Source organism: Phytohabitans sp. LJ34, assembly GCF_052068095.1.
GTDB lineage: Bacteria > Actinomycetota > Actinomycetes > Mycobacteriales > Micromonosporaceae > Phytohabitans.
This window is the reverse complement of sequence record NZ_JBQHDG010000014.1, coordinates 56,986-114,103: the sequence shown is the minus strand read 5'-3', so window position 1 is coordinate 114,103 and position 57,118 is coordinate 56,986. Positions and strand designations below refer to the sequence as shown.

The window sequence follows — 57,118 nt, the reverse complement described above, 5'->3', positions numbered from 1 at the left end:
CGACGAGCACGTAGAGCGGGCCGGTCAGCCGGGTGGTGAGGTCGGTGATGTTGGCGCCGGCCTCGGCGAGCACGCGGGTCACGGCCGCGACGATGCCGAGCCGGTCGGCACCGTGCACGCTCATCAGGTAGGGCTCGCCCGCGGCGGCCGCCTCGACCTCGCTGCCGACCTCCCGTACCGTCGCGAGCAGCCGGCCGTCGGCGGCGAGTGGGCCGAGCGCGGCCTCGACCTCGGCGGCACCGGGACCGCTGCACACCAGCGTCCACGTGAAGTGGCCGCGCAGGCGAGTCATCGTCGAGTCGGTCAGGTTGGCGCCGAGCCGGGCGAGGGCCTCGGAGACGTCCGCGACGATGCCCGGACGGTCCTGGCCGATCACGGTGATCGCAAGCTCGTTCACGGGTGGGAGTCTGCCCCATGTGACCGGTCGTGGCAGGATCGACCCGCTGTTTGCTGGTGGTGCTCGTCGCGTCGCGGGCCCGCGACGCGACGAGCACCCGCCTTGGGAGTGGAATGCCTGAGACCGACCTGGCCGACGCGGCCATCGAGTGGTTTGACGCCAACGCCCGCGACCTGCCGTGGCGCGCGCCGGGCACCACCGCCTGGGCCGTGCTCGTCAGCGAGATCATGCTCCAGCAGACGCCGGTGGCGCGGGTACTGCCGGCGTACCACGCGTGGCTGGCGCGCTGGCCCGAGCCGGCGGCGCTCGCGGCCGACACACCCGCCGAGGCGATCCGGATGTGGGGACGGCTCGGCTACCCCCGCCGGGCGATGCGGCTGCACGAGTGCGCGCTGGCGATCGTGGCGCGGCACGGTGGCCAGGTGCCCGCCGATCTCGACGCGCTGCTCGCGCTGCCGGGCGTGGGGGCGTACACCGCGCGGGCCGTGGCGGCGTTCGCGTACGGGCAGCGGCAGCCGGTGGTGGACACCAACGTGCGGCGGTTCGTGGCCCGGGCCAGCCGCGGCAAGCCGGACGCCGGCCCCAGCACCACGCCCGCCGACCTGGCCGACACCGAGGCGCTCCTGCCGGTCGAGCCGGGCCGGGCGGCGCGGGCGAGCGCGGCGTTCATGGAGATCGGTGCCGTGGTGTGCACCGCGCGGGCGCCACGCTGTACGGACTGCCCGGTGGTGGAGCTGTGCGGCTGGCGGGCGGAGGGCCGGCCGGCGCCGACCGGTCCGACTCGCCGGCCGCAGCAGTACGCGGGCACGGACCGCCAGGTTCGCGGGCTGTTGCTGGCCGTGCTGCGCGAGGCGCACGGGCCGGTGCCAGCGGAGCGGCTGGACCTGGTCTGGGCGGACGCGGTGCAGCGTGACCGCGCACTGCGGAGCCTGCTCGACGACGGCCTTGTGTCGACGGCCGGCGAGGGCCGCTACGCGCTGGCCGGCGAGGCATAGCAAAGGGGCGGCCCCTCTCGGAACCGCCCCTTTTCGAACCTGTCTTTACTCAGCTGCCTCAGCGGCGCTGCCGAGGTCGGCGGGCACCGCGTCGGGCACCTCGACCGGCTTGTCCGCACCGCGGAACACGAGCTTGGACTTGTCGACGTCGGCCGGGTCGCCCTCGCAGTCGACGACCACGATCTGGCCCGGCTTGAGCTCGTTGAACAGAATCCGCTCGGAGAGGTTGTCCTCGATGTCCCGCTGGATCGTGCGACGCAGCGGCCGAGCACCAAGCACCGGGTCGAAGCCCTTCTTCGCCAGGTACCGCTTGGCGTTGTCGGTCAACTCCATGCTCATGTCCTTGTTGCGCAGCTGGGTCTCGATCCGGGCGATCATGATGTCCACGATCTCGAGGATCTCGTCCTCCTTCAGCTGGTGGAACACGATCGTGTCGTCGATCCGGTTGAGGAACTCCGGCCGGAAGTGCTGCTTGAGCTCGTCGTTGACCTTCTGCTTCATCCGCTCGTAGTTGGACTCCGAGTCTTCGGATGCCTGGAAGCCCAGCGAGACGGCCTTGGCCACGTCGCGGGTGCCCAGGTTGGTGGTCAGGATGATCACCGTGTTCTTGAAGTCGACGATGCGGCCCTGACCGTCGGTCAACCGACCATCTTCCAGGATCTGGAGCAGCGTGTTGAACACATCCGGGTGAGCCTTCTCGATCTCGTCGAACAGCACCACCGAGAACGGCCGCCGGCGCACCTTCTCGGTCAGCTGACCACCCTCGTCGTAACCGACGTAACCGGGAGGCGCACCCACCAGCCGGGACACCGTGTACCGGTCGTGGAACTCGGACATGTCCAGCTGGATCAACGCGTCTTCGCTGCCGAACAGGAACTCCGCCAGCGCCTTGGACAGCTCGGTCTTACCCACACCGGACGGACCGGCGAAGATGAACGAGCCCGAAGGCCGCTTCGGGTCCTTCAACCCGGCCCGGGTACGCCGGATGGCCTTGGAAACCGCCTTGACCGCGTCTTCCTGACCGACGACCCGCTTGTGCAGCTCGTCTTCCATCCGCAGCAGCCGGGAAGTCTCCTCCTCGGTCAGCTTGTACACCGGGATGCCGGTCCAGTTGGCCAGCACCTCGGCGATCTGCTCGTCGTCGACCTCGGACACGACGTCGAGGTCGCCGGCCTTCCACTCCTTCTCCCGCTGCGCCTTCTGACCGAGCAGCTGCTTTTCCTTGTCACGCAGCTGGGCGGCCCGCTCGAAGTCCTGCGCGTCGATCGCGGACTCCTTGTCGCGGCGCACCTGGGCGATCCGCTCGTCGAAGTCACGCAGGTCTGGCGGCGCGGTCATCCGGCGGATGCGCATGCGGGCACCGGCCTCGTCGATGAGGTCGATCGCCTTGTCCGGCAGGAACCGGTCGGAGATGTAGCGGTCGGCGAGCGTCGCGGCCGCCACCAGCGCGGCGTCCGTGATCGAGACTCGGTGGTGGGCCTCGTAGCGATCACGCAAACCCTTGAGGATCTCGATGGTGTGCGCCAGCGAGGGCTCACCAACCTGGATCGGCTGGAAGCGCCGCTCGAGCGCCGCGTCCTTTTCGAGGTGCTTGCGATATTCGTCAAGCGTCGTCGCGCCGATGGTCTGGAGCTCGCCGCGGGCCAGCATCGGCTTGAGGATGCTCGCCGCGTCGATCGCGCCCTCGGCGGCGCCGGCGCCGACCAGAGTGTGGATCTCGTCGATGAAGAGGATGATGTCGCCCCGGGTGCGGATCTCCTTGAGCACCTTCTTGAGGCGCTCCTCGAAGTCACCGCGGTAGCGGGAGCCGGCGACCAGCGCACCGAGGTCCAGCGTGTAGAGCTGCTTGTCCTTGAGCGTCTCGGGCACCTCGCCCTTGATGATCCGCTGGGACAGGCCCTCCACGACGGCGGTTTTGCCCACGCCGGGCTCGCCGATCAGGACCGGGTTGTTCTTGGTGCGGCGGGAGAGCACCTGCATCACCCGCTCGATCTCCTTCTCGCGCCCGATGACCGGGTCGAGCTTGCCCTCGCGGGCCGCCTGGGTCAGGTTGCGACCGAACTGGTCCAGCACCAGGGAGGTCGACGGGGCGGCCTCGCCCGCGGCGGCGCCGGCCGCGGCCGGCTCCTTGCCCTGGTAGCCGGACAGGAGCTGGATCACCTGCTGGCGCACCCGGTTGAGGTCGGCGCCGAGCTTGACCAGCACCTGGGCGGCGACGCCCTCACCTTCCCGGATCAGCCCGAGCAGGATGTGCTCCGTGCCGATGTAGTTGTGACCGAGCTGCAACGCCTCACGCAGCGAGAGCTCAAGGACCTTCTTGGCCCGCGGCGTGAACGGGATGTGCCCGCTCGGCGCCTGCTGACCCTGGCCGATGATCTCTTCCACCTGCTGGCGGACGCCCTCCAGGGAGATGCCGAGGCTCTCCAGAGCCTTGGCCGCGACGCCCTCACCCTCGTGGATGAGACCCAGCAGGATGTGCTCCGTGCCGATGTAGTTGTGGTTGAGCATCCGGGCTTCTTCCTGAGCCAGGACGACAACCCGTCGCGCTCGGTCGGTGAACCGCTCGAACATGCCCTCGTGCTCCTCACGTGCCGTGCGCCATGATCTTGGCGGGGCCAGCGCCGGGGACGCCCCGTCGGAGCGCCCGTGTCAATACTCTATCGCCGCGGACCGACTCTGCTTGTGCCGTGCGTGCCGGACTGGCCCACGTCCGCGACCTTTTCCCCAACTGTGCGCCCTGGAGCGCTGTTTCCCCGACCCGACCGCTACGCGGAGAGCGAAATCCACAGCTCACCCATGCGGTCATCCACAGCCTGTGGACAACAGTGTCCACCTGTGGACAACGGGGGTGGGATCGACGGGTCACGGTCCGGCGACAGATGCGACCCGTACCGGGTAGGCAACGCCACGGGCCTCCGGCGAATTCCGGCCGAATTCGCTGGAGGCCCGTGGGGCTGCCCGCGGGGAGCCACCCCGCAGATGCGGGCGGGCCCGCGGCGCGCACTGCGCCACGGGCCCGTTGCCGGGTCCGGTCGCGACGGCGAGGCTCAGCGGCCCGCCTTCGCGTGGTACTCGTCGACGATCTCCTGCGGGATCCGGCCCCGGTCGGAGATCTCCTTGCCTTCCTTCTTCGCCCAAGCGCGGATCGCCTTGTTTTGCTCGCGATCGGCCGCTGCTCCACCACGACCACGCGCGGCACGCCCACCGACCACGACACCGCCGCGCCCGATCTTTGAACCGGCCGCCGCGTATGGGGCGATTGCCTCCCGCAATTTGTCGGCGTTCTTCTTGGACAGGTCGATCTCGTACTGAACGCCGTCGAGCGAGAACTTGACGGTCTCGTCCGCGTCGCCGCCGTCGAGGTCGTCGACCAACTTGTGAATGATCTGCTTGGCCACGGGCCGCTATCCTTCCGAGCAGGTTCCTCCCGCAAACAAGAGAACAATAGCTTGGAAGACGCTCCACCCGTCAATAGGATCGAAGAAATCTACTCGGGGCGGACCAGCGGGTAGAGGATGGTTTCCCGAATACCCAGGCCGGTGAGCGCCATGAGGAGCCTGTCGATTCCCATTCCCATCCCGCCGGACGGCGGCATCCCGTATTCCATGGCCCGGAGGAAGTCTTCGTCCAACCGCATCGCCTCGTCGTCACCCTTCGCCGCCAACTGCGCCTGTCGCACCAGCCGTTCGCGCTGCTCAACGGGATCGACCAGCTCGGAGTAGGCGGTGGCGAGCTCGACGCCGAACGCGTACAGGTCCCACTTCTCGGCGAGGCCGGGCTGGTCACGATGGGCCCGGGTCAGCGGCGACGTCTCCTCCGGGTAGTCCATCACGAAGGTGGGGAGCACGAGGTTTGGTACGACGAGCTCCTCGAAGAGTTCCTCGGCGAGTTTGCCCGGCCCCCACTTGGGCGACACGGGCAGATTGTGCTTCTCTGCGTACTGAACCAGCCGGGCCATGTCCGTACGGACCGTTACCTCCTCACCGAGGGCCTCGGAAAGAACCCCGTAGAGGGTGACGGAGCGCCACTGACCGCCAAGGTCGTACTCAGCGCCGTCCGCATGCGTAACAACATAGGACCCAAAGGTCGCACGCGCGGCTTCCTGTACCAACTCGCGGGTCAGCGTGGCCATGGTGTTGTAGTCGGCGTACGCCTGGTACGCCTCCAGCATCGCAAACTCGGGAGAGTGCGATGAGTCAACTCCCTCATTCCGGAAGTTGCGGTTGATCTCGAAGACTCGTTCGATCCCACCAACCACACAGCGCTTCAGGAATAGCTCTGGTGCGATTCGCAGATACAGATCAGTATCCAACGCATTGCTGTGAGTTACGAATGGCCGGGCCGCGGCGCCACCGTGCAGCAACTGAAGCATCGGTGTCTCGACCTCGAGGAAGTCTCGTGAGTGAAGCGAGTCACGCAGGCTTCGCACCACCGTGGCCCGGGTGCGGACCGTCTCCCTCGCCTTCGGGCGCACGATCAAATCGACGTACCGCTGGCGGACCCGAGCCTCTTCACTCAATGGCCGGTGCGCCACGGGGAGCGGGCGGAGCGCCTTGGCCGTCATCGTCCACGTGTCGGCGAGCACGGAGAGTTCACCCCGGCGGCTCGTAATCACCTCTCCGGTGATGCCCACAAGGTCACCTAGATCGACGAGGCGCTTCCAATCTTCGAGCCGCTCGGTGCCGACCCGATCGAGCGAGAGCATCGCCTGGAGCTCGGTGCCGTCGCCGTCCCGCAGGGTGGCGAAACACAGCTTGCCGCTGTTGCGGATGAAGATGACGCGCCCGGTCACGGACACCGTGTCGCCGGTGGCCGTATCGGTGGGCAGCTCGGCGTACCGCTCCCGGATCTGCGCGAGCGTGGCAGTACGCGGGTAGCCCAGCGGGTACGGCTCCACCCCGTCGGCGAGCATGCGGTCCCGCTTGGACCGGCGCACCCGCATCTGCTCGGGTAGGTCCTCGGCGGGGTCAGCGGCGGCAGGAGTCGACTCAGTCACGGCACAGCTTTCTCAATTAAAGGCGAACGGATTCGCCACGAGGGTACTCGTAACCGGGCTTTGGGTACCGTCGATAACCGATGGCTGATCAAACTCAGGCCCTGTCGTTCGGGGCCGCCGCGGCGGAGTACGACCGGTTCCGACCCAGCTACCCCGTCGAGGCGGTGCGGTGGGCGGTGGGCAAACCGCCGCCGGCCGAGGTCGTCGACCTGGGCGCCGGCACGGGCAAGCTGACCCGGGTGCTCCTCGCGGCCGGATACAAGGTCACGCCAGTCGAGCCGGACGAGGGCATGCGCGCCCAGCTCACGGCTTCGAGCGAGGGCGAGGGCGAGCGCGTGGCCGCGGTGGCGGGTTTCGCCGAGTCGGTGCCGCTGCCGGATGCGAGCGCCGACGCGGTGGTGGCCGGGCAGGCATACCACTGGTTCGACCGGGAGCGCGCCCACCCGGAGATCGCCCGGCTGCTCCACCCGGGAGGCCGCTTCGGCGCGATCTGGAACCATCGCGACGACCGCGAGCCGTGGATAGCGGAGCTGTCCCGGATCACCCACGACACGCCCGACAACCGGGGCAACTTCGACCCCGAGCCGACCGTCGAGCTGGAGCTGAGCGACATGTTCGGGCCGACGGAGCGCAAGGAGTTCACGCACCACGAGACGCGTACGCCGGAGAGCCTCGTCGCGATGATCTCGACCCGGTCGTACTTCCTCACCTCTACCCCGGAGCGGCAGGCCGAGATCGTGGCGGGTGTGCGCGAGCTCACCGCCACCCATCCCGACCTCGCCGGGCGGGAGAGCTTCGAGGTGCCGTACCGCGTGATCGTCTTCAGGGCTCAGGTATTGCGCTCGTAGACCATGCGCAAGCCGATGAGCGTGATCATCGGCTCGTGGTGGGTGATCGTGCGGCACTCGTCGATCACGACCGGCGCCAGCCCGCCGGTGGCGATCACCGCGCGCAGCGGCCCCAGCTCCTCCGACATCCGGTTGATGATGTGGTCGATCAGGCCGGCGTACCCGAAGTACATACCCGCCTGTAGGCACTCCACAGTGTTTTTGCCGATCACCGAGCGCGGCTTCGCCGGCTCGACCTTGCGCAGCTGGGCCGCCCGCGCCGCGAGCGCGTCGAAGGAGATCTCGATGCCCGGCGTGAACGCGCCGCCCAGGAACTCGCCCCGGGCGCTGATCACGTCGAAGGTGTTGGTCGTGCCGATGTCGACGACGATCGAGGGCCCGCCGTAGATCGTGTACGCCGCAAGGGTGTTGACGACCCGGTCCGGGCCGACCTCCTTCGGGTTGTCGATCGCCAGCTGCACGCCGGTCTTCACGCCCGGCTCGACGATCACGGTGGGCACGTCGCCGTAGTAGCGGGCCAGCATCATGCGCAGCGAACGCAGCGCCGCGGGCACCGTCGAGCAGGCCGCCACGCCCGTGATCTCCACGGCGTCTCCGGCGAGCAGCCCGCGGTAGATAAGGCCCATCTCGTCGGCCGTCGAGCGGGCGTCGGTCTTGATCCGCCAGGAGTGGACCAGCTTGTCGCCGTCGAACGTGGCGAGCACCGTGTTGGTGTTACCGATGTCTATGCAGAGCAGCACGCGCTACCTCTTACGGGCGCAGGTCCAGGGCGATATCCAAGATAGGCGAGGAGTGGGTGAGGGCACCCACCGAGAGGTAGTCGACGCCGGTCGCCGCGTACTCCGCCGCGACCTCCAGGGTCAGCCCGCCGGTGGCCTCCAGCTCGGCCCGGTCGCCGACCGCCGCGACCACCTCGCGCAGCAGGTCGGGAGTCATGTTGTCGCAGAGCAGGAAGTCGGCGCCGGCCTCGACCGACTCCACCGCCTCGGCCACGGTGGTGACCTCGACCTGCACCGGGACGTCGGGGAAGAGCTCGCGCACCCGCCGGTACGCCGCGGTCAGCCCACCCGCCGCCAGCTTGTGGTTGTCCTTGATCATGGCGACGTCGTACAGGCCCATCCGCTTGTTCGTGCCGCCGCCGGCCCGCACCGCGTACTTCTCCAGCGCCCGCAGGCCAGGGGTGGTCTTGCGGGTGTCCAGCACGGTGGCCTTGCTGCCGGCGAGCACGTCGGCCCAGGCGCGCGTGTGGGTGGCCACCCCGGACATGCGGCAGAGCAGGTTGAGCGCCGTGCGCTCCGCGGTGAGCAGGGCGCGGGTGGGGCCGGTCACGGTGGCCAGCACCGCGCCGCGCGCCACCCGCTCGCCGTCGCGGGTCCGGCTTTCCCATCTGGTACGCGCGTCCACGTCCTCGAACACCGCACGCGCGACCGGCAGGCCGGCGACCACGCCGTCGGCGCGGGCGACGACGTCGGCGGTGTCCACCTGGTCGTCGGGGATGGTCGCGACGCTCGTCACGTCGAGGTGGGCCGGCCCGAGGTCTTCGTCGAGCGCGGTGCGGACGACGCGCGCCACATCGGCGGGATCGAGCCCGGCCGCGCGCAGGGCCTCCACAGTGGACTCGTTCACAGCTTCTCCCACGCCTCGGTGACCTCACCGTCCGGCCCGATGCCACCGAGCAGGTGGCCGAGCCACTCGTCGCTGGCCGCCGGGTGGTCCTCGCGCCAGTGGCAGCCGCGCGTCTCCTGCCGGGCGTACGCGGCCGCGACCAGCGTGGACGCCACGGTGAGCAGGTTTGTCGCCTCCCACGAGGCGGTGCGCGGGGTGCCGCGGGTGCCACCCAGGCGGGTCAGCTCCTTCGCCGCGGTGGCGAGCGAGTCGGCCGACCGAAGCACGCCGGCGCCCCGAGTCATCGCCTCCTGGAGCTGGACGCGTACCTCTTCGCCTACCACCCAGCCCGGCTCGCCACCCACCGCCGCCGGCTCGGCCCGCGGTGGGAGGTCGTGTGCCACGTCTTCGGCGATCCGGCGGGCGAACACAAGCCCTTCCAGCAGCGAGTTGCTGGCCAGCCGGTTGGCGCCGTGCACGCCGGTGCAGGCCACCTCGCCGCACGCGTACAGGCCGGGGATGGAGGTGCGGCCGCGCAGGTCGGTGCGGACGCCGCCGGAGGCGTAGTGCGCGGCCGGCGCGACCGGGATGAGATCGGTGGTCGGGTCGACGCCCGCGGCCAGGCAAGCGGCGGTGATGGTCGGAAACCGGTGCGGCACGTCCGGCAAATGGCGGGCGTCGAGGTAGACGTGGTCTGCGCCGGTGGCGAGCATGACCCGGTGGATGGCCTTCGCCACCACGTCGCGCGGGGCCAGCTCGGCAAGCTCGTGCTGCCCGACCATGAAGCGCCGGCCCTCGCCGTCGACAAGGTACGCGCCCTCGCCGCGCAGCGCCTCGGAGATCAGCGGGCGCTGGGTCTCGTGGATCTCACCGCCCACGAACGACGTCGGATGGAACTGCACGAACTCCACGTCGGTCACCGCCGCACCGGCCCGCAGCGCGAGCGCCACACCGTCACCGGTGGAGACGGAGGGATTGGTGGTCGCCGAGAAGATCTGCCCCATGCCGCCGGTGGCCAGCACGACCGCCCGGCCGAGGATCGCGCCAACACCGTCTTCGCTGCCCTCGCCGAGCACGTGCAGGGTGATGCCACAGGCCCGGCCGTCCGGCGCGCGCAGCAGGTCGAGCACCAGCGCGTGCTCGACGAGGCGGATCCACGGGTCGCGGCCGACCGCGGCGTGCAGGGCCCGCTGCACCTCGGCACCGGTCGCGTCCCCGCCCGCGTGCACGATGCGGTTGGCCCGGTGGCCCCCCTCGCGGGTGAGCATGAGCGACCCGTCCGGATTGCGGTCGAACTCCGCACCCAGCCGCATCAGCTCCCGCACCCGCAGCGGCCCCTCTTCGACCAGGACCTCGACCGCCGCCGGGTCGCACAGCCCGACGCCCGCGACGAGCGTGTCGGCGGCGTGGGCGGCGGGAGTGTCGAGCGGGTCGAGCACGGCGGCGATCCCACCCTGCGCCCAACGCGTGGACCCGTCATCGATATTGACCTTGGTGACGACGGTGACATGGAGGCCGGCCTCGCGCAGGTGCAGGGCCGCGGTCAGACCCGCGATGCCAGACCCGACCACCACGACGTCGGTCGTCTCGTACCAGCCAGGCTCGGGCGCACCGAGCCGACGCGGCACCACGGGCAGTGCGACATCCATCCGACCAGTCAACCACCGCACACCGCCGCACGGCCCAGACTGTGATCAGAGCACCAGTCAGTGCGACTCCACGATCCACACCTTGAAAGCCTCAGCTCCAAAGAATCGAGCTACCGCGACGTCCGCGGTGGTCCGGACCGTTGCTCCCGCGGCCTCACTCAAAGGGGTAGCCGCGACCAACGGCGGACGGGTGAGGCCGCGGGAGCAACGGAGAGCGACCACGACGGACGCCGCGGTAGCTCGAATCTTGAAATTGGGGTTGGGCTAGTTTTCGTACTGGATCGGCATGCCGTTGGGGCCCGCGCCCTTGAGGGAGCGGTTGACCTTGCGCTCGCTCAGCCAGAGGTAGCAGCGGACGCCGCGGTTGCCGCCCTTCCACTCGTCTTCGTTGCCGGGCAGCGAGACGACGCCGGTGCGGTACTTGAGGTTGCCGTCGTTGGGCACGCCCGCGTACTTGGCGATGATCTTCCGGCACTCGCCGTGGAGCTTGTCCCAGTCGGCGCTCTTGGTGGGGTATGGGCCGTCGGGCGCGACGTAGACGCCGACGAACTCGCTGTTGTGGTCTTTGTTGCAGGCGGCCGCCGGCATCGTGTCGATGCTGCTGTCCTTGGCGAGTTTGACCTGGTAGCAGCCGAGCGAGAGGGGCGAGGCCGACGCCAGCGCGCCCTTGACGCTGCCGCTGCGGGTGGTGGTGTCGCCGTTGTCCTCGATGTTGGTCACCTCGGTGACGTCGCACCGGAACCAGCGGGAGCCGCCCTCCCACGCCTGCGGCGACGGCAGCACGACGCCCAGCCGCAGCCGGCCGGTGCGCCAGTCGGCGCCCACGTACTCCTTGGTCTTGGTGTCGCACTCGGCGAAGGCGGCGCGGACCTCGGGCGACCCCTTCGCGGGTGGGGCCGATCCGCTGGCGGCGGCCCCGGTGAACTCGCCGACGAAGACGGTCTCGAGCCGGTGTGCGCTCGCGCAGTCGACCGGGTTGAAGGAGGAGAGGTAGGCCACCTCGGCGAAGTCGGCGCTGTGGCACACCTCGGCCGGCGGGACGAACGGCTTGGCCTCGCCCATCGCCGCCCAGTTGTTGGTCAGGTCGCCGTCGACGCCCGCGGGGTTGCCGCAACCGGAGAGCATCAGGGCGGTCGCGCCGCCCAACGCGAGCGCGGCGATCCACCGTCGTCGCATCCTGTGTCCTCCCCAAGGGCACTGCTGTCCGGACGGCCGAGCATACGTCACCCAGGCCAAATCCGACTTCCGGTGTACAACCGGCGAGTGACGTTCCTCAACGTTACGTCGGGGAGGCGATCTCGACAGCGACGTTGTCGATGAGTCGGGTGCTGCCCACCCAGGCGGCGACGAGCATCCGGCCCGCACCCGCGGCCGGCGCCGGGCCGAGATCGGGCCCGGTGAGGACCAGGTAGTCCAGCTTGGCCGTATCGGAATCGAAGGCGGCGCGGGCCGCGGCCTCGGCGTCGCCTCCCCGCGCCGCGGCCTCGGCGCCGGCCCGCAGCGCGGCCGAGAGGCTCAGCGCGGCCTGGCGCTCGGCGGGGGCCAGGTAGCGGTTGCGGCTGGACAGGGCGAGGCCGTCCGGCTCGCGGACCGTGGGCACGCCCACGATGTCGACCGGCACGTCGAGGTCGCGCACCATCCGCCGCACGAGGGTGAGCTGCTGATAGTCCTTTTCGCCGAAGAACGCGAGGTGTGGGCGGGTGACCTGGAGGAGCTTGAGCACGACGGTGAGCACCCCGTGGAAGAACCCGGGTCGGCTCGCTCCCTCCAGCCGCTCGCCGAGCGGGCCGGGATTGACCCGGACCATCGGCTCACCGGAGGGGTACATCTCGGCGCGGTCGGGTGCGAAGACGAGGTCGACGCCGGCCTCCGCGCAAACCGTGAGGTCCGCGTCGAGGGTGCGGGGGTACCTGTCGAAGTCCTCGTTCGGCCCGAACTGGAGCGGGTTGACGAAGATCGTGGCGATCAGGTGGTCGGACCGCTCGCGCGCGGCCCGCAGGAGCGCGCGGTGCCCCTCGTGCAGGGCGCCCATGGTCATCACGACGGCCACGGTGCCCGGCATGGCGGCCCGGGCCGCGGCCAGATCCGCCCGGGTGTGCACCAGCGTGGTCACGGGATCCCCGGGGAAACGTGGAACGAAGCGGAGCGTTTTTCGGGGTGCATCAAGCTCCCACCTCTTGGCGCGGGTTGGCGAGGACGTCGAGGAGGCGTTCGGCGTCGAGCGGGCGCAGGCGGCCCGCGGCGATCGCGCGGTCGGCGGTGCGCCGGGCCATCGCGACGTACGCGGGAACGGAGTCGGGCGCGACGGCCGCCAGCCGCTCCAGGTGACGGGCCACGGTGCCGGCGTCGCCCCGGGAGACCGGGCCGGTCAGGGCCGCGTCGCCGTGCCGCAGGGCATTGTCGAGGGCGGCCCGCAGCAGCGGCTCGAGCACGCTCTCCGGGTGGACGACACCGGCGTCGCGGAGCCGGTCGGCCGCCTCGTTGACGAGCGTGACCAGGTGGTTGGCGCCTTGCGCGAGCGCCGCGTGGTAGAGCGGCCGGTCGGCCTCGGCCACCCACTCCGGGGTGCCGCCGAGGTCGGCGACGAGCCGGGTGGCGAAGGGACGGAGCTCGGGTGGGGCGGTCACGCCGTACGCGGTGCCGGGCAGCCGGGACAGGTCGTCGCCGGTGCCCGCGAACGTCATCGCGGGGTGCAGCGCCAGCGTCCGGGCACCCTTGGCGGCGGCCGGCTCCAGCACGGCGAGCCCCTGCGCGCCCGAGGTGTGCGCCACGACCTGACCAGGCAGAAATGGCAGGCCGGCCACCAGGGGGCCGAGCGCGTCGTCCGGGACGGCGACGAGCAGCAGGTCGGTGGCGGCGCGGGCGACGCCGGCGGGTGACAAGCGGGCCGTGCCGGGAAGGAGGCGGGCGACGCGTGCGGCCGAGGCCGGCGACGAGCCGGAAGCCGCGGCGACCGTGTGGCCCGCGCGGGTGAGGGCCGCGCCCAGCACCGCGCCGACGCGCCCGGCCCCGATGACACCGACGATCATGACGTTGATCCAGTCCTCGTGGGATTAGGTACCGGTCAACGTCAGTATGCGTCCAGGCGAAGTCGCCTTCACACACTGTGTGAAGGTTTTCACGAGGGGCGCCGTAGGGTGTGGATCGTGAGGTGGCGGGACGCGATGGAGGACGCCCTCTACGGACCCGGCGGCTTCTTCGTCACCGGCGCGCCGGCCGCGCACTTCCGGACCAGCGTGCACGCCTCCCCGCTCTTCGCCTCGGCGATCCTCCGCCTTGTGGCACACGTTGACCAGGCGCTCGACCACCCCGAGCGGCTGGACGTCGTCGACGTTGGCGCCGGCCGCGGCGAGCTGCTTTCCGCACTGCTGCACTCCGCGCCGCCGTCGCTGGCCGGGCGGCTGGCGTTGACCGGTGTGGAACGCGCGGCCCGGCCCTCCACGCTCCCCGCGTCCGTGGCCTGGTGCCCCGAGCCGCCGACGGGTGTCGTCGGGGTGCTGCTGGCCACCGAGTGGCTGGACAACGTGCCGCTCGATGTCGTGGAGGGTGGCCGCTACGTGAAGGTCGACCGCGCCGGGGTGGAGTCACCCGGCGACCCGGTCGCCGCGCCGGACCTCGAGTGGCTCTCCCGCTGGTGGCCGGACTCGCCTCGGGCCGAGGTGGGTGCGTCGCGCGACCGGGCGTGGGCCGAGGCGGTGGCGGCGGTGGAGCGCGGGCTCGCGCTGGCGGTCGACTACGGCCACCTGCGCGGCGAGCGGCCGGCGTTCGGGACGCTGACCGGATATCGGGCGGGCCGGCAGGTGCCACCGGTACCGGACGGGACCTGCGACATCACCGCGCACGTGGCGATGGATTCGGTGGCCGAGGCGGGCGGGTGGCCGTACACCCTCGTCTCGCAGCGGGTGGCACTCCGCGCGCTCGGCGTCGACGGCACCCGGCCGCCGCTCGCGCAGGCCTCGACAGACCCGGCCGCCTACGTGCGGGCGCTGGCCTCCGCGTCGGCGGCCGCCGAGCTGACGGACGCCGCCGGCCTGGGCGGCCACTTGTGGCTGATACACCCGGTCGCCATCGACCCGTCGTGGCTCACGAACGTGGGACTATGACGGGCATGACTGAGCTAGCTGGCGCTCGCTCCGCTCGCGCGGGTCATGCGCCCTTTGTGCCGCCCTGTAGCCGCCAGTCGCTCCGGTCGCTTCGCTCCCTCCGCTTCGTGTCGGCTGCGGGCGGCGGCGCATGACCGACCTGCGTGAGGTCACCGTTGGCACCGGGGCCGGGTTGGACACCGCGGACATGGTGCTCAACATCGGGCCGCAGCATCCGTCTACGCACGGCGTGCTGCGGCTCAAGCTCGTGCTCGACGGTGAGCGGGTGGTCTCCTGCGAGCCGATCGTCGGATACATGCACCGGGGCGCGGAAAAGCTCTTCGAGGTGCGCGACTACCGGCAGATCATCGTGCTGGCCAACCGGCACGACTGGCTGTCCGCGTTCGCCAACGAGCTCGGCGTGGTGCTGGCCGTCGAGCGGCTGATGGGTCTCGAAGTGCCGGAGCGGGCGGTCTGGCTGCGCACGGCGCTCGCCGAGCTCAACAGGGCGCTCAACCACCTCATGTTTCTGGGGTCCTACCCGCTGGAGATCGGCGCGATCACGCCGGTGTTCTACGCGTTTCGCGAGCGGGAGACGCTTCAGACGGTCATGGAGGAGGTCTCCGGCGGCCGCATGCACTACATGTTCAACAGGGTCGGCGGCCTGAAGGAAGAGGTGCCGGCCGGCTGGACCAGGCGGGCCCGCGCCGCGATCGGCGAGGTGCGCCGGCGGCTCCCGGACCTCGACAACCTCATCCGCCGCAACGAGATCTTCCTGGCCCGCACGGTCGGCGTGGGCGTGCTCACGGCGGCCCAGGCCGCGGCCTACGGGGCGTCCGGGCCGGTCGCGCGGGCGTCCGGGCTCGACTTCGACCTGCGGCGCGACGAGCCCTACCTGGCGTACGGCGAGCTGGAAGTGCCGGTGGTGACCCGCACGGCGGGCGACTGCCACTCGCGTTTCGAGGTGCTGCTCGACCAGGTGTACGTGTCGCTCGACCTCGCCGAGCGGTGCCTGGAGCGGGTCGACCAGATCACCGGGCCGGTCAACGTGCGGCTGCCCAAGGTGGTCAAGGCGCCGGAGGGGCACACGTACGCCTGGACCGAAAACCCGCTCGGCGTCAACGGCTACTACCTCGTGTCGCGCGGGGAGAAGACGCCGTGGCGGATGAAGCTGCGCACCGCCTCGTACGCGAACGTGCAGGCGCTCAGCACCCTCATCCCGGGCTGCCTGGTGCCCGACCTGATCGCCATCCTGGGCTCGATGTTCTTCGTGGTCGGCGACGTCGACAAATAGCGCTAGCGGTAGCTCTCGTCCTCGTCGCGGTATCGGCGGCGGCGACCGACCGGCTCGCGCTCCGGCGTGCCCCACTGCTGGCCCCACGAGGTGGTCGGCTCGATGCCGCCGGCCGGCAGCGCGCCAGCCGGGCCGGGCCGGGCCCAGCGCTCCTGCGACCAGGAGCTGTCTTGCCCGCCGCCCTGGTAGCCGCCGCGATCCTGGTAGCCACCGCCACCCCAGCCGGACTCGGCACGGTAGTCGTCGGGGCGGGGCTCCTCGCGGCGGACCGCGGCCCAGCGGTCTTCGATCCGCATCTCGCTGCCCAGCTCGTCGTGGTGCATGGCGGCCCGCCGCTCACCCATGCGCACCTCGCGGCCGCGGTCGTCACTGCGGACCGAAGCCCACCGGTCGCCCGCGCGCATGCCGGACCAGCCACCGCCGTCGCCCGCGTCAGTGTCACCCCGCTCGTACGGCCGGGGGCGGCGACCGTCGCCGCCACCGCGCAGCCGCTGGTCGGTCCACGACTCCTCTTCGGGCTCGGCCGCGCGGCGACTGCGGGCCGGTGCCGGCGGGGCGGGTGGGGCGGGTGGGGCGGACGCGGACCAGTCGCCGTGTGACCCGTTGGACCCGTACGACCCCGAGTCGCCGTAGCCGCTGGAGCCGTACGCGGTGCCGCCGTAGACCCGGCCGCTCGCGTCGGCGTCGTCGCCCTGGTCGACGATCGTCTGCCGGGTCGTGACCTGCACCGTCTCGGTGTGCCGGACCACGCCGGGAACCCGGGCCCGGCCGCCGGCCTGGCCGGTCGCCGACGGCTGCGGCGGCATCGGGATCGAGGCGTGCGCGACCACGGGGGGCGCCTCCTGTTGGGCGTATCCGGCCCGCTCGTAGCCCGCCTGCTGTGGCGGCTCGGCCTGCGCCCGACCGGCGTCCAACTGCATCTGCACGCGCAGCGCCTGCACGTTTTCGTGCAGGGCCTGGAGCTTTTCCCCGAAGGCCCGGTGCGTCGCACGTGCGGCAGTGGCGATGTCGTTGCGGACATCGCCCCGCAGGGAATCGATCTCTTCCAGCAGCGTTTCTTCCAGGTCGATGCGCACGGTCTCGGCATCGCGCCGCAAAGTTATGGACACGCCGATGAGCACGACGGAGAACACGGCGAGGACGGCGGCCACCCGGAGCACCCCAGCGCTCTGGCCCACCAGCAGCAACAATGCCGCCAGCGGCGCCAGGCCCACCCCGACCCAGAACACCACAGTGAGCAGCTGCCGCCCCGGCCGCTCAGATGGCGGTGCGGAGGCCGGCATGGCTGTGGAGCCTACCGATACTTCCGGGTAATCGGAACGGCCGGTCCCGGAATCCGGGGACGGGCCTTCCGCGGACGGAACGGTCACATGAGCACAACGAGGAAGTGGGGCCAATCACCCCGAGTCACCCCGAAACTCCGCGATTCGTACCACCCCGGAGGGCCCAAATGGCGGAACGGTGCGGGAATGGCTTCCCGCACCGTTTCGGTAAAGACGTTGTGGAACGTGGATCAGCCGGCGGCCAGCGCACCGTCCGAGGAGAACACAAGGCCGACGCTGATCGTGCCGGTGGTGAGCGCCGACTTGGTCTGCGGCCCACCCGCGTCGAGCGAGCTGAACGAGCCGGCCTTGAAGGCGTAGACCTCCTCGAGGCCCTTCTGGCACTTGGGCCGCTGCGGGCACTCCGGCGGCCCACCGAGGATCGTGGCGGTGCCGGAGCACTTGGCGGCCAGGTCGGAGAGGGTCTTCAGACCGTTTTTGTCGGCGAACTCCTTGGTGACCGCGAAGGCGTTTTGATCCTGCGCCGCCGACGGGGTGCCGAAGGTCAGGCCGACCTTCTGACCGACCGTCTTCAGACCTTCCATGGTCTTGTCGAGGTCGGGCGAGGAGATCGCGGCCGCGCTCGCGCCGTTGACCTTGCCGTTGAGGAAGTCGGCGAGCGTCGCCGCGTACTCCGGAACGACCTGGATCTCGCCCTTTTCCAGGGCCGGCTCGTACAGCTCGCGGTTACCGATCTGCTGCACCTTGGCCTGGTAGCCCGCCGCCGTCAGCACGATCCGGTAGAGCTCACCGAGCGTCTGGTTTTCGCTGAAGTTGGCCGCGCCGATCGTGATCGGGCCACCCTGACCCTTGGCGATCCCCGTGGTGAGTGAATTGGCGGAGGCGAACTCCTCGGCCGCCACCTTCGGGGTCTTTCGGTCGACGTCGACCGCCTTGTTGAGCTCGATCAACTTGGTGGTGTCGAGGGCCGCCGAAACCTTGTCGAGTGCGGCTATCAGCTCCGGCTTGGACGCCTTCGCGTTGATCGCCGGCACAATGTTGTCAGTGTTTTGCAGCTTTTTGTCGTCTTCGAGGACAACGAGCTGGCTGCCCGCCGCTGGCGCGCAACCGGCATCACCGCCGGCGCTGGCCGGAGCCTCAGTGCCCGATGATCCTTCATCCCCGCACCCCGCGAGGATCATGCCTCCGGCGAGAGCGCTTACCGCGCCCAACACCAGACGTGTACGTGCGCGCAAAATTCTGCCCGCCTTCCGTGTCCCGGCGCGACCCTCTGCGGGCCGGCCGCGTGTCTGGCGGACGACGGTCTGGTGCCGCCCGCGCGTTCAGCCAACATCTTGACAGGGGGGACCGACAACAAACCGCGATTGTTGTCACCGAGTTGAAAGCTTCAGGCGTTTCCCGTCGCGGCCGCCGCGCGGCGGGCAGCCCGGCCCCGGACCCGGCGCAACGGCTTGGGCGTGACCACCCGCTCCACGACCGCGAGGACCGCTTCGACCACGATCGCGAGCAACGCGACGAGGATGCCGCCGGCGAGGATCTGGCCGCCGCCGACCGAGATGCCAAGGCCGAACCCCGCGCTGATGATCTGGCCCAACCCGCCGCCGTTGACGAAGGAGGCCAGCGCCGCGGTCGCCACCACCTGGACCGACGCGGTGCGGAAGCCAGCGGCCAGGTACGGCACCGCGAGCGGCAGCTCGACCCGGCCCAGCACCTGCCAACCGGACAGGCCCATGCCGCGCGCCGCGTCGCGCGCCTCGGGGTCGATGGACCGGACACCGGTGTACGCGTTTGCCAGCAGCGGCGGCACCGCGAAGACGGCGAGCGCCACCACGACCGGCGGCTTGCCGAAGCCGAGGAACGTCAGCGGCAGGATCGTGAGCAACGCGATCGTGGGTATGGCTAGTGTCAGGTTGGAGATCATCACGACCGCGCCGCCGCCCCGGCCCGTGTGGCCCAGCCACATGCCGATCGGCCAGGCGACCACGCAGCCCAGCGCCACCGCCGCCGCCGAAATCCACAGGTGCTCGCCGAGGCGGTCGAGGATGCCGCCGGGGTTGGTCCAGTTGAGCGGGTCGTTGAGCCAGGTCATCGCCTGCTGGATCGGATTTTCGGCCCTCATCGCACGGCCCTCCGGCTCCACGGCATCAGCAACCGACCCACGGTCGCGAGCAGCAGGTCCAAGACGAGCGCGAGCCCGACACACAGCACCGCGCCGGTGAGGATCTCCGCCTTGTAGAAGTTGTTGCGGAAGCCCGTCAAGATCAGGTCACCGAGTCCGCCGTACCCGATCAGGGCGCCGACGGTCACCAGCGCGACCGTCGACACGGTGGCCAGGCGCAGACCGGTGACGATGCCCGGCAGCGCGAGCGGCAGCTCGATCCGGAGCAGCCGGCCCCATCGCCCGTAACCCATCCCCTGTGCGGCGTCCCGCGTGTCTGGCGGCACCTGGTTGAGCCCGGCCAGCGAGTTTCGGACGATCAACAACAGCGCGTAGAGAACGAGCGCGATCAGCACCGACGCCGAGTTGGTCGTACCGACGTACGGCGCGACGAACGCGAGCAGTGCCAGCGAGGGGATGGTGTACAGAATGCCGGACAATGCAAGAATCGGCCCGGTGAGGGGGCGGTACCAGTACGCGACGACGGCGAGCGGCACCGCCACCGCCGTGGCGATCAGCATGGCCTCGGCCGTCAGCGTCGCGTGCTCCCGCAGCGCGGCCAGGATGGTGTCGGAGTTGTCCCGCACGTACTGCCAGGAAAACCAGGGGTTTCCCGGGCTCTCCTGAAGAGCGAGCCGGAAGGACATACGTGGACGTTACCGCGAGCGCCGACGACTCGGCGGATAAGAAGGCCGCGCCGATAGAACTTGTCGGGATTCGAAAGCAGTATCCGGACGGTACGGTCGCCGTGGGTGACCTCAGCCTGGAGGTACGCGCCGGCGAGCTCATGGTCCTCATCGGACCCTCCGGCTGCGGCAAGTCCACGGTGCTCCGCATGATCAACCGGCTGATCGAGCCCACGGCCGGCAAGATCCTGCTCGACGGCGAAGACGTCACGCGGACCGATCCGGTCCAGCTGCGCCGCCGCATCGGATACGTCATCCAAAACAAAGGCCTCTTTCCCCACCAGACCATCCGGGCCAACGTCGGCACCGTGCCGCGGCTGCTCGGTTGGCCGCGGGCGCGGATCCGCGAGCGGTCGGACGAGCTGCTCGAGCTGGTCGGCCTCGACCCGGCGAAGTACGGCAAGCGATACCCGCAAGAGCTCTCCGGCGGCCAGCAGCAGCGCGTCGGCGTGGCCCGCGCGCTGGCCGCCGACCCGGTCGTACTGCTGATGGACGAGCCCTTCTCGGCGGTCGACCCGATCGTGCGCGCCCGGCTCCAGGAGGAGTTCCTGCGCCTACAGGCCGACGTGCGCAAGACGATCGTGCTGGTCACCCACGACCTCGACGAAGCGGTGCGGCTCGGCGACCGGATCGCGGTGCTCTCGCAGGGCGGCAAGTTGGAGCAGTACGACTCGCCCGCCGACCTGCTCGGCCGGCCGGCCTCCCCGTTCGTCCGGGAGTTCGTCGGTGCCGACCGGGGCATCCGGCGGCTCGCGGTCACGCCGGTCACCCGCGACATGCTCGAGCCGCTCACCGGCGACGACGGCGCGCACCCGGCCGCCGAGCTCGGCACCTCGCTCTACGACGCCCTCGCCACGATGCTGGTGGCCAATTCGGACTACCTGCGGATGACCGAGGGCGGCAAGCCGGTCGGCCTGCTGACCCGCCACCGCCTGCTGAGCATCGACTACCCCGCGGAGCAGTGAGTGAGGGAGTTGGCGCGGCGGCGTCCGGACGTACCCGCCCCGCCGACGAAGTCGGGGTTTTGGGGTGGCGGAGGAAGACGTCGCCTTCAGCGCCGCACGAGCGAACGAACCAGAAGACAGTGACGTCGAAGGACCCCCGCATCGGCAAATGCGAGGGCCCTTCAACCGGGGAGGGATAAGGAAAACGTCAGGTTGCTCGGCCGCGATAGCCACCCAGGCAGGCGATGCCGATGATCCAGCCGACGAACAGGCCGTACGTCGCGCCGGAGCCGGCGGCCTGGAATGCGCCGAGCAGTGTCGGGTTGGAGTGGATCAGCGCTGCCAGGAGCGAGGCGAAGGCGCCGGCGAAGACGTATGCGGACCACCCGGCGAAGAACTGGCTGAGTGTGCCGCGAGCCCGGGCCAACTGCGAGCCGGGCAGTGCGTAGAGGAATAGCGCGGTGAGGACGACCACGAGGATCGCCCGCAGGTTGGTGGAGAGGAGGTCCCGCACCGGCTCGTCCGAGTCGAACCGCCAGGCAGGCCAGGCGAGCAGTCGCAGGAACCAGCCGCCCGCCGTGTTCGCGTTGGTGTTGTCCTCGACCCAGTCCCCGTACCAGGGACTGCCGAAGACCAGGACCAGGATGAGCGCGGCAAGCGTGCCCGCGCCCGTCGTGGTCTTGTAACGGGTGGTGGTAAGAGCCATGGCGCCATAAATTCCCAACGCGCCAGGACACTCAAACCTATCGTTATTTCGCTGTTTCGTCCGGATGCTTCAGCAGGTAGTCGATGAACGCGGCACGCAGCAGCGGCTCGGTCTCGGGGTCGTACCCGTGCCCGGTGAACTCCCGCCAGAGCGCCACGGCCTCGTCGATCGTCGGGCCCACCGTGTTGGGCGCACCGTCCAGCGAGCTGGCCTCGTCGGAGTCCGGCAGGTGCTTCAGCACGGACCAGAAGAAGCCCACGTCCATGCGGCGGCGGGCGCGGGCGAAGGCCCGCTCCCGAAGCTCCTCTGTGGACAGGGCATCCAGCTCAGCGAACGTGGCCTCGGGCATACCGCGAGCTTAGCGGCCGCCGGTGCCCCACCGATCACTGTCCCAGGGGTCCGTACGCGCGGCGGCGGTCGACTGGGTCGGCAGTGGCGATGCCCAGGAGTCGGTGCGCCGGGTGCTCCCCCACCCCGACGAGGGCGGGTCGGGCTCGGTCCACTCTTCGTCGTCGAAGTCGTCGCGGGAGCGGGGCCGGCCGTAGTTCTCCACGATCCGGGTCACGACCACGCCCAGGAGCAGGACACCGCCGGCGATCGCGAGGCGGGAGATGTCCCAGTCCATCGCGTCTTCGTACCGGAGGAAGAGGGTGACCAGCACGGCCGCGAGGATGGTGCCGAGGACGCCGCCGCGTCGGCCGTAGGCGCTGGCCCCGCCGAGCAGGGCGGCGCCGAGCGCGAACGCGGTCCAGTCGATGCCGGGCGACGGCGCCACGGGCGCGTCCTGGCCGGCGACGAGGAGGATCCCGGCCACCGCGGCGAGCGAGCTGGAGAGCACCAGCGCGCCGCCGGCCAGCACCGCCGCCGCGCCGCCGCGCCGTTGGGCCGGGTCGCTGATCGGCCGGAACCGGCCCACCGCCCGCCGGACCGGCTTGATCATGCCGATCAGCCCGCCGAGCACGGAGACCGCCGCGACGCCGCCGAAGATGTACAGGGCCTGGCCGGTCGGGTCGTAGTCGCCCTGTAGGTCGACCGGGCCACTGCGCTGCTGGATGAAGACCATCGCGGCCAGCGCGCCGGCGAGCGTGACCGCCCAGGCCGGCACGTGGAAGACACCGACGACGATCGCCATCAGCAGACCCAGGATGCCGGCGGCGACCACGGCTTCGGCGGTGGCGATGAACACGCCCCGATCGCCCTGCTCCGCGAAGTGCAGCGCGGCCCCGACCGCGATCGGGCCCAGGGCCAGGTTGGGCACGCTGGCCCGGAGGGTGAGGCTGGCTCCGATCGCGAGCAGTCCGAGGCCGGCGGCGAGCACGAGCAGCTGGTCGAGGGCGGTGCCGCGGAGGGCGTCGGAGTCTTCCCGGTAGAGCAGGAAGCCCAACGCGCCGGCCGCCACGAGCAGGAGGACCTCCCAGACCACGTGTACCGCCATGCGGTCGCGCCCGGGGTCGCCGTGCGACGGGTCGTCGAAGACGTCGTCGAGCTCGGCCTGGGAGACGGCGCGGCGCTGGGTCAGCTCCATCGCGTCCGGCTCGCGAAACTCGTTTGCCACGGGAAAACTGCCGGTCTGGTAGGCGGGTGTGGTGCCGAACCCGGTGTCGGAGCCGAAGCGCGAGTCTTCCCGCAGGCCGCCGGTACCCGTACCGCCATTGTCTCGCCGACGGTAGGCCGGATCGTCGTACGCCATCTCGCGCGCCTCCTGTGGTCGTTCAGCCTGGCTTCACGCCGCCTAGCTGTACGGATCGGGACGCACGGCGGATTGAAGCCAGTCAGCCGCACCGTACTCGGCTCTACCGGGGCTCGTCACCCCCAGTGTCCGCCGCGAGGGCCGGGAGTCGCCCTACTTATCTGACGTATCGGATTCCTTGTCATCATCCGGGCGCTTTGGCACGCGGCAGGAGCGCTCCAGCCACAACGCGGCGCCGACCAGCGCGAGCGACGCCACCAAACCCGCGGTCGCGGCCGGAATGTCGTTGTCGGCCGCCCGGGTGCGCTCCAGGAACAGCCAGCCCACCAGCCCCGCGTAGAACCCGGCAAAGATGGCACCGGCCAGCGAGGACGCCTTGGCCAGCACGACGTATCGCGCCACGGCGAGCGGGTCGACGGGCTCCCGGCCCGGGCGCCGCTCGATCCGCTGCCGGGTATTGATCGCCAGATACGCCTCCAGCACGGCGAGCGCAGCCAGCGTCACGGTGGGCAACCACGGCAGGCTGGGAATGTCGCCGTAGAAGCTGCTGATCATCCACCACGCCACGGCCGCGGCCGCCAGGCCGGCCACGAGGAGCGTGGCGGGCCGGGTCGGACCCATTCGCGGCCCCTGCGGCGAGGAGCCGCGCGGTGGAGACTCCGGTTCCATCAGCTCGACTCTAACCGGAGGTCGGGCCGGGGGCTGATAGCGAGGGCGTCTGAGGCGAGCGGCTCGGCGTTGAGCAGGTCGGTGAGCCAGCCGTGGCCGGGCAGCTGGGCGTAGGGCTGGATGTCGATCCACGGCCGCAGGACGAACGCGCGCAGGTGGGCGCGGGGATGAGGCAGGGTCAGCTCGGGGTCGTCGCGGACCACCGGCTCACCCTCCTCGGACCAGACCGCGATCACGTCGACGTCCAGCGTGCGCGGGCCGAATCTGCGGTCCGGGTCGCGGACCCGGCCGGCCTCCTTCTCCAGCGCCCGCGCCCGCTCCAGCCAGTCGCGCGGGGTCGCGGCCGCGTCGTGCACCAGCAGGGCGGCGTTCAGGTACGCGGGCTGGTCGTCGTCGCCCCACGGCGGCGTCTCGTACACGCCGGAGGCGACCAGCAGCACGTCGTCGAGGGCGCGGACGGCCGCGCGGAGGTGCCCGAGGCGGTCACCGAGATTGCTGCCGAGCGACAGGACGGCCCGGGTCACGACCGCCGCCGGGTGATCGTGACCGCCACGTCGGCGAACTCGTGCGGGATCGGCGCCTGGGGTTTGTGCACCGTTACGGTGGCCGCTCGCACCCGTTCGTCGGCCAGGCATACCTCGACCAGCCGCTCGGCGAGCGTCTCGATCAGATTGACCGGCTCGCCGCCCACCACTCCCACGAGGCGCTCAGCGAGCTCGCCGTAGTGGACCGTGTCGGCGACGTCGTCCGACCGGGCGGCCGGCGCGAGGTCGACCTCCAGCACGGCGTCGACCACGAAGTCCTGGCCGCGTTCGCGCTCGAAGTCGTACACGCCGTGGCGCCCTCGCGCGCGCAGCCCGGAGAGAGCTATCCGGTCAGTCATCGGCACCGGCCAGCCGGGGTGCGCCGGAGGCCGCCCATACCTTGAGCGCGTCGGCCGTGCCGCGGACGTCGTGCACGCGCACACCCCAGGCGCCGGCCGCGACGGCCAGCACGCTCGTGGCGATCGTGGCCGCCTCACGCTCGTCGGCGGGGCGCGGAGCGCCGTCCGGACCGGCCAGCAGGGCGCCGAGGTAGGACTTGCGGCTCGCCCCGAACAGCAGCGGGTAGCCGAGCGTGAGCAGCTCGCCCAGGCGCCGGGTGAGCTGCCAGTTGTGCTCCGGCTTCTTGGCGAAGCCCAGCCCGGGGTCGATAACCAGCCGGTCGGGGTGTACCCCGGCGGCGAGCGCGTGGTCGACCCGCTGGCCCAGCTCGGCGCGGACCTCGGCCACCACGTCACCGTACGTGGCCAGATCCTGCATGCGCCGCGAATGCCCACGCCAGTGCATCAGAATCCACGGGCAGCCGGCCTCGGCGACGACTTTCGCCATCTCCGGATCGGCGAGTCCCCCCGACACGTCGTTGACAATCGCGGCACCGGCCTCCAGCGCCGCCGCGGCGACGCTCGCCCGGGTCGTGTCGATGCTCAGGGTTACGCCCGCCGCCGCCAACTCCTCGATGACCGGCAAAACGCGGCTGGCCTCGGTTTCCGCGTCGATCCGCTCGGCGCCGGGGCGCGTCGACTCGCCACCGACGTCGATGAGATCGGCACCCTGCTCGCGCATCTCAATCCCGTGTCGCACGGCGTCGGAACGGCGCACATAGCGTCCGCCATCGGAGAACGAGTCGGGCGTTACGTTCAGAACCCCGATCACGACGGGACGCGCCGACCGCAGAAGATCAACTGCTCCTGCGGCTGGGCGTGATTCTGTCACGAATAGACGGTACCGACCGGCGCTAGAAGGCCTGCTCGGCGCCCCTGGTTAGCACGTACGTTCGAAGACGGTTACCATCAGCCACGCCGGTACCACGGGCCACGAGCTTCGTAGCTTGGCAGAAAGGGGGGTGCCCCGTACGCTTTGCAATTGCGCATCATTCAGACGTCATAGCTTGAGGAGATAGGCTAAACCAGGACAAAACGCCCGGGAAAGTTCACCCGATCGTGGTGAGCACACAGACACAGAGTGATGGGGCGATCCGCCAACTCCCACCGTCGACGGACGCGCATCGGGGAGGTCTCTTCCAATGAACACCACAGAGCTCGTCACAGCGGCGTGGACCACCGCCACGCACGCCGCTGACGTGCTCGCTCTTATACCCGCGGCGGAGCCGGAGCCCAAGGGCATCGACACCGACGGTGTCGTCAAGTTCTTTGCCACGAACATCGCGCCGATCCTGCTCGCGGTGCTGGGCGTGATCTTTATCGGCCGGGCGAGCAAGGGCGAAATATCAAAGGTCCTGACCAGTTCGGCGATCGCGATCGTGGGCCTCGCCTTCATCGCCGGCGCGGCAACACTGTTCTTCGTCGGTGACTACATCATCAACCTGATCTTCGAGTAGGTTCGCGGGTTCACTTATGCGGCTGCGTACCGACGACGACATCTACCGGGCTCGCCTGGTCTACCTGGGCCCGCCCGGATACACCTTGCCCATCCACCTCCCGTACGCGCAGTACGGCGTCTTCATGCTGCTCGTCCCGCTGTTCATGTTCATTCATTACCTCTTCACGTTCGACGTGGAACTGTTCCCGGCATGGGAGATCGCGCTCGCCGTCGTGACGACGTCCTTCATCTTCAGGTACGTCGATCCCGACCGTCCCGCGCGCATGGTGGTGCGCACCGCGCTCACCGACTGGCGGCGCACGCGCGAGCCCGCCACAGAGCAGCGCGACCCTCGTCTGGTCGCGACCCGGATCCGGGTCCGGGAGGAGCTTCTATGAGCGGGAGGCGGGGTCCCCGCGGAGATGTGGAGCAGCGCGAAGCGCGGCGCAGCGTTTTCGTGGGGTGCAGTTGTGAGGCTACGGGCCTTGACCACGACGGTGGACGAGCGCCGAACAGCGGAGCGTGGTGGGCACAGCGCGACAACCGAATTCTTATGTGCGGAGCGATGGCATGACCCCACCCTCCACACCGGGCACCCCTCGTCCGGTCGGCATGCCGGCCGACACGCGTAGTAACGGTGCGCGACCATCTGACTACCCGGTGTCAGAGCCGGACGAGGACGCCGATGACCTGATCACCAGCCCCGACCACGGCGCGGTCGCGGTCTTCCAAGCTCCCCAGGCGCCGCGCGGCCGGCCCGGCGCACCCAGCCCGCAAGGCCGCGGTGACGGCGAGCACGCGGATATCGACTCGCCATTCCTCGACCTCTTCTCCGGCTCCCCGTCACGCCCCGCGCCACCCCGCGCCGCCACCCGCGCGCCGGCAGCCCGCCGCGTGGCCGAGCCGCCGCGCCGGCCGGTCGAGCCGCCGCCCGCTGTCGAGCCTTCGCGGCGGCCCATCGAGCCGCCGCCCACCGAGCCGTTCACCAATGGCGTGGGCGGGCACGGGATCGGCGCCGAGCCGACCGTCGCGCCGCCGCGTGATGGTGACGCGCAGCCGGTACCAGATGAGAAAGCTGGACCACCGGTTGCCATGCGGTCGCCGACGCGCGCCGACCGGCCCCCACGCCATGCGGCTCTTGAGCCCGAGCTCGAGCCGGTCAACCTGCCGGCGGTGCGCGAGCCCGCGGCGGAGCCCCCGGCCCGGCGCCCGCCGGCCGAGCCGGCCACCCGCCGGCGGCCGGAGGAGCGGCGACCGCGCGAGGAGCCGCCACCGCGCCCCCGCAAGGAGGTCAGAAAGCGGCAGGATCTCGCGCCGCGTACCAAGCCGGTCCGCCCGCCGAAGATCAAGTTTGCCGACCGCGACCCGGCCGTCAACCTGGCGATCACCGAGATCGCCGGCCACCTCACCTTCACGCCCAACACCGTCACCGCCTGGTACTGGCTGCCGGAGGTGCGGTGGGCGTTCCGGCCGGACGCCGAGCGCGAGGCGCTGCTGTCGGCGATCTCCGAGCAGTACGCGGGCCTCGCCGGCTTCCGCCTCCACCTGCGCCGCACGACCCGCCCGTTCCCGGCGGACGAGTGGGCGCGCACGCTCGACACGCACACGCCGCACCCGCTCGGCGGCGTGCCCGGCGCCACCTCCTGGTCCGACCACCTGGTCAACGCCCAGCGCCACCTGCTCTCGGTCAACCACGCGGAGGGTCAGACATACCTCGGCGTGACGTTTGCCCGCCGCAAGCTCGGCGACTCGCTGGTCGAGCGGCTGCTACGCGCCTTCGGCAGGGGTGTCTCCGAAGGTGAGCGGCGCAAGCTGGGGCGCACGGTGGAGCAGTTCGACGAGGTGCTCGGCGCCTTCGGCATGCGCGGGCGGCAGGTCGCGCCGCACGAGCTCGAGTGGCTGCTGTACCGCTCGGTCGCGCTCTGCATGGCGCCGCCCACCGCGCTGTCGCCGGTGACCGACGGCCAGTGGGAGCGCGGCGACCTGCTCGCGCTGACCGAGCAGATCGAGCGCTACCGCACGCCGTACGGGTCGACCGTCAAGCTGGTCAACCGCATGACCGGCGAGGAGCGCCACGTCGCCGTCCTCGCCGTCGGCCGGATGGAGCCGCTGGAGATCCCCGAGCGGCACGAGCCGTGGATGCACTTCCACGAGCGCCTGCCCTGGCCGATGGAGCTGTCGTCCAGAGTGGATGTGCTGGGCTCGGGCGACTCGTTCAAAAACCTCGAGCACCGGCTGCGGATGATCCGCTCGCAGCAGCTCGACTACGCCGAGCACGGCATCGACGCCCCGCCCGAGCTGGAGCGCCTGGCCAAGCGCGCCCTGGTCATCGGCGACGAGATGACCACCGGCCTGCCCGTCGAGTCGGCCCGCGCGCACGGCTGGCACCGCATCGCCGTCGGCGGCCGCACCCGCGAAGAGTGCCTGGAGCGGGCCCGCCGGCTCATCCAGCTGTACTCCCGCGAGCTGCGCATCTCGCTCCAGCACCCGAAAAACCAGGACTGGCTGGCCCGCGAGTTCATCCCCGGCGAGCCGGTCGCCAACACCGGGTACATCCGCCGGATGCCGGTCAAGCTGCTCGCCGCCGCGCTGCCCCAGGCGGCGTCCACAGTGGGCGACCGCCGCGGCGACCTCATCGGGCGCACCGCCGGCACCTGCCGCCGGCCGGTCTTCCTCGACCTGCACTTCCCGATGGAAATCCGCGAGCGCTCCGGCCTCAGCGTCTTCGTCGCCGAGCCGGGCGGCGGCAAGTCCACCCTGCTCGGCGCGCTCGGCTACCTCGCCGCTCGCCGAGGGGTGCAGGTCACGCTGCTCGACCCGTCCGGCCCGCTCGCCCGGCTGGCCCAGATGCCGGAGCTGCGGCCGTACTCCCGCGTGCTCAACCTGACCGGCTCCGAGCACGGCACGCTGGCGCCGTACTCGCTGATCCCGACGCCGCTAAGGTCCGAGTTTCCGAGCGGGCCGACCGGCGACCGCGAGTTCGAGATCGCCGTCTCCAACTCCCGGGCCGAGCGCCGCATGCTCGTGCAGGACATCTGCTCGATGCTCGTGCCACCGCAGGTCGCCCGCGAGGCATCCACCGCCACCCTGCTGCGGCACGCCGTGCGCCAGGTGCCCGCCGAGGAGACGTCCACACTGGACGACGTGGTCGCCTGCCTGGCCGGGCTCGACGACGACAACGGCAAGGAGCTGGCCAACCTCCTGCTCGACACCGCCGAGATGCCGCTCGCCCTCCTCTTCTTCGGCCGCCCACCCGAAGGTCTCCTAGGTGCCGACGCCGCGCTCACCGTCATCACGATGGCCGGCCTCCGCCTCCCCGACCTCAAAATCGAGCGCGAGTACTGGTCGGCCGAAGAGGCACTGGCCCTGCCGATGCTGCACACCGCACACCGGCTGGCCGTCCGCCGCTGCTACGGCGGCTCGATGTCGTCCCGCAAGATGGTCGGCCTGGACGAGGCGCACTTCATGGAGGGTTGGCGGTCCGGCCGGTCGTTCCTGGTCCGCCTGGCCCGCGACTCCCGAAAGTGGAACCTGGCGGCGCTGGTGGCCTCGCAAAACCCACGCGACATCCTCGGGCTGGACGTGCAAAACCTGGTCTCCACCGTCTTCGTCGGCCGTATCGCCGAAGACGTGGAGATCGCCTCCGAGGCCCTGCGGCTGCTGCGGGTGCCGGTAAACGACGGGTACGAGGCAACCCTGGCCTCACTGTCCAACGTAGACACATCATCAGCGTCACGGCTGGGCTTCCGGGAGTTCGTCATGCGAGACGTGGATGGGCGCGTGCAGAAGGTCCGAGTCGACGTGTCGTACGTGGAGGGGCTGCTCGACCACTTGGACACGACCCCAACAGGCACGACGGCACCGCAGTCCAACCTGCCCACCGGCGCACCCGACGTGGAGGTGTGAAGTGGTAAGGCGGGCGACCGCACTACTTCTCGCCATGATGGTCGCGGCCGCGACTTCTCTGGTGTGGCCTACGCCGGTGTCGGCAGGCCCCGCTCCGGTAATGCAGGCCCCCGGCGACCTCTGCACGACGCAGGAGTGGCAGGTCGACTTCCGCGCCTGCGTGGACAAGCTCGCCGACGTGGCCGCGGAGCGCAAGCAATGCCTGAAGGCGCCGACGGCCGGCACCCCTGACTCAGGGCTCGCCGGCTGGTTTGCCAGCCGTCCCGAAGCGTCGAAGATGAACGGCCCGAAGGGCCTCTACACCGATTACGGATACGCCGGCTACAGCTACACCACGTACGACGTAGACAACGGTTGCCTCGCGACACTGACACATCCCGAGTACAAATTTACGACCACCATCGCCAACGGCGAATTCATGATCGCGACCGCGATCATTGGAGCATCGAACGCCCTACGAGAGCGGGCATGGAACCCCGAGTCCATGTGGGGCTGGGCCGACCCGCTCGTGGAGCAGGCGACAAAGGCGGTCTACGAAAAGGTCTTCAGCGTCTTCGGCATCGTGACACTCGGCGTGGTGGGGTTGTATCTACTCTGGCGGTCGCGCCAGGCGGACATGAGCAACGCCATGACCACCGCCGGATGGGCGGTGCTCGTCATGGTGGCGGTGACCGCGTTGGCGGCGTGGCCGGTGAAATCGGCGAACGTGGCGGACGCGACGCTGGTGGGCACGCTTGGCGTGGTCCACGACGCAGTCGGACCGCGCGCGAAAGATCGGCCGCCGGGCGAGTGCCGCCTGGGCAACCCCGAGGCGTGCACAGATCATCGACCACCCGCGGTTCGGGCGAGTGACACCGCCACCGAGACGATGCTCTACCGCAACTGGCTGCGGGGGGTATTGGGATCGGCGGACAGCGAAACGGCCAAGAAGTACGGTCGCGCCCTCTATGACGCAAAATCGCTCAGCTGGCGGGAGGCCGAGCGCCTTCGATCAAACCCGAAGGATCGGGACGCCACTTTTGCCGCCAAGAATGACCAATGGATGAAGGTCGCCGAGCAGATCAAGACCGAAGACCCCGAGGCGTATGAGTACCTCCAGGGCACCAAGGACATGGAGCGGATCGGCGCTGGGTTCATCGCGGTCCTGGCCGCTCTCCTTTTCGCGATGTTCGATCTGACAGCTTCCCTGCTCGTCCTCCTCGGGTTCCTCATCTTCAGGTGGGCGGTGATCGCGGCCCCGATCCTCGGCACCGTCGGTCTCATGCGCCCGGCGAGCGCCGGCCTCCGTCGCCTGGCCAACGCCGTGGTGGCCGCCGTCTTCAACATCGCCATCTTCGGCACCGGAGCAGCCATCTATCTGTTCGCCGTCGATCTGATCATGAGCACCCCGACGCTGCCCGGCTGGCTACAGGTGGTGCTGGTTTGGTTGTGCGGCGTTGTGGGTTGGCTCCTGCTCCGGCCATACCGGCGGATCACCCAGCTCGGTGGCAAGGACAGCTCCGCGGCCATCACCTCGGCCGGCTCGTGGCACCGCCGGTTCTTCCGGGACATGCGGGAGGCCGCCAAGCTCAACGTCTCCGAGCCGGGCGGCACCGCGGAGCCGCAGGGTGGCAAGCGGCGGCAGACCGTCGTCGAACAGACCAGGCTCCGGCCGGAGGCGCGCGACGAGGATCCTTCGCACTCCAGCACTCCGCGTCCGGACGGCCGGGAACGCGCAGACGAGGCGACCGGACCGGAGCCGGCTCCGTCCCGCACAGAGCGACCGGCACCGTCGCGTCGGCGCCGCACGACCGAGTGGGTCGAGCCGGACCTGCCGGAGCGTCCGCCGTCCTACACCATTTACCGTCCGGGCGGCGAGCCGGCCACCGAGCCGGCGCCTGCGCCGACCCCTCGGATACGCGCAGAGGCGAGGTGACGGACGGTGCGCCGGGCCGCCCAGCTTGTCGCGCGTGGGCTCCTGCGTTCCCGCGTGGGGGTGGCCCTGGTGCTGGCCATCGTCGTGCTCGGCGTGGTGGGTGCCGCAAAGCTCTTCTCGGGCTCGGCTGGAGCTGAGCCGGGACTCAACGGGGCGCCCGAGCAGCCGATTCTCACCGTCTCCGCCACGATCGCCGACGACGGCCTCGCGTCGCCGGAGCCGACGCCCTCGCCGAAGATCAGCCCAGGGACAGCCGTACCGGCGACTGTCGCCGAAGCGTTCGGAAGTGCCTGGGTCAACCATCGCGATGTGACCGCGGAGGAGTGGTACGCGGGGCTCCTTCCGCATTGCACGGAGACGCTGGCCAAGAAGCTGGCCGGGGTGGATCCGGCTGGTGTGCCCGCGGACCGAATCACCGGCGAGCCGGTCCTGATCCCCTACGCCGACCAGATCGTGGATGCGACGATCCGGGTCGACTCCGGGCTGCTGCGCCTGCGCCTCACGTCGGTCGACGGTCGCTGGCTGGTTGACGGCATCGACTGGGAACGCGCATGACCGACGGACTGATGGGCGGCGCCGGTGAGGTGCGACGACCGGCGCGCCGCGTCGGCCTCGCCGTGGCGATCCTCGCCGCGCTCGCGCTCCTCTGCTGCGGCGGTGGTGTCGGTTCCTACCTGCTCACCGACGACGGCGGCACAGACGACAGCGTTTTCAGCAACGCGTTCGGGTGCGGCGAGGGCGGCATCATCGACGCGTCGAAGCGGATGCCAAGGGTCGGCGCCTACGGTGACGCCCAGGTCCGCAATGCCGCGATCATCGTGAACGTCGGTTCGGACATGCGAGTGCCGTTTCGCGGCTGGGTCATCGCGGTGGCGACGGCGATGCAAGAATCGGCGCTGTCGAATCTGCCCCATCTCGGCGCCCGAAACGACCACGACTCGGTCGGCCTGTTTCAGCAGCGCCCGAGTCAAGGCTGGGGATCCGCACGGCAGCTCCAAGATCCCAAGTACGCGTCCCGGAAGTTCTACGAGAAGCTGCTCGCCGTCGAGGGGTGGCAGCAGATGGCGCTGACCGACGCGGCACAGCGGGTACAGGTGAGCGCCTACCCCGACGCCTACGCGAAGCACGAGCCGATCGCCACCCAGATCGTCAACCTGCTGACCGGCGGTGCCGGCCGGGCGGCTGGCAACAGCACCAAGGCGCGGTGCGCCACCGGCGGTGAGATCGCCGCCTCCGGCTGGACCGTGCCCGTGCGGGCCCTCGTCGTCTCCGGCTTCCGCACCGCGGAGCGTCCCGACCACGACGGCGTGGACCTCGGCGCTAGGCGGCACACGCCGATCCGCGCCGCTGCGGCGGGCCAGGTGATCACGTCACGTTGCGACACCGACCCGTCCGGCAGCCTGTGCAACCACGACGGTTCACCTTCCACGCCCGGCTGCGGCTGGTACGTCAAGATCCGGCACGCGGGTAACTTCGTGACTATGTACTGCCACATGGTGGTCCGTCCAAAGGTGAGGGTTGGGCAGATGGTCGCGGCTGGCCAGGAGCTCGGCTTCGTCGGGACGAGCGGTCACTCGTCCGGCCCACACCTGCACTTCGAGGTCTACGATGCCAGCAAAGGTGACAAGATCAACCCGGTCGACTTCATGCGGAACGTCGGCGCTCCCCTCGGCGGCAATCCATGAGCCGGGAACGCCGTCCGGATCCCTTTGCGGAAAGGCCTGACCGTGCAGTGCATCCACCAAAGTCGATCATCCCGCTACCGGCTCTGACACAGGACGATCTCCGCGGCCGGCGGGCCATCGTGGGCGCGCCCGGTCTCGGCTGGCGGTATGACCTTCGGGCCGACGAGAAGGTTGTGCAGGGCAGCCGCACGTACGTCCCCGTCATACCGGAGCAGGACTGGTACCGGGCAGAACTGGAACAGGTGGAGGTCTTCGCTCCGCTCGTGCCGGTGGATCGGGTGTGGATAGAAAGGTTGAGCCTCCCCCAGGACAGCGACATACGGACAGGCGGCGACGCCCGGCGTCTCGTGTCTCTTGATGCCCCACCAGAACAGCACCCAGCTCACGCCGTCGATTCATTAAGAATTGCCGGCCGCCGGCTGGTTCAGGTCATCGATGGCGTCGAACGCCGCGATCTCCGTGCGGTCACGGAGACCTACACAAGTGCCGATGGCGAGATCTGCATTAGAGTAGCCGCAGAACTCGAATGGTATCGCTGGGTCTGGAGTGGACAGCATCCCAAGACGCTTGAAGTGCCCGCTCACCTGCTCTGGGTTGAGTAACCCGGTCAAAGTTTCGTGGCGCCACAGACACGCCATCCGTCCTGATCGACTAGGTTGAACCGCCAATTCGCCCAGTCACTCTCCGTGCCGTCTGAGATCGTCCAGCTTATCTCAGTAGTTACCGTAGGGCGTCCCTGCGATTCTTGGACCACCAGACTGCCCCACGATACAACGATCTGAATCGAGTACTGCCGCTCTCGCGTCTCTATGTCCTGTCTAAGGAGACGAATTGCTGCCAGTTTTTCCCCATCACCGCAGGCATATAAGCTCGCCCGGGTGTCGTTGCGTTCTACAAATAGAGCACGAAGGTAGTTCGAAACCGCGACGTCGGGGGAGCTGCGGTCTGGTTCTGTCGCGTCGCGGTAGGCGAGAAAGGCTACCCCCGCCCCACCCGTGCACAACAGCGCGACAGCGCCGGCGATCAACATCAGCACCAGGCGGCCTACGCGGACGTGGGTGCCGCTTCCGCCAAGTGCAGCCGTCGACGGCGAGGCCGGCTGCGCCGGTGGTGCGGAGGGGCGAGAAACGTCCACGCACCGAGGTTAGCCGGCTACCCACGCCGCTGGCGGAAGGCTGGGCTGGCCACCCCGGCGCGGTGGCGCCAACGGTGAGAGCGGACCATTCGGGCATTGAAACCTGTCCGAGCGGAGCGTGCCCGGCAACAGGCCCAACCGCGTCCGCTAAGAAGGGGGCGGGCTGGGATACCGTCTCTGTCCGAGGGAGGTGAGCGGCGGTGCCTAACGCCAAAGCACAGCTGAGCCAGGCCGCCGCCCTGCATCGGCAGGCTGCTGCCACCGTTATGGCCGCGGCGGGGGCCTTGGAGCGGTTTCAGCCGGCGCCACCCGACCTGAGCGAGCAGCATGAGCTGGCCGAGCGGCTGCGGGCCGCGGCCGCCGCGCTTGTGCCGGGGTGGTTGGGGGCGCCGCTGGACGCCCAGTCCGAGGACACTCCGCTCGGTGGGCCGCGCCTGCCGCAGTTCGTGCGGGTGGGGATGGCGCAACCTCTTGACGACGCGCGGTTTCCGGCGATCGTTCCGCTGCTGGGTGCTGGCCACCTGACCGTCGACGCGGATGCGCGTGACCCTCGGGTGGCGGGGCTCTTGCGGGCGTTGTTGCTTCGGCTGCTGGCGGCTTCGCCGGCCGGGTCGTTGCTGGTGCGCGCCGTCGACGCGGCGGGCGCGGGGCTGGTCTTCGGGCCCTTCGCGGCGCTCGCGGATGCCGGGCTGATGCCGCCGCCGGTCACCGACCGCACGGGGCTGCGGGCTGTCCTGGCCGAGGCGGAGCAGTGGGTGCGTCCGGCGCGGCCGGCCACCGCGCGGCACTCCCGGCGGGATCGCACGCTGTTGTTGGCGATCGCCTCGCTGCCGGAGCTCACCGAGGGGGGCGACCTGGCGCGGATCGCCGCGCTGGCGCAGCACGGGCCGGAGGCCGGCCTGCACCTGATCGTGGCGGGCTGGCCGCCGCCACCGCTGACCGAAGACACCACGCAGCCGCCGCTGCCGCGGACCACGACGATCACGTTGCGCAACCCGCACGCGATCGTCGGTGATCCGCCGGCCGCGCGGTATGGGAGCAGCGTCGAAAACAAGGGGCTCAACGCGCCGGTTTTCCTGGACGAGGATCCGCCGGCTCATCTCTTCGAGCGGGTCTGCCAGGAGCTGGCGGAGCATTCGGCGACGCGGTCGCGGCTCACGCTCGCCGACGTGTTGCCCGACGCCGACCTGTGGGCCGACGACTCCGCCGAGGGGGTGGCGACCACGGTGGGGCACGACGGTGACACGGCCGTCACGTTGCAGTTCAACGATCTCACTCCACATTGGATGATCGGCGGGCGGTCCGGCGCCGGAAAGACCGCATTCCTGATCAACGTGCTTTACGGGCTTGGCTTCCGGTATTCGCCTGCCGAGCTGACCCTTTACCTTCTCGACTTCAAGGAAGGCGTGTCGTTCGCCGAGTTCGTGCCTAGTGTGCGAGACAAGACCTGGCTGCCGCACGCGCGCGCGGTCGGCGTCGAGTCCGACCGGGAGTACGGCGTGGCCGTGCTGCGCGAGCTCGACGCCGAGATGACGCGGCGCTCGGTCGCCTACAAGCGTGCTGGCGTGACGCGCTTCAGCGACCTCCGCCAGCAGCGGGCGATGCCGCGGATCATCTGCGTGATCGACGAGTTTCAGGTGCTGCTCGCCGGCAGCGGCCCGCTGACCAGCGAGGCGGTGAGCCTGCTGGAGTCACTGGCCCGCAAGGGCCGGTCGTACGGCATCCACCTCGTGCTCGCCAGCCAAACAGCGCTAGGCGTCGAGGCGCTCTACGACAAGCGCGACTCGATCTTCGGCCAGTTTCCGGTGCGGGTGGCGCTGCCGGGCGGCGGCGACGTGCTCGAGCCGACCAACGACGCGGCGGCCGGCCTGCCGCTCGGCACCGCGGTGGTCAACACCGCCGGCGGGCTGGGCGGCCCACGCGGCGCGACCCGGGGGCATGAGCGGACCATCCGCTTTCCCGACCCGCACGCCGACCGGGCCACCCTCGACTCGGTGCGGCGGCGCCTCTGGGAGGCACGCCCGGAGGCGTCGAAGGCGCCGTCGTTGTTCGAGGGCTACGCGCACCAGTACCTCGACGACGACCCCACCTACCGCGCGGCGCTGGTGACGACGCCCGCACGACCATCGGCGCTGGTGGGGCGGGTGATCGACGTTCCACTGTCGACAGCGACCTTCCCGCTGGACGCCTCGCCCGGCCGCCACCTGGCCGTCCTCGGGCCGAGCACCTACGGCGCCGACGTGCTCGACGCCGCCGCGCGCAGCCTGGCCGCACACCACCCGGCCGGCACGGCGCGCTTCGTGGTGTCCTCGCTGGTGGCCGACGGCGACGCGACGGCGCGGGCACTCACCGACCATCTCGCCGAGACCCAGAGCGCCGAGCTTGTGAAGGCCGCACAGTTGACCCGGGCGTTCGAGGCGGGCGAGCCGGCATATCTGGTCGTCTTCGGCATGGACGCGATCGGCCGTGGCGCGCTGCCGCGCGACTTCCTGCGCGAAGGTCCTGGCCAGGGCGTGCACCTGCTCTCGTGGTGGCGCGGGCTGCGCCGGTTCACCGACGAGGTCGGAGGCAGCAGCGCGGCCCGCGAGGAGGTGGCGGGGATGGTCTTCCTCAACGTGCCCGGTGCCGAGGTGTCGCTCCTTCTCGGCCAGCAGGTCGACTGGCAGCCGCGCCCCAACCGCGCGCTCCTGCACGATCGCCACGCCGACCGCACCACCGTGATCGTCCCCTTCGTCCGGCCGGAGCGCGACGAATGAGGTCCCACGACGAAGCCTGGAACGAGTACGTCGCCGCCGCGCAGCGCCTCGACGCCGTCCGCCGTGGGGTGGCCGCCGTCGCGGGCGAACGCGAACAGGCGGTGCGTGCCGCACACGACGAGCTCTCCGGGGTACGCGCTCGGCTGGCACCGCAGCGGGCCAAGTTGGTGGCGCAGGGTGTACCAGATGCCGCCTTGCAGCCATCGCCCGCGGAGGTGGCCGATGCCGCGCAGGCCATGGCGGGTGGACCCGCCGCGGTGCTCGCGGCGCTCCGCCATGCGCGCGCCACCGCGAACGCCGCGGACGAGACCGAGCTCGGCCGGCGGCCGGTGGGTCCGCGCGGGGAGACGCCCGCGTGGCTGCGCAACCTGATCGTCTACGGGCCGTTCGCGGTCGTGGTGCTGATCGTGCAGCTGGCCCTCTACGTGACCGCCGACACCGACGTGGTGCTCTACGCCGTCCTCTGTGGACTGACGATGCCCTTGGCGGCGTTCGGGCTGGGCTGGCTCACGCTCGGCCTCGCGTTCGTGCCGCCGCCGGGCGACAAGATCGACCGCACGCCGATCTTCGGCCTGGCGGTGTGCTTCGCGCCGATCGTCGCCACCTGCATGGGTGTCGGCCTGCTCAACCTGGTGGGATAGGCAGCATGCCGAGTGTCGAAGAGGTCAAGGCGCAGGTGTCGGCGTCGGTCGACCAAACCAACCGCGCGATGGCGAGCCTCCGCGGTGTGACCGATCAGCTCGACGAGGCGCTGGCCCGGCTGCGGCTGACCGCGGTGGGCGCGGTGCACCCGACGGTGCTGGATGCGATCTCCCGGCTCGAGCAGGCGAAGCAGCGGCTCGACGAGGCACACACGCTCGCGCGGGGCGCCATCGACTCCGCCGACCGCTTCCGCGCGATCATCTAAGAGCAGATTGCCCGGTCCGCGTCAGTGGCGGACCGCCGCTCCCGCCGGAGACCGCGGAGGCCGGCGGCTCGCAGAGCGAGCCGAAATCCCCGACCTCCGCTGCCATGCCCGCGGTGCAAGACCAAACCGCGTGACCAACAGCGGACGGGTGAGGCCGCGGGAGCAACGGTCTGGACCACGACGGACGTCGCGGTAGCCCACTTTTTGAAATTGGTTTTGGGGGCTCAGCTCGCCATGATGAGGCTCATCGCCTCGGCGCGGGATTTGGCGTCACGCTGGAAGAGGCCACGTACGGCCGAGGTGATGGTTTTCGCGCCGGCCTTTTGTATGCCGCGCATGGCCATGCACATGTGCTCGCACTCCAGCACCGCGATCACACCGCGGGGTTGGAGCTTTTCCATCAGCAGGTCGGCGATTTGCGAGGTCAGCCGCTCCTGCACCTGCGGGCGCCGGGCAAACACCTCGACGAGCCGGGCCAGCTTGGAGAGGCCGGTGATACGGCCGTCTTCGCCCGGGATGTAGCCGATGTGCGCGACGCCGCGGAACGGCAGCAGGTGGTGCTCGCACAGCGACATCACCTCGATGTCGCGGACCAGCACCAGCTCTTCGTGGTTGGCCTCGAAGGCGGTGGTGAGCACCTTCGCCGGGTCGACCCGCAGGCCGGCGAACAGCTCCGCGTAAGCCCGGGCGACGCGCGCCGGCGTTCGTTGCAGGCCGTCGCGGTCCGGATCTTCGCCGACCGCGATCAGGATCTCGCGTACGGCCTTTTCGATCCGGGCGAGGTCGACGGAGTCCTCCACCGGACGGCCGCTCAGCTTGCCGTCGACAAGTCGGGCCGCCAGATAGTCCAGGACGTCGTCGCCGTCGCCATCAGGCTCGGTCGACGACGCCCCGGAGTAGGGCTCGCGGCTCAGTGAGCGCCGTCCGAAGAAGAGTTGGGCGACGACCCGCCACCAACGGTCGCCTGCGCGCCGTCGGCCTGGGCCTGCACCTTCAGCGCCTCCTTCTCGCCCGGCGTGAGCACCGGCGGCTCGTTGGAGGGCTGGCGCTTGCCGAAGCCGTTGTACGGAGCCATCGGCGGGCGCTTGACCACGCGGGCGCAGATGCGGGCCATGTCGGTCTGGGAGATGGTCTCCTTCTCCATCAGCTCCAGCACGAGGCTGTCGAGCACGTCGCGGTACTCGACCAGGATCTCCCAGGCCTCGTCGTGCGCCAGCTCGATCAGCGCCCGCACCTCGGCGTCGATCTCGGCGGCCACGGCGTCGGAGTAGTCCTTCTCGTGGCCCATGGTCCGGCCGAGGAACGGCTCGTCGCCGCTCGTGCCGTACTTGACCGCGCCGAGCTTGGAGCTCATGCCGTACTGCGTGATCATCGCCCGGGCCAGCGCGGTGGCCTTTTCGATGTCGTTGCCGGCGCCGGTGGTCGGCTCGTGGAAGACCAGCTCCTCGGCCGCCCGGCCACCCAGCGCGTACGCCAAGGTGTCGATCATCTCGGCCCGGGTCTGGGTGTACTTGTCTTCAGTCGGCAGGACCAGCGTGTGACCCAGCGACCGGCCGCGGGACAGGATCGTCACCTTGTGCACCGGCGCGGAGTGCGGCAACGCGTACGCGACCAGAGCGTGGCCGCCCTCGTGGTACGCGGTGATCTTCTTTTCGTGGTCACTCATCACGCGGGTGCGGCGCTGGGGGCCGGCCACCACGCGGTCGATCGACTCTTCGAGGTTGTCGTTGGTGATCGCGCGCTTGTCGTGGCGCGCGGTCAGCAGGGCCGCCTCGTTGATCACGTTGGCCAGGTCGGCGCCGGTGAAGCCGGGCGTGCGGCGGGCGACCGAGTCGAGGTCGACGTCGGGCGTGAACGGCTTGCCCTTGGCGTGCACCCGCAGGATCGCCTTGCGGCCCTCCATGTCGGGGCTGTCGACGGCGATCTGCCGGTCGAAGCGGCCGGGACGCAGCAGGGCCGGGTCGAGGATGTCGGGCCGGTTGGTGGCCGCGATCAGGATGACCCCGCCCTTGGTGTCGAAGCCGTCCATCTCGACGAGCAGCTGGTTGAGCGTCTGCTCGCGCTCGTCGTGACCGCCGCCCATGCCGGCACCGCGGTGGCGGCCGACGGCGTCGATCTCGTCGACGAAGACGATCGCCGGCGCGTTGGACTTGGCCTGCTCGAACAGGTCGCGGACCCGGGAGGCACCGACACCGACGAACATCTCGACGAAGTCGGAACCGGAGATCGAGTAGAACGGGACACCCGCCTCGCCGGCGACCGCTCGGGCCAGCAGCGTCTTGCCGGTGCCGGGCGGGCCGAAGAGCAGCACGCCCTTCGGGATCTTGGCGCCGAGCGCCTGGTACTTGGCCGGGTTTTGCAGGAAGTCCTTGATCTCGTGGAGCTCCTCGACGGCCTCTTCCGCGCCGGCGACGTCGGCGAACGTCGTCTTCGGCGTGTCCTTGGTGATCATCTTCGCCTTGGACTTGCCGAAGTTGAGCACCCGGGAGCCGCCGCCCTGCATCTGCGACATGAAGAGCAGGAGCAGGATCACCAGCACGGCGATCGGCAGGAGGTTGACCAGCAGGGTCAGGAAGACGTTGTCTCCGGACACCTCGGTGTTGACCGGACCCGCGATCCGCCCGGCGTTTTGCGCCTCGAGGATGTCATTCCAGATGTCGTCGCCGACCTCGTACGGGTACTGCGCCTGGATCTTGTCGGTCTCCGTGTCGCCGAACTTCGCCCTGCTTTGCAGGTCGAGCTGGAGCGTCTGCTCCTTGTCCTTGAAGACCGCCTTCTTTATGCCGCCCTTCTCATTGAGCTGTTCGAGCGCCACAGAGGTGTCGACCTTGTGGTAGCTCGGGCCGCTGGTGAAGAACGAGCTGAGCGCAATCGCACCGATGATCACCAGGATGATCCAGACCACCGGGCGGCGGAAGAAACGCGTACGTTCCATACTGTTGTCGAGCGCCGAGGCGCCCGGACCCTCCTGATCGACGTCCTGACCGTCTGACTACGTGTGCCGCGGGATCACGGCCGCCGCTGCCGCCTCGTCGGCGATCGCGACACTCGATCTCGTGTGTTCGCCTCAGCGCCGACGAGCCACGCCATCGGTCATTCGAAGGTACACCCCGCAGGGCAGGCTGCGGCCCCCGGATCAGGCCCCGCACTAGCAAACTACGCAAACAAGGCGCAACGTCGCTACCCCGTGAGGCGTTTGCGCAGGTAAATGGGCTTTCTGAGAGTAGCCTGTGCGTTCACGCCCGCGCGTAGACCTCGGGCTTGAGGACGCCGACGTACGGCAGCTCCCGGTAACGCTCGGCGAAGTCCAGCCCGTAGCCGACCACGAACTCGTTCGGGATGTCGAAGCCGACGTACTTGACCGGGATCGAGACCTTCACCGCTTCCGGCTTGCGGAGCAGCGTGACCACCTCGACGCTCGCCGCCTTGCGGGAGGCCAGGTAGCGCAGGAGCCAGGAGAGTGTGAGCCCGGAGTCGACGATGTCCTCAACCACGATCACGTGCCGCCCGGCGATGTCGCGGTCGAGGTCTTTGAGTATGCGCACGGTGCCGGACGAGGTGGTGCCCTGGCCGTACGAGGAGACCGCCATGAACTCGAGCTCGGCGGCGGGCCCGTGCCGGCCCAGCGCGCGGGCGAAGTCGGCCATGAACATCACCGCACCCTTGAGCACGCAGACAAGCAGGAGTCCGTCTTCGACCGTGGCGTAGTCGGCGGACACCTGCTTGGCCAGCTCTGCGGTTTTTTCTCGGATCTGCGCTTCGGTGATGATCACTCGATCGATGTCGGCGTCGTACCAGGAGCCGTCGGTCATGGCCTAAGACTGCCCCATCCAACTCCCCGACTTTCGCGCGGGTCAGCGGCTGTTAGAGCAGCCGGGGGCGGCTGCGGCGGCGCCCGCTTTCGGAGGGCTTCCAGTCCGCGGAGTCGCGGCTGTCGGAGGTCCACCCGAAGATGGAGGCGATCGCGAGGACGACGAAGAACAGCAGGAGTACGAAGAGTTCCATGGCGGCTCAACCTTTCCCGAAGGTCGTGTTGCTCTCTTTTGAGGTCTGCCGCCGGTGCGCACCGGGCTTATGTAAGTAGTCTCCGCCAGACCTGCCCCTTAGCACAGTGGCAGCAATGCCATTGACCCTTAAAATCCTGCCAACTCCGTAGTAGGGTGGCAGCATGCTTCGCAACGTCGCCGTGATCGTGTTCGACGGGGTCGCCGCCTTCGAGCTGGGAGTGCTCTGCGAGGTCTTCGGCACCGACCGGACCGACGACGGCTTCCCCGGCTACCGCTTCGACGTGTGCAGCGCGGACGGCAAGCCGGTATCGACCAAATCCGGCTTCGAGATCTCGCCCGCCTCCGACCTGACGCCGGTCGAGACCGCCGACCTTGTCGCGGTGCCGGCGCACGGCGACGGCTTCTCCATCCCGCAGGACGTCCTCGACGCCCTGCGCCGGGCGGACGCACGGGGTGCCTACGTGATGAGCGTCTGCTCCGGGTCCTTCGTGCTCGGCGAGGCGGGGCTCCTCGACGGGCGGCACTGCACCACACACTGGAAGTACGTGGACGAGCTACAGGAGCGCTTCCCGAAGGCGCAGGTGCATTGCGACTCGCTGTATGTGCAGGACGGCAATCTGCTCACCAGCGCCGGCACGGCTGCGGGCATCGACGCCGCGCTGCACCTCGTGCGGCAGGCGCACGGGTCCGCGCTGGCCACCAAGATGGCCCGCCGCATGGTCGTGCCGCCGCACCGCGACGGTGGTCAGCGGCAGTTCGTCGAGGCGCCGATGCCCAAGACCCCCGAGGCGGCCACGCTCGAGCCGGTGCTGACCTGGCTGATGACCCACCTCGACGAGGCGGTCACGGTCGACGACCTCGCCGCGCGGGCACACATGGCGCCCCGCACGTTCGCCCGCCGCTTCCGCGCCGAGACCGGCACCACGCCGCACGACTGGCTGACCAACCAGCGGGTGCTGCTCGCCCGCCGGCTGCTGGAAGACACCGACCTGGGCGTCGAGGCGATCGCGACCCGGGCCGGCTTCGGCGACACGGCGACGATGCGCCACCACTTCACCCGCCGGGTCGGTGCCACGCCACAGGCCTACCGGACCACGTTTCGCGAGCGCGAGCCCGCGGCGTAGTCACGGGCGCCAGCCGCCCGCGGGCAGCACCACCTTGATGTCCGTGGTGGCGACCGACGTGCCCGGGATCGTCGACGCGGTCATCCGGGTGGCGATCCGGCCGGAGCCGGGCACCGCGCCGGTGACCTGCACGGTGTACGAAGCGGTGGCGGGCAGCGTGCTGGCCACCCGCAGGTCTCCGGTGGGGAGCTTGGCGGCCAGCTGACCGGCGCTGCCGTCGGCGTTTTCCGCCCCGACCACCACCGGGCGGCCCGCGACCGCCCGCGGCGGCGCGGCCGGGTCGTACGCGAAGACCACGTCTTCCACGCCGTTGGCACCGAGCCACACCTGGAAGTGGAGGCTGTCGACCTGCCACTCGACCACCACCCAGGCGGAGACGCCGTCGGTCAGGCGGGCCGCGCGGATGCTCCTTTCGCGGCTGCCGCTGAAGTCGGTCCAGAACGGCGCGAGCACGTTGTTGGGACGGGCCACGTCGGGCAGCCGGCCGGGCCGGGCCCCGGCGGCGCCGGCCGCGTCACCGACGACCAGGTAGCCGTTGGCGTCGACACCGATCGACTTGTACGCCTTGCCGCCGTAGACGAACTCCGGCACCTCGTACGTGACCATGTCGCGGTCGCCGACCTTGGTGGGTACGACGCCGTACTGCTCGAGCGGGCGGTAGCCGGAGCTCGTGACCGGCTTGAGGGTGGGGGTGCCCGGGCGGGCACCGGGCACGACGAGGCCCCGCCGCACCGCCGAGCGGGCGCCGGTCTTCGTCGCGCCGCCGACTCCGCTCACGGTCAGGTGCTCGTCGACCACCGTCTCAAGGTCGACGGTGGCGTCGGCCAGGGAGACGTTGCGGGCGGTGATCGTGCACGGCGTGTACGCCCGCCACCGCACCGCCGCCGAGGCGCAGTCACTTGCCAGCGTCACGTTGCCCGCCTTGGGGGTGAACGCGACCGGCAGGTGCAGCGTGGGCAGGCCGGGCCGGGTGGGATCGAGGCGGACCTCGCCGGTGTACCGCCCCTCGGGCGCGGTCGACGTGACAGTGATCCGCAGGTCGACGGCCTTGCCCGGCGCGACAGTGAACACGCTCGGTGTGACTGTGATCCGGCTCTTCGCCGGCGCGCTCACGGACGCCAGGTAGGTCTGTGCCACCTTCGTCACGTTCTTCGCGGTGCGGACGGTGGTGAGCTGGCCGGGCATCGTGGGCGCGTACACCGACGGAAGGTTGAGGTGCACCGCGCCCGCCGGGTCGGCGCCCAGCGCCAGCATCCGGCCGGCCGACTCGTCGAAGGTCAGCCCGGGGTCACCGGCCACCGCCAGGTCGATCCGACCGCTGCCCCGGTCGTACGGGCCGGCCCACGTCTTTCCGTCCTCTTTGCGCACCGCCGTGCGCGCCGTGGTCATCAGGGCGGACTTGACCTGTCCGGGCGTCCAGTCGCGGTGCAGTGCCTTCAACAGGACCGCCGAGCCGGCGACGTGCGGCGCGGCCATCGACGTGCCGGCGATGGCCTGGAAGAGCTCGCCCGGCGGCCCGCCGTCCGCCGCGGCCGGCGTGGGTGTGTGCCCGGCGAGGACCTGCACGCCCGGCGCGGTGAGGTCGGGCTTGATGGCCGGCCCGCCCGGCCCGCGCGCGGAGAACGCGGCGAGCACGTCGGCCTTGCCCCGCTCCGACCGCCCGCCGGTGAACGTCGCGGTGACCGCCGGGTTGGCGGCCATGAACGCGGCGAACCGGGTGCCGTCGGCGAGGTGGACGGTCGGGAGCCAGTGGCTGTCGGTCTCCACGTCGGCGAGCGACGGGTTGTAGAGGATCATGCCGACCGCGCCGCCCTGCACGACGTTGTAGCCCTTCGCCGCGCGGGCGTTGCCGCCGCGCTGGCAGGCAACGATCTTGCCGGCGAAGATGCCCCGATCCGCGGGGGCCTCGCAGAGCGCGCCGCCGGTGTACCCGGAAACGCCGCCGGCCAGGACGACCGGCGTGTCGGCCTCGACCCCGGCGGTGATCGAGGCGCCCTTGAGCGTGAGCTGCTTGCCGCCGGCCCGCAGCCGCAGCGTGGCGTTGAAGTCGCGGGTGCCCGTCGATGCGCCGACGGTGGTGACCCAGGGCGAGGTGTGGTTGATCGTCGCGGCACCGGGGCCGGAGTTGCCCGCCGACGCGGCGACGAAGACGCCCGCCGCGTACGCATCGAGGAAGGCGAGCTCGACCGGGTCCTTGTACGGGTCGGTGCCACCGGAAACCGAGTAGTTGAGCACGTCGACGCCGTCGGCGACCGCCTGCCCAACCGCGCGGGTGATGTCCGAGCCGTATCCGCCGGCCTCACCGAGTGCCTTGTAGACGGACACCCACGCGCCCGGCGCGACACCCTGCACCGGCCCCCGCTCGACGCCGAGCAGCTTGGCCGAGGTGACCACGTTGCCGGCGGCGGTCGACGCGGTGTGGGTGCCGTGGCCGCTGCTGTCGCGGGCGGTCCGGTACTCCTCGTCGTCGTGCCGCGACAGGTATGTCTCCAGGAACGTCGCGCCGCCGATCAGCTTCTTTCCACACCGGAACGGATCGGCGGCCGGGGTCAGCGGGTTGTCACCGAAGTCGCAGGGGCGCACCGAGCCGTCGGCGCGCGCCGGCGCGGCGCCGAGGTGGCCCTGGTCGGCGAAGGACGGGTGCTCCGGCCAGGCGCCGGTGTCGATCACGCCGACCAGCACGCCGCGCCCGGCGTTGCGGTCGCCGCCGACCTTCGGGTACACGCTTGTCGCGCCGATGAACGAGGTGTTGGGGTCGGCGAGCGGCTGCCGCAGGTCGTCGCGCTGCACGGCGACCACACCGTCGATCGCCAGCAGGTCGTCGACCCGGTTGGCCGGCACGGTGGCGGAGACGCCGCCGTAGACCACGCGCAGCCGCTGCCGCACCTCGGCACCGGGGACCCGCTTGCCCAGGTCGGCGATGAACCGCTCCTCGCGCGCGGCCAGATAGTCCTCGTAGGACCGCTCGGCGGCACCTCGCGCCAGCTTGGCGCGGGTGCGGGACGGGCTGGTGGCGGCGAAGCCGGGCACTCCGCCCGCGTACGTAGCGACCGGGTCGTGGTCGAGCTTGACGACCACCGGGACCCGCTCCGACTCCTCGCGCCCCAGGAGGGCCGGGTCGGTCTCGGCCAGCCGGCTGGTCGGCGCGGCCTCGGCGGTGACCCGGCCGGTCGGCTGGATCGCGGTCGCGGTCAGTGGCGGAGGCTCGGCGGACGCGGGCGCGCCCCAGGCGAGCGGCGGCACGAGTGCCACCGCGACGACTGCCCGGAACCACTTGTGTCGACGCATCCCCGCTGCCCTCTCCACGCACCAAGGCTTTCATGGTGCCTGGAAACTTCAAAGACGGCACGGCCGTCAGTAGCCGACGGCGCAACCATCCGCGCGCGGTTCCGAGCCGGCCACGTATCCGCCATCCGGCAGACACCAGATCGCCTGGCCGTACCCGAAGGTGGAGGGCTCGCGTTCGACGGTGATCTCGTGCCCGCGGCGCTCCAGCTCGGCGATCGCGTCGGCGCCGGCCAGGCCGTCCTCGACGAGCACCGCCCGGCCGGACTGCCAGTACCAGCGGGGTGCGCCGAGCGCCGCCTGCGGGTCCAGGCCGTCCACGGTGGACGTGATCACCTGGAGGTGACCCTGCGGCTGCATGTGCCCGCCCATCACCCCGAACGGGCCGACCGGTGCCCCACCACGGGTGAGGAAGCCCGGGATGATCGTGTGGAACGGGCGCCGGCCCGGCCCAATACCGTTCGGGTGATCCGGCTCGGCGCGGAAACCCAGGCCGCGGTTTTGCAGGCCGAAGCCGTAGCCCGGCACGGCGACGAACGACCCGAAGCCCATGTAGTTGGACTGGATGAGGCTGACCATCAGCCCGTCCGCGTCGGCGGCGCACAGGTAGACGGTGCCGCCACGAGCCGGCTCGCCGGGCGCCGGGACCGCGGCCCGTTCGCCGATCTCGGACCGGCGCGCGGCAAGGTACTCGGGGTCGAGCAGCGCCGACGGCGGCACGGTCGCCCGATCGGGGTCGGCCACGTAGGCGAACGCGTCCGCGAAGCCGAGCTTCATCGCCTCGATCTGCCAGTGCAGGCGCTCGGCGGCCGGCAGCGCGGCAAGGTCGACGCCGTCGAGGATGCCCAGCGCGACGAGCGTGGCCACGCCCTGGCCGTTGGGTGGCAGCTCCCAGACCTCGTGCCCGCGATAGCTGACGGAGATCGGATCGACCCAGCTTGACGCGTGTGCCCCCAGATCAGCGGCGGTGATCAGCCCACCGGTCCGGGCGGCGTGGTCGGACAGGGCGGCGGCCACCGCACCGGTGTAGAACGCCTCCGCGCCGGTCTCCGCGATCAGCCGCAGCGTGCCCGCGGCGCCGGGGTTCGCCCAACGCTCGCCCGCCCTGGGTGACCGTCCACCGTCGACCGTGAAGATCCGGCCCCACTCGGTGTACTCCGGACCGGACATGCGCGCGTACTGCGCCACCGAGCGGGCCCAGGCGCGGGCGATCTCCGGCGAGACCGGGTAGCCACGCTCGGCGTACGCGATCGCGTCGGTGAAGAGGTCGGCGAAGGGCAGCGCGCCGAAGCGGGCGTGCAGGTCGCGCCAGCCCGCCGGTGCGCCCGGCACGGTGACCGGCAGCCAGCCCCGCTCCGGCATGCCGCCCGGCACCCGGTCGGCGGTGAGGGCGGCGGGCGAGCGGCCGGAGGCGTTGAGGCCGTGCAGGCGGTTGCCGTCCCAGACGATCGCGAACAGGTCTCCGCCGATGTCGTTGGAGCCGGGCTGCACGACGGTCAGGGCGACGGCGGTGGCGATCGCCGCGTCGACCGCGTTGCCGCCGCGCCGCAGCACGTCGAGGCCGGCGGTCGCGGCGAGCGGCTGGCTTGTGGCGACGACACCACGCGGGGCGTACAGCGGCTTGTGCCGGTGAATGATCACCTGATCAGGGTGCCCCGCCGGGCCACGGGAAGGCCACCGGGCAGATGCACCGGGCCCTGACCACGCCACGCGACGACGAGCGCGTCGAGCGCCGCGACGTGGCGGTGGGAGAGGGCCGCGGGCGGTGCGCCGCGCTCACGGGCCCACGCGTGCAGCACGCGGGTGCGTACGGCGTCCGGCAGCCGCTCCAGCTCGCCGACGTCGAGGGCGCCCTCCAGGCGGCGGGCCCGCTCCAGCGCGGCCGCCGCGATCTCGTCGAGCGCCGCGGCGTCGGCGGCGAGCAGGGGGGCCGTCCGGGCCAAGTTGTCGACCACGCCCGCGCCGAGCGCCTCGACAAGGGCCGGCAGCGCACTGGACCGGACCCTTGCGCGGGCGTACGCCGGGTCCGCGTTGTGCGGGTCGTCCCACGGGCTGAGGCCCAGCGCGGCGCAGGCCTTGCGGGTCTCGTCGCGGGAGACGTCGAGCAGCGGGCGCAGCAGGGCCACGCCGTCCACCTCACGCCGGCTCGGCATGCCGGCCATCCCGCGCGGCCCGGATCCGCGCGCCAGGGCCAGCAACACGGTCTCCGCCTGGTCGTCGCGGGTGTGCCCGAGCAGCACCGCGCTCGCACCCAGCCGGGTCGCCGCGGCGATCAGGGCCGCGTAGCGCGCGTCTCGGGCGGCCGCCTCCGGACCACCCTGGCCGGACACGGTGACGGTCGCGACCTCCACCGGCGCCAGGCCGGCCGAGGTCGCCCAGGACGCCACGGCGGCGGCCCGCTCGGCGGAGCCGGCCTGAAGCCCGTGGTCGACGGTCACCAGCCCAGCCGCCAGCCCTTCGCGCGGGGCGACGAACGCGGCCGCCGCCGCGAGGGCCAGCGAGTCGGCACCGCCGGAGCAGGCCACGAGCACGGTGCCGCCCATCCCGCGCAACGCCTGCCTGACCGCGGTGCGGACGGCGGCGACCGGCGGCGCGAGCGCGGCCATGTACGCCGGGTCAGCCGGCCTGGGGGTGGACCCGCGCCACCCAGGCGTCCGGGTCGCCCAGCTCCTCGACGCGGGGCAGGGTGAGCGGCGAGCTGAAGACCTTGTTGAAGCCGGCCATGCCGACCCGCTCGACCACCCCGTGCACGAACTTGCGACCCTCCGCGTACTGCCGCATCTTCACGTCGACGCCGAGCAGCTTGCGGATCGTCTTTTCCAGCGGGGTGCCCCCCTCGCGGCGCCGGTTGAACTTGGATCGGATCTGCTCGACGCTCGGGATCACCTCGGGGCCGACGCCGTCCATCACGAACTCGGCGTGCCCTTCCAGCAGCGTCATCAGCGCGGTGAGCCGGTCGAGGACGGCGCGCTGCCCGGGGGTCTGCACGAGGTCGAGCACGCTGACCCGGCTGTCGGGGTTGCGCACCGCCTCGGAGAGGGTCGCGACGCTGCGGCGGATCCGCTCGAGGAAGTGCTCGCTGCCCGCCTGCGAGGCATCGACGAAGGCCTGCACCTCGCCGAAGAAGTGGCCACGCATCCACGGGACCGAGGTGAACTGGGTGCGGTGGGTGACCTCGTGCAGGCACACCCAGAGCCGGAAGTCGCGGGAGTCGGCCTGGAGCTTGCGCTCGACCTCGACGATGTTGGGCGCGACGAGGAGCAGCTGGCCGGGGTCGGAGGAGAAGACCTCGTACTGCCCGAGGACCCGCCCGGAGAGGTAGGCCAGCACGGTGCCGGCCTGCACGCCGGTCAGGCGCGAGCCGATGGCGTCGGTGAACACGCCCGGCTGCTTGTCACCGGCCAGCCGGCTCACCAGCGGGGTGACCACCTCGCGGAGGCCGGCGATGTTGATCGCCGCCCAGTCTTTGCGGTCGACGACCTGCACCGGAGGGTGGGCGACCTGGGACCGCAGCCCCGTGTAGGAGGAGACGATCTCCGCCGCCTCATCGGTCAGTCGCCGTAGATCGGCGACGACGTCGGTGGCCTCGTCGTACGAGACTCTCGGGCCCGCCTTGCCCAGCGCGCCCGCGGTGGCGGCGGCCAGGTCCCAGTCCACGAACTGCGCCATCACCCCAAGGTACTCGGACTACCCACAACCGCATTTCGCCAACGCGTTGGCGATCTTGTCGAGGCCGGCCTCGGCGCGGTCTTTGCCGACCGGCACCTTGTCGGCCAGCACAGCGAATGCCAGCAGGCGGCCGTCGGCGGTGGTCACCACACCGGAGATGGCGTTGACCCCGGCGAGCGTGCCGGTCTTGGCCCGGACCACGCCGGCGCCCACCTTGCCGTCGGCGGCGGGATTGCGGTAGCGCTCACGCAGCGTGCCCGACCAGGCGCCGACCGGCAGGCCGGCCAGCAACCCGGCCACCTCGGGGTGCGAGCCGCTGGCGGCGAGCCGCAGCACGCCGGTGAGGACCGAGGGGGTGAGCCTGTTCTTCCGGGACAGGCCACTGCCGTCCGAAAGCGCGATCTCCGCGGCGGGCAGGCCGAGATCCGCGAGTACGGCCTTTGTGGCGGCCGCGCCACCCGCGTACGACGCGGGCAGGTCCTTGGCGAGTGCGACCTGCCGGGCCAGCGACTCGGCCACCACGTTGTCGCTGTCGACCAGCATGATCTCGACGAGGCGGAGGATCGGCGGCGACTCCACCTTGCCCAGCTCGGTGCCGGGCGCCGGTGCGGTGCCGGCCGCGGCCTGGGTGGTCTCGGGGCTGGGCGTGGCGGTCGCGTCGGCCGCACCCGGCGCGCCGGCCGGTGCCTTGCCGCGGGTCACCGCCGACGCCTTCAGGCCGAGGGCCCGTGCGAACGCCTGGCCCGCGGCGAGGTCCGGCTGCGAGTAGCGCTCGGCGTACCCGTGGGTGATCTTGGGGTTGACCCGCGCACCGTTGGTCATCAGGGCCGTGGTCGCCGCCCCGAACCCGCCGGTCGGCACGTCCGGGTCCCAGCTCGGCTCGAACGCCGGGCCGGTGAACAGCGTCGAGTCGACGACGACCCGCGTCGGTGCGGCCCCGCCGAGGGCGGTCTTGACCTGCTTGGCGAGCTGGTCGAGCCGGCCCGCGCCGGCGTAGGTGCCAGTGGCGCCGGCCGACAGCGTCGCGTCGCCGCCGCCGATGATCACCACCTCGCCGGGCTTGGCGCCGGCGACGACCCGGGTCGGGATCCGGTAGGCCGGCCCGCGCGTGGCCAGCACGGCGGCGGCGGTGGCCAGCTTGGTGGTCGAGGCGGGTGTGGTCGGCACGTCGGGACCGCGCGAGTACAGCTGGTCGCCGGTCGCCGCGTCGACCACCGCGATATTGAGGCTGCTGCCGAGCCCGGCGGCGGCCACGACCGGGTCGAGCGCCGCCTTCACGCCCGCGGCGGTCGGCGCCGGGATGTCGGAGGCCGAGGCGACGAGCACCGGAGCGGGCGGCGGGTCGGGCGTCTCGGGGGCGGCCGCGGTCGCGGTGGGCTCGCTCGCGTCGCCGCCCAGCCACTCGTCGACCGGGCCGGGGCGGACGATCGCCGCGCCGGCCACGAGCCCGGCGAGGAGCAGCACGACCACGATGAACGTGGCCAGCAGGCCGCGCCGCCGCTTCTTTTCCGGCGGCCGCGCGCCACCCTCCCCGGGCGGGAGTGCGGGCGGCGCCGGCTGCGGCTTGTGCGGCGCGGACGGCGGGGGGAAGAAGGAGGGCAGCCGGATCGTCTGGGTCTGCTCGGGCGGGGTCACCGGCAACCGGATGGTCTCGTCTCCGGGGCCGTGCTGTGAATCTTGCCTCCCCACCGGCCCCTCCTCATTCGTGTCATCCGGTCTAGGCGACGATACTTGCGTCCGAACACTATGCGGCGTTCGCCAGCCCGATCTGATGGGGCAACATCACGACACTTGGGCGGCGAGATTGGGGAGCGTGAGATGGATTTCGACGTAACGGTTGAGATCCCCAAAGGTCACCGAAACAAGTACGAGGTGGACCACGTGACCGGCCGCATCAGGCTGGACCGCACGCTCTTCACCGCGACGCAGTATCCGGCCGACTACGGCTTCATCGAGGGCACGCTCGGCGCTGACGGCGACCCGCTGGACGCGCTGGTGCTGGTGCAGGAGCCGACCTTCCCAGGCTGCCTCATCCGGTGCCGCACCATCGGCATGTTCCGGATGAAGGACGAGAAGGGCGGCGACGACAAGGTCCTGTGCGTCCCGTTCGAAGACCCGCGGCAGGAGCACCTGCGCGACATCCACCACCTGGGCGAGTTCGACCGGCTGGAGATCCAGCACTTCTTCGAGGTCTACAAAGACCTCGAACCGGGCAAGTCGGTCGAAGGTGCCACTTGGGTCGGGCGGACGGAGGCCGAGGCGGAGATCCGCGCCTCCTACCGGCGGGCCCAAGACGCGGCGGCCGAGGGCGAAACGTCCCACTGACGGATATCCGACTGCCGTCGCCTCACAGGTCGCGGACGGCGGCGTAGAGGTCGAGCACCGCGCACGCGACCGGCACCACGCAGACCACGAGCGCCGTATCCAGCACGTCGGCCGCCCGGCCCAGGTAGGGCGAGGGCGGCCGATGCGCGTACGCGGCGGCGGCGAGCGCCGCGAGCGTGCCGCCGGCCGCGACCGCGAGGAGCATCGGCTCGTCGCCGGTGGCCAGCAGGGCGGCGCCGGCCGCGACCGCACCGCCGAGCCCGGCGGCGACAAGGGGCACGCGGTGGTGCACGGCGGCGAACAGCCGGGCGCGCAGCAGCAGGCCGGCGGCCGCGACCCCGACGAGCAGCCGGCCGGCGAGGCCGCCGGTGGTGACCAGGACCGCGGACGCCGCGACGGCGAGGACCGCGAGGCCGGCCAGCAGACCGGTGAGGATCTCCTCGGTGCGCTCCGCGGCCACCTCTACACCGGCCGGGTCCGGCGGCGAAGTGACCGGCGATGTGACCGGCGGCAGCGGCAACCGGCCGAGGCGGATCGCGAGCAGCGGCAGGGCGCCGACTCCGCAGGCGAGCACGGCCAGCAGGACGGCGGCCGCACCGTGCGGCGTGAGGCCGCCCAGCGCGGCCAGTGCGGACAGCCCGCCGAGCAGGCCGGCCGTGCCCCCGGCGACGAAGACCCGCAGGTGGGCCGCCACGCCGGCGGCGCCGAGGAGGGACGCGACGAGCAACGCGGCCGAGCCGGCCAGCGCCTGCGCCGGACGTCCCGACCCGGCCAGCAGCGCGCCGGCCGCGAACGCGTACGGCAGGGCGTAGCCGGCGAGGGCGGCGCCGGTCAATCCGTCGCGCCGCGCGCGTGCCACCACCGCGCCGGCCACGAGCAGCAGCGCGGCAACGACGGCCGGCACGAGATGCCACGGTGGCGTGGCACGCACCGCGGCGGCGAGCCCCAGCGCGAGCGGCGCGCCGGCTGCCGCCAGGCCGGCGACCCGCGTGGCGCCCGGCGACCAGGAAGCGCCCCGGCGTCGCGCGCCGTCCGCGATCGCCTCGACCACGTCGTCGTACGCCGGCTCGGCCCACCGGACCCGCGCGGGCAGCAGGAAGAGCAGCTCCCCGTCGCGTACCCCCTGGGGCAACAAAGCTTGACCAGCCGACAACGCCGCGCCGTCCGCGCGGCGCAGGATCCATCCACCGTGCCGCTCGCCGTCGTCGGCGAGCCCGTCACCGGCGTGCCGCAGCACCTCCGGCAGCAACTCGGCCACCGGCACCTGCTCGGGCAGGGCGACGTCGAGCCGCCGCCGTGGCGTACTGATCGTGACCCGGGCCAGTCCGGCAGTCATCGAGGGTCCTCCATTCCGCGCGAGTTTACCTACGATGTGCGTCTGGGAGGTGACCCATCGTGGCGACTGTCCCCTTGCGACGGTCGGCCCGCAGGCCGGCACCCGAGATCCCCTCCGGCGAGTTGCACGTGGGGCCGCCGCCGGAGATCCCGCAGGTGGCTGGTGCCCGCTGGCAGCAGCTCATGGTGGTGCTGCCGATGCTCGGCGGCGGCGTCGCGATGGCGATGCTGATGGGGCGGGGCGGCGGGCCGTACTCGTACGTCGTGGGCGCGCTCTTCGGCGTCTCCTCACTGGCGATGCTCGCCTCCTGGGGCGGCGCGGGCGGGCCGAAGAAGGCCGAGATGATGGCGGCCCGCCGCGACTACCTCCGCCATCTGGCCGGCCTCCGCCGCCGGGCCCGCGAGACCGTCGCGCGCCAGCGGGCCGGGCTCGCCTACCGCCACCCGGAGCCGGAGCGGCTGTGGTCCACTGTGGCCAGTCATCGGCTGTGGGAGCGGCGGCCTGCCGACCCGGACTTCGGGGTGGTACGCGTCGGCGCCGGCCCGCAGGCGCTGGCCACCCCCCTGGTGCCCCCGGTCACCCGCACGCCCGACGACCTCGAACCGATGACCGCCGGCGCGCTGCGGCGCTTCCTCGACGCGTACTCGGTGGTGCCCGACCTGCCAGTGGCGCTGTCGCTGCGCGGCTTCGCCCGGATCCACCTGCGCGGCGACGCGTCGGCGCTGGTTCGCGCGATGGTCATGCAGCTGTCCGTCTTCCACGCGCCCGACGACCTGCGGATCGCGGTCTGCGCCGGGCCGGAGCGGCGGGCCATATGGGAGTGGGTCAAATGGCTGCCGCACGCCCAGCACCCCACGCGCACCGACGCGCTAGGCCCGGTGCGGCTCGTCGCCGGCTCGGGCCCGGAGCTGGAGCGGCTGCTGGGCGACGTGGTGGGGAGCCGGCCGCGGTTCGCCGGCGGCGCGGCGAGCGAAGGGCCGCACGTGGTCGTCGTGCTCGACGGCGCCTCCTGGAGCCAGGATGGCGGCATCGACGGAGTGTCCTTTCTGGACCTCGACGATCCGCCGCCGCGCCTGCTCGATCCGTCGACGCTTGTGCTGTCGGTTGGCGAGGACGGGCACCTGCTCGTCGACTCCGGCGACGGCCCGGCCGGCATCGGGCACGCCGACGGGCTGACGGCGGTGGAGGCGGAGGCGGTGGCCCGGCGGCTCGCGCCGTACCGCCTCGCGGCGCCCGCCGACGCCGAGGAACCGCCGGCCGCGGCCGAGCCGGCACCGGCCGAGCTGCTCGGCCTCGGCGACCTCGACGCGCCGCCACCACCCCGGGGCTCTGCTGGCTGGCTCGCTCCGCTCGCTTCGGCCCCGGATGCCGGCTCAATCCGAGCTGGCCGCTCCGCGCCCAGGTCCGGGTTGAGCCAGCCCCGGGCCGCACGCGACCGCCTGCGCGTGCCGATCGGCGTCACCCCCGCGGGCCGGCCGGTCGAGCTCGACCTGAAGGAGTCGGCGCAGGACGGCATGGGCCCGCACGGGCTGCTCGTCGGCGCTACCGGATCGGGCAAGTCCGAGCTGCTGCGCACGCTCGTGCTCGGGCTCGCCGCGACGCACTCCTCCGAAGAGCTCAACTTCGTGCTCGTCGACTACAAGGGCGGGGCCACGTTCGCGGCGCTCGACCGGCTGCCGCACACCGCCGCCGTGATCACCAACCTCGCCGACGAGCTGCCGCTGGTCGACCGCATGACCGACGCCCTCAACGGCGAGATCGTGCGCCGGCAGGAGCTGCTGCGGCGCGCGGGCGTGTCCAACGTCCGCGAGTACGGGAAGCTGCCTTACCTGCTGCTCGTCTGCGACGAGTTCGCCGAGCTGCTCGCCGCCAAGCCCGACTTCATCGACCTGTTCCTCCAGATCGGACGGTTGGGCCGCTCGCTGGGCGTACACCTGCTGCTCGCCTCGCAGCGGCTCGAGGAAGGGCGGCTGCGCGGGCTGGACACCCACCTGTCGTACCGGATCGGGTTACGCACGTTCTCGTCCCTTGAATCGCGATCCGTGCTGGGCGTACCGGACGCGTACGAGCTGCCCCGCTCACCCGGCCACGGGTTCCTGAAGGCGGGCACCGAGCCGCTGGTGCGGTTCAAGGCGGCGTACGTCTCCGGCCCGTTCCGCCGCCCTGGCGACCGGCTGCCGGCGGCGCGAGCCGGGCGTCCCCGGGTGCTGCCGTACGGCACCCACTACGTCCCGGCACCGACGCCGGCCACGCCACCCGCCGAGGGCGGCCCGAGCCTGCTGGAGCTGCTGGTCGAGCGGCTGGCCGGGCAAGGGCCGCCGGCACACCGGGTGTGGCTGCCGCCGCTGTCCCGCCCGCCCGCACTCGACGAGCTGCTCGGCTCGGTCGGCAGCGACCCGGCCCGCGGCCTCACCGTCGCCAACCCCGACCTGCGCGGCGCGCTCCAGGTGCCGGTCGCCGTGATCGACAATCCGTTCGAGCAGCGCCGCGACGTGCTGTGGCTGGCCCTCGACGGCGCGGCCGGCCACGTCGCGGTCGTGGGCGGGCCGCAGAGCGGCAAGTCGACCGTCCTCCGCACGCTGCTCTGCGGCCTCGCGCTCACCCACTCGCCCACCGAGGTTCGGATCTACTGCCTCGACTTCGGCGGCGGCTCGCTCGCCCTGCTCCGCGACCTGCCGCACGTGGGTGGGGTGGCCGGGCGGCTGG

The 57,118-nt window shown here is 71.1% G+C and carries 49 protein-coding genes (2 of these 49 running past the window's edge); 18 read left to right on the top strand and 31 right to left on the bottom strand.

Going from position 1 to position 57,118, the window contains the following annotated elements; genetic code table 11:
• Nucleotides 1–397, bottom strand: partial view of a glycine cleavage system protein R gene (locus tag ACTMTJ_RS24620; protein ID WP_441220072.1) — the 5' portion only. 116 nt of this gene lie to the left of the window's left edge; 397 of the gene's 513 nt are visible here — the first part of the coding sequence; its start codon is at nt 395–397; its stop codon lies off the left edge, out of view.
• A gap of 113 nt (nt 398–510) precedes the next feature.
• Here ACTMTJ_RS24620 and ACTMTJ_RS24615 point away from each other — a divergent pair, with 113 nt between their 5' ends.
• A complete protein-coding gene (locus ACTMTJ_RS24615) occupies nt 511–1,392 on the top strand; it encodes an A/G-specific adenine glycosylase (protein WP_441220071.1) in 882 nt (293 codons plus the stop codon).
• A 45-nt stretch (nt 1,393–1,437) separates the two neighbouring features.
• On the opposite strand, the gene ACTMTJ_RS24610 is transcribed toward ACTMTJ_RS24615, so the two are convergent.
• The 3 genes from ACTMTJ_RS24610 to lysS all read right to left on the bottom strand — a co-directional run bounded on the left by ACTMTJ_RS24610 (nt 1,438) and on the right by lysS (nt 6,334).
• Nucleotides 1,438–3,963, bottom strand: a complete 2,526-nt coding sequence (locus ACTMTJ_RS24610; RefSeq protein WP_441220070.1) for an ATP-dependent Clp protease ATP-binding subunit — start codon at nt 3,961–3,963, stop codon at nt 1,438–1,440.
• Between the two features lie 476 nt (nt 3,964–4,439).
• Nucleotides 4,440–4,790, bottom strand: coding sequence for a histone-like nucleoid-structuring protein Lsr2 (locus ACTMTJ_RS24605; RefSeq protein WP_173057610.1), 351 nt, complete (start codon nt 4,788–4,790; stop codon nt 4,440–4,442).
• Between the two features lie 89 nt (nt 4,791–4,879).
• On the bottom strand, nt 4,880–6,334 hold the full coding sequence (gene lysS / locus ACTMTJ_RS24600; protein WP_441220221.1) for a lysine--tRNA ligase: 1,455 nt from the start codon (nt 6,332–6,334) through the stop codon (nt 4,880–4,882).
• Between the two features lie 134 nt (nt 6,335–6,468).
• On the opposite strand from lysS, the gene ACTMTJ_RS24595 reads away from it, so the two are divergent.
• Nucleotides 6,469–7,236 (top strand): class I SAM-dependent methyltransferase, encoded by a 768-nt coding sequence (locus ACTMTJ_RS24595; RefSeq protein ID WP_441220069.1) that lies wholly within the window; start codon nt 6,469–6,471, stop codon nt 7,234–7,236.
• On the opposite strand, the gene ACTMTJ_RS24590 is transcribed toward ACTMTJ_RS24595, so the two are convergent.
• The 6 genes from ACTMTJ_RS24590 to ACTMTJ_RS24565 form a co-directional block, all read right to left on the bottom strand.
• Nucleotides 7,218–7,976: a type III pantothenate kinase gene (locus tag ACTMTJ_RS24590; protein ID WP_441220068.1), complete on the bottom strand. Its 759-nt coding sequence runs from the start codon at nt 7,974–7,976 to the stop codon at nt 7,218–7,220. The genes ACTMTJ_RS24595 and ACTMTJ_RS24590 overlap by 19 nt on opposite strands.
• Nucleotides 7,977–7,986: 10 nt before the next feature.
• Complete coding sequence (gene nadC, locus ACTMTJ_RS24585) at nt 7,987–8,862, bottom strand: carboxylating nicotinate-nucleotide diphosphorylase (RefSeq protein WP_441220220.1); 876 nt, start codon at nt 8,860–8,862, stop codon at nt 7,987–7,989.
• Complete coding sequence (locus ACTMTJ_RS24580; protein WP_441220067.1) at nt 8,859–10,490, bottom strand: L-aspartate oxidase; 1,632 nt, start codon at nt 10,488–10,490, stop codon at nt 8,859–8,861. The genes nadC and ACTMTJ_RS24580 overlap by 4 nt, the downstream gene beginning before the upstream one ends.
• Nucleotides 10,491–10,754: 264 nt before the next feature.
• Nucleotides 10,755–11,666, bottom strand: a complete 912-nt coding sequence (locus ACTMTJ_RS24575; protein ID WP_441220066.1) for a septum formation family protein — start codon at nt 11,664–11,666, stop codon at nt 10,755–10,757.
• Between the two features lie 103 nt (nt 11,667–11,769).
• Entirely contained in the window at nt 11,770–12,603 is an 834-nt protein-coding gene (gene panC, locus ACTMTJ_RS24570; protein WP_441220065.1) for a pantoate--beta-alanine ligase, read from the bottom strand.
• Between the two features lie 49 nt (nt 12,604–12,652).
• Nucleotides 12,653–13,519, bottom strand: coding sequence for a Rossmann-like and DUF2520 domain-containing protein (locus ACTMTJ_RS24565; protein ID WP_441220064.1), 867 nt, complete (start codon nt 13,517–13,519; stop codon nt 12,653–12,655).
• Nucleotides 13,520–13,654: 135 nt separating this feature from the next.
• Here ACTMTJ_RS24565 and ACTMTJ_RS24560 point away from each other — a divergent pair, with 135 nt between their 5' ends.
• Together ACTMTJ_RS24560 and ACTMTJ_RS24555 are read left to right on the top strand one after the other, a co-directional pair.
• On the top strand, nt 13,655–14,593 hold the full coding sequence (locus ACTMTJ_RS24560) for an SAM-dependent methyltransferase (RefSeq protein ID WP_441220219.1): 939 nt from the start codon (nt 13,655–13,657) through the stop codon (nt 14,591–14,593).
• Nucleotides 14,594–14,723: 130 nt separating this feature from the next.
• A complete protein-coding gene (locus tag ACTMTJ_RS24555; protein WP_441220063.1) occupies nt 14,724–15,866 on the top strand; it encodes an NADH-quinone oxidoreductase subunit D in 1,143 nt (380 codons plus the stop codon).
• Nucleotides 15,867–15,868: 2 nt separating this feature from the next.
• On the opposite strand, the gene ACTMTJ_RS24550 is transcribed toward ACTMTJ_RS24555, so the two are convergent.
• The 4 genes from ACTMTJ_RS24550 to ACTMTJ_RS24535 all read right to left on the bottom strand — a co-directional run bounded on the left by ACTMTJ_RS24550 (nt 15,869) and on the right by ACTMTJ_RS24535 (nt 19,954).
• Entirely contained in the window at nt 15,869–17,149 is a 1,281-nt protein-coding gene (locus tag ACTMTJ_RS24550) for a hypothetical protein (protein WP_441220062.1), read from the bottom strand.
• 230 nt (nt 17,150–17,379) lie between these two features.
• The gene (locus ACTMTJ_RS24545) at nt 17,380–18,183 is read right to left on the bottom strand and encodes a glycine betaine ABC transporter substrate-binding protein (protein ID WP_441220061.1); all 804 of its coding nucleotides are present in this window, start codon (nt 18,181–18,183) and stop codon (nt 17,380–17,382) included.
• 353 nt (nt 18,184–18,536) lie between these two features.
• Nucleotides 18,537–19,268, bottom strand: coding sequence for an ABC transporter permease (locus tag ACTMTJ_RS24540; protein ID WP_441220060.1), 732 nt, complete (start codon nt 19,266–19,268; stop codon nt 18,537–18,539).
• Nucleotides 19,265–19,954 (bottom strand): ABC transporter permease, encoded by a 690-nt coding sequence (locus ACTMTJ_RS24535; protein WP_441220059.1) that lies wholly within the window; start codon nt 19,952–19,954, stop codon nt 19,265–19,267. The genes ACTMTJ_RS24540 and ACTMTJ_RS24535 overlap by 4 nt, the downstream gene beginning before the upstream one ends.
• A gap of 2 nt (nt 19,955–19,956) precedes the next feature.
• On the opposite strand from ACTMTJ_RS24535, the gene ACTMTJ_RS24530 reads away from it, so the two are divergent.
• A complete protein-coding gene (locus ACTMTJ_RS24530; RefSeq protein WP_441220058.1) occupies nt 19,957–20,958 on the top strand; it encodes an ABC transporter ATP-binding protein in 1,002 nt (333 codons plus the stop codon).
• 187 nt (nt 20,959–21,145) lie between these two features.
• On the opposite strand, the gene ACTMTJ_RS24525 is transcribed toward ACTMTJ_RS24530, so the two are convergent.
• The 7 genes from ACTMTJ_RS24525 to folP form a co-directional block, all read right to left on the bottom strand.
• Nucleotides 21,146–21,643 (bottom strand): hypothetical protein, encoded by a 498-nt coding sequence (locus ACTMTJ_RS24525; protein WP_441220057.1) that lies wholly within the window; start codon nt 21,641–21,643, stop codon nt 21,146–21,148.
• Nucleotides 21,644–21,686: 43 nt separating this feature from the next.
• Nucleotides 21,687–21,992 carry a hypothetical protein gene (locus ACTMTJ_RS24520; RefSeq protein WP_441220056.1) on the bottom strand — a complete coding sequence of 102 codons (306 nt, stop codon included), beginning with the start codon at nt 21,990–21,992 and terminating at the stop codon, nt 21,687–21,689.
• Between the two features lie 9 nt (nt 21,993–22,001).
• Entirely contained in the window at nt 22,002–23,333 is a 1,332-nt protein-coding gene (locus tag ACTMTJ_RS24515) for an ABC transporter permease (RefSeq protein WP_441220055.1), read from the bottom strand.
• Between the two features lie 153 nt (nt 23,334–23,486).
• On the bottom strand, nt 23,487–23,954 hold the full coding sequence (locus ACTMTJ_RS24510) for a DUF3180 domain-containing protein (protein WP_441220054.1): 468 nt from the start codon (nt 23,952–23,954) through the stop codon (nt 23,487–23,489).
• Between the two features lie 47 nt (nt 23,955–24,001).
• Entirely contained in the window at nt 24,002–24,526 is a 525-nt protein-coding gene (gene folK, locus ACTMTJ_RS24505) for a 2-amino-4-hydroxy-6-hydroxymethyldihydropteridine diphosphokinase (protein WP_441220053.1), read from the bottom strand.
• Complete coding sequence (gene folB, locus ACTMTJ_RS24500) at nt 24,523–24,885, bottom strand: dihydroneopterin aldolase (protein ID WP_441220052.1); 363 nt, start codon at nt 24,883–24,885, stop codon at nt 24,523–24,525. Before folB ends, folK begins: the two co-directional genes overlap by 4 nt.
• On the bottom strand, nt 24,878–25,756 hold the full coding sequence (folP, locus tag ACTMTJ_RS24495; protein ID WP_441220051.1) for a dihydropteroate synthase: 879 nt from the start codon (nt 25,754–25,756) through the stop codon (nt 24,878–24,880). The genes folB and folP overlap by 8 nt, the downstream gene beginning before the upstream one ends.
• Nucleotides 25,757–26,066: 310 nt before the next feature.
• On the opposite strand from folP, the gene ACTMTJ_RS24490 reads away from it, so the two are divergent.
• From ACTMTJ_RS24490 to ACTMTJ_RS24445, 10 genes are all read left to right on the top strand, one after another.
• On the top strand, nt 26,067–26,381 hold the full coding sequence (locus ACTMTJ_RS24490; RefSeq protein WP_441220050.1) for a hypothetical protein: 315 nt from the start codon (nt 26,067–26,069) through the stop codon (nt 26,379–26,381).
• Between the two features lie 16 nt (nt 26,382–26,397).
• Complete coding sequence (locus ACTMTJ_RS24485) at nt 26,398–26,760, top strand: hypothetical protein (RefSeq protein WP_441220049.1); 363 nt, start codon at nt 26,398–26,400, stop codon at nt 26,758–26,760.
• 172 nt (nt 26,761–26,932) lie between these two features.
• Nucleotides 26,933–30,268 (top strand): ATP-binding protein, encoded by a 3,336-nt coding sequence (locus ACTMTJ_RS24480; RefSeq protein WP_441220048.1) that lies wholly within the window; start codon nt 26,933–26,935, stop codon nt 30,266–30,268.
• Nucleotides 30,269–30,302: 34 nt separating this feature from the next.
• Nucleotides 30,303–32,183 (top strand): MFS transporter, encoded by a 1,881-nt coding sequence (locus tag ACTMTJ_RS24475; protein WP_441220218.1) that lies wholly within the window; start codon nt 30,303–30,305, stop codon nt 32,181–32,183.
• Nucleotides 32,184–32,243: 60 nt separating this feature from the next.
• Nucleotides 32,244–32,738, top strand: a complete 495-nt coding sequence (locus tag ACTMTJ_RS24470; RefSeq protein ID WP_441220047.1) for a hypothetical protein — start codon at nt 32,244–32,246, stop codon at nt 32,736–32,738.
• Nucleotides 32,735–33,868 (top strand): M23 family metallopeptidase, encoded by a 1,134-nt coding sequence (locus tag ACTMTJ_RS24465; protein WP_441220046.1) that lies wholly within the window; start codon nt 32,735–32,737, stop codon nt 33,866–33,868. Before ACTMTJ_RS24470 ends, ACTMTJ_RS24465 begins: the two co-directional genes overlap by 4 nt.
• Entirely contained in the window at nt 33,865–34,470 is a 606-nt protein-coding gene (locus ACTMTJ_RS24460) for a hypothetical protein (protein WP_441220045.1), read from the top strand. The genes ACTMTJ_RS24465 and ACTMTJ_RS24460 overlap by 4 nt, the downstream gene beginning before the upstream one ends.
• Before the next feature lie 799 nt (nt 34,471–35,269).
• Entirely contained in the window at nt 35,270–37,759 is a 2,490-nt protein-coding gene (locus ACTMTJ_RS24455; RefSeq protein ID WP_441220217.1) for an FtsK/SpoIIIE domain-containing protein, read from the top strand.
• Nucleotides 37,756–38,400 (top strand): hypothetical protein, encoded by a 645-nt coding sequence (locus ACTMTJ_RS24450; protein WP_441220044.1) that lies wholly within the window; start codon nt 37,756–37,758, stop codon nt 38,398–38,400. Before ACTMTJ_RS24455 ends, ACTMTJ_RS24450 begins: the two co-directional genes overlap by 4 nt.
• Before the next feature lie 5 nt (nt 38,401–38,405).
• Nucleotides 38,406–38,666 carry a hypothetical protein gene (locus ACTMTJ_RS24445; RefSeq protein WP_441220043.1) on the top strand — a complete coding sequence of 87 codons (261 nt, stop codon included), beginning with the start codon at nt 38,406–38,408 and terminating at the stop codon, nt 38,664–38,666.
• Between the two features lie 224 nt (nt 38,667–38,890).
• Here ACTMTJ_RS24445 and folE read toward each other — a convergent pair whose 3' ends face one another.
• The 4 genes from folE to ACTMTJ_RS24425 form a co-directional block, all read right to left on the bottom strand.
• The gene (gene folE / locus ACTMTJ_RS24440; protein ID WP_441220216.1) at nt 38,891–39,508 is read right to left on the bottom strand and encodes a GTP cyclohydrolase I FolE; all 618 of its coding nucleotides are present in this window, start codon (nt 39,506–39,508) and stop codon (nt 38,891–38,893) included.
• Between the two features lie 68 nt (nt 39,509–39,576).
• Nucleotides 39,577–41,601 carry an ATP-dependent zinc metalloprotease FtsH gene (gene ftsH, locus ACTMTJ_RS24435; RefSeq protein ID WP_441220042.1) on the bottom strand — a complete coding sequence of 675 codons (2,025 nt, stop codon included), beginning with the start codon at nt 41,599–41,601 and terminating at the stop codon, nt 39,577–39,579.
• A gap of 301 nt (nt 41,602–41,902) precedes the next feature.
• Complete coding sequence (gene hpt / locus ACTMTJ_RS24430) at nt 41,903–42,478, bottom strand: hypoxanthine phosphoribosyltransferase (protein WP_441220041.1); 576 nt, start codon at nt 42,476–42,478, stop codon at nt 41,903–41,905.
• 52 nt (nt 42,479–42,530) lie between these two features.
• Complete coding sequence (locus ACTMTJ_RS24425) at nt 42,531–42,671, bottom strand: hypothetical protein (RefSeq protein WP_441220040.1); 141 nt, start codon at nt 42,669–42,671, stop codon at nt 42,531–42,533.
• Nucleotides 42,672–42,834: 163 nt separating this feature from the next.
• Here ACTMTJ_RS24425 and ACTMTJ_RS24420 point away from each other — a divergent pair, with 163 nt between their 5' ends.
• A complete protein-coding gene (locus ACTMTJ_RS24420) occupies nt 42,835–43,797 on the top strand; it encodes a GlxA family transcriptional regulator (protein ID WP_441220039.1) in 963 nt (320 codons plus the stop codon).
• Here ACTMTJ_RS24420 and ACTMTJ_RS24415 read toward each other — a convergent pair whose 3' ends face one another.
• The 5 genes from ACTMTJ_RS24415 to dacB all read right to left on the bottom strand — a co-directional run bounded on the left by ACTMTJ_RS24415 (nt 43,798) and on the right by dacB (nt 52,221).
• Nucleotides 43,798–47,085, bottom strand: coding sequence for a S8 family serine peptidase (locus ACTMTJ_RS24415; RefSeq protein ID WP_441220038.1), 3,288 nt, complete (start codon nt 47,083–47,085; stop codon nt 43,798–43,800).
• Between the two features lie 66 nt (nt 47,086–47,151).
• Nucleotides 47,152–48,723, bottom strand: coding sequence for a gamma-glutamyltransferase family protein (locus ACTMTJ_RS24410; protein WP_441220037.1), 1,572 nt, complete (start codon nt 48,721–48,723; stop codon nt 47,152–47,154).
• The gene (gene tilS, locus ACTMTJ_RS24405; RefSeq protein ID WP_441220036.1) at nt 48,720–49,688 is read right to left on the bottom strand and encodes a tRNA lysidine(34) synthetase TilS; all 969 of its coding nucleotides are present in this window, start codon (nt 49,686–49,688) and stop codon (nt 48,720–48,722) included. The genes ACTMTJ_RS24410 and tilS overlap by 4 nt, the downstream gene beginning before the upstream one ends.
• Before the next feature lie 10 nt (nt 49,689–49,698).
• The gene (locus tag ACTMTJ_RS24400) at nt 49,699–50,751 is read right to left on the bottom strand and encodes a zinc-dependent metalloprotease (RefSeq protein WP_441220035.1); all 1,053 of its coding nucleotides are present in this window, start codon (nt 50,749–50,751) and stop codon (nt 49,699–49,701) included.
• Nucleotides 50,752–50,769: 18 nt separating this feature from the next.
• The gene (gene dacB / locus ACTMTJ_RS24395; protein ID WP_441220215.1) at nt 50,770–52,221 is read right to left on the bottom strand and encodes a D-alanyl-D-alanine carboxypeptidase/D-alanyl-D-alanine endopeptidase; all 1,452 of its coding nucleotides are present in this window, start codon (nt 52,219–52,221) and stop codon (nt 50,770–50,772) included.
• A gap of 348 nt (nt 52,222–52,569) precedes the next feature.
• On the opposite strand from dacB, the gene ACTMTJ_RS24390 reads away from it, so the two are divergent.
• Complete coding sequence (locus tag ACTMTJ_RS24390; RefSeq protein WP_441220034.1) at nt 52,570–53,076, top strand: inorganic diphosphatase; 507 nt, start codon at nt 52,570–52,572, stop codon at nt 53,074–53,076.
• A 22-nt stretch (nt 53,077–53,098) separates the two neighbouring features.
• On the opposite strand, the gene eccD is transcribed toward ACTMTJ_RS24390, so the two are convergent.
• On the bottom strand, nt 53,099–54,412 hold the full coding sequence (gene eccD, locus ACTMTJ_RS24385) for a type VII secretion integral membrane protein EccD (protein WP_441220033.1): 1,314 nt from the start codon (nt 54,410–54,412) through the stop codon (nt 53,099–53,101).
• Between the two features lie 59 nt (nt 54,413–54,471).
• On the opposite strand from eccD, the gene eccCb reads away from it, so the two are divergent.
• Nucleotides 54,472–57,118, top strand: partial view of a type VII secretion protein EccCb gene (eccCb, locus tag ACTMTJ_RS24380; protein ID WP_441220032.1) — the 5' portion only. It continues 1,217 nt past the right edge of the window; only the first 2,647 of its 3,864 coding nucleotides appear in the window; it begins with the start codon at nt 54,472–54,474; its stop codon lies off the right edge, out of view.

Excerpts from the sequence above, each read along its gene's own strand:
- ACTMTJ_RS24615 (WP_441220071.1), top strand. The coding sequence starts at position 511 with ATGCCTGAGACCGACCTGGCCGACGCGGCCATCGAGTGGTTTGACGCC.
- ACTMTJ_RS24610 (WP_441220070.1), bottom strand. The coding sequence starts at position 3,963 with ATGTTCGAGCGGTTCACCGACCGAGCGCGACGGGTTGTCGTCCTGGCT.
- lysS (WP_441220221.1), bottom strand. The coding sequence starts at position 6,334 with ATGCGGGTGCGCCGGTCCAAGCGGGACCGCATGCTCGCCGACGGGGTG.
- ACTMTJ_RS24595 (WP_441220069.1), top strand. The coding sequence starts at position 6,469 with ATGGCTGATCAAACTCAGGCCCTGTCGTTCGGGGCCGCCGCGGCGGAG.
- ACTMTJ_RS24580 (WP_441220067.1), bottom strand. The coding sequence starts at position 10,490 with ATGGATGTCGCACTGCCCGTGGTGCCGCGTCGGCTCGGTGCGCCCGAG.
- ACTMTJ_RS24575 (WP_441220066.1), bottom strand. The coding sequence starts at position 11,666 with ATGCGACGACGGTGGATCGCCGCGCTCGCGTTGGGCGGCGCGACCGCC.
- ACTMTJ_RS24565 (WP_441220064.1), bottom strand. The coding sequence starts at position 13,519 with ATGATCGTCGGTGTCATCGGGGCCGGGCGCGTCGGCGCGGTGCTGGGC.
- ACTMTJ_RS24560 (WP_441220219.1), top strand. The coding sequence starts at position 13,655 with ATGGAGGACGCCCTCTACGGACCCGGCGGCTTCTTCGTCACCGGCGCG.
- ACTMTJ_RS24555 (WP_441220063.1), top strand. The coding sequence starts at position 14,724 with ATGACCGACCTGCGTGAGGTCACCGTTGGCACCGGGGCCGGGTTGGAC.
- ACTMTJ_RS24550 (WP_441220062.1), bottom strand. The coding sequence starts at position 17,149 with ATGCCGGCCTCCGCACCGCCATCTGAGCGGCCGGGGCGGCAGCTGCTC.
- ACTMTJ_RS24540 (WP_441220060.1), bottom strand. The coding sequence starts at position 19,268 with ATGAGGGCCGAAAATCCGATCCAGCAGGCGATGACCTGGCTCAACGAC.
- ACTMTJ_RS24535 (WP_441220059.1), bottom strand. The coding sequence starts at position 19,954 with ATGTCCTTCCGGCTCGCTCTTCAGGAGAGCCCGGGAAACCCCTGGTTT.
- ACTMTJ_RS24525 (WP_441220057.1), bottom strand. The coding sequence starts at position 21,643 with ATGGCTCTTACCACCACCCGTTACAAGACCACGACGGGCGCGGGCACG.
- ACTMTJ_RS24520 (WP_441220056.1), bottom strand. The coding sequence starts at position 21,992 with ATGCCCGAGGCCACGTTCGCTGAGCTGGATGCCCTGTCCACAGAGGAG.
- ACTMTJ_RS24515 (WP_441220055.1), bottom strand. The coding sequence starts at position 23,333 with ATGGCGTACGACGATCCGGCCTACCGTCGGCGAGACAATGGCGGTACG.
- ACTMTJ_RS24510 (WP_441220054.1), bottom strand. The coding sequence starts at position 23,954 with ATGGGTCCGACCCGGCCCGCCACGCTCCTCGTGGCCGGCCTGGCGGCC.
- folB (WP_441220052.1), bottom strand. The coding sequence starts at position 24,885 with ATGACTGACCGGATAGCTCTCTCCGGGCTGCGCGCGCGAGGGCGCCAC.
- ACTMTJ_RS24490 (WP_441220050.1), top strand. The coding sequence starts at position 26,067 with ATGAACACCACAGAGCTCGTCACAGCGGCGTGGACCACCGCCACGCAC.
- ACTMTJ_RS24485 (WP_441220049.1), top strand. The coding sequence starts at position 26,398 with ATGCGGCTGCGTACCGACGACGACATCTACCGGGCTCGCCTGGTCTAC.
- ACTMTJ_RS24480 (WP_441220048.1), top strand. The coding sequence starts at position 26,933 with ATGACCCCACCCTCCACACCGGGCACCCCTCGTCCGGTCGGCATGCCG.
- ACTMTJ_RS24475 (WP_441220218.1), top strand. The coding sequence starts at position 30,303 with ATGATGGTCGCGGCCGCGACTTCTCTGGTGTGGCCTACGCCGGTGTCG.
- ACTMTJ_RS24465 (WP_441220046.1), top strand. The coding sequence starts at position 32,735 with ATGACCGACGGACTGATGGGCGGCGCCGGTGAGGTGCGACGACCGGCG.
- ACTMTJ_RS24460 (WP_441220045.1), top strand. The coding sequence starts at position 33,865 with ATGAGCCGGGAACGCCGTCCGGATCCCTTTGCGGAAAGGCCTGACCGT.
- ACTMTJ_RS24455 (WP_441220217.1), top strand. The coding sequence starts at position 35,270 with ATGGCCGCGGCGGGGGCCTTGGAGCGGTTTCAGCCGGCGCCACCCGAC.
- ACTMTJ_RS24450 (WP_441220044.1), top strand. The coding sequence starts at position 37,756 with ATGAGGTCCCACGACGAAGCCTGGAACGAGTACGTCGCCGCCGCGCAG.
- ACTMTJ_RS24445 (WP_441220043.1), top strand. The coding sequence starts at position 38,406 with ATGCCGAGTGTCGAAGAGGTCAAGGCGCAGGTGTCGGCGTCGGTCGAC.
- ftsH (WP_441220042.1), bottom strand. The coding sequence starts at position 41,601 with ATGGAACGTACGCGTTTCTTCCGCCGCCCGGTGGTCTGGATCATCCTG.
- hpt (WP_441220041.1), bottom strand. The coding sequence starts at position 42,478 with ATGACCGACGGCTCCTGGTACGACGCCGACATCGATCGAGTGATCATC.
- ACTMTJ_RS24425 (WP_441220040.1), bottom strand. The coding sequence starts at position 42,671 with ATGGAACTCTTCGTACTCCTGCTGTTCTTCGTCGTCCTCGCGATCGCC.
- ACTMTJ_RS24420 (WP_441220039.1), top strand. The coding sequence starts at position 42,835 with ATGCTTCGCAACGTCGCCGTGATCGTGTTCGACGGGGTCGCCGCCTTC.
- ACTMTJ_RS24415 (WP_441220038.1), bottom strand. The coding sequence starts at position 47,085 with ATGCGTCGACACAAGTGGTTCCGGGCAGTCGTCGCGGTGGCACTCGTG.
- tilS (WP_441220036.1), bottom strand. The coding sequence starts at position 49,688 with ATGGCCGCGCTCGCGCCGCCGGTCGCCGCCGTCCGCACCGCGGTCAGG.
- ACTMTJ_RS24400 (WP_441220035.1), bottom strand. The coding sequence starts at position 50,751 with ATGGCGCAGTTCGTGGACTGGGACCTGGCCGCCGCCACCGCGGGCGCG.
- ACTMTJ_RS24390 (WP_441220034.1), top strand. The coding sequence starts at position 52,570 with ATGGATTTCGACGTAACGGTTGAGATCCCCAAAGGTCACCGAAACAAG.
- eccD (WP_441220033.1), bottom strand. The coding sequence starts at position 54,412 with ATGACTGCCGGACTGGCCCGGGTCACGATCAGTACGCCACGGCGGCGG.